Origin of the sequence: Crateriforma spongiae, assembly GCF_012290005.1 — a bacterium.
Lineage (GTDB): Bacteria > Planctomycetota > Planctomycetia > Pirellulales > Pirellulaceae > Crateriforma > Crateriforma spongiae.
Genome location: NZ_JAAXMS010000010.1, coordinates 57,672 through 115,342 on the forward strand (window position 1 = coordinate 57,672; position 57,671 = coordinate 115,342).

50 protein-coding genes and 1 tRNA gene (2 of these 51 cut by a window edge) are annotated in these 57,671 nt (G+C 58.5%); 18 read left to right on the plus strand and 33 right to left on the minus strand.

All coding sequences use genetic code 11. The annotated features are described in order from the left end of the window. Window positions 1–805 carry the 3' portion of a Gfo/Idh/MocA family protein gene (locus HFP54_RS22260; RefSeq protein WP_168566942.1) on the plus strand. 671 nt of this gene lie to the left of the window's left edge, so only the last 805 of its 1,476 coding nucleotides appear in the window; the start codon falls outside the window, past its left edge; it ends in the stop codon at window positions 803–805. A 34-nt stretch (window positions 806–839) separates the two neighbouring features. Here HFP54_RS22260 and HFP54_RS22265 read toward each other — a convergent pair whose 3' ends face one another. Next, window positions 840–1,679 (minus strand): sugar phosphate isomerase/epimerase family protein, encoded by an 840-nt coding sequence (locus HFP54_RS22265; RefSeq protein WP_168566843.1) that lies wholly within the window; start codon window positions 1,677–1,679, stop codon window positions 840–842. 208 nt (window positions 1,680–1,887) lie between these two features. Between HFP54_RS22265 and HFP54_RS25840 the strand changes: the two genes are divergently transcribed. Beyond that, window positions 1,888–5,034, plus strand: coding sequence for a hypothetical protein (locus HFP54_RS25840; RefSeq protein ID WP_235952199.1), 3,147 nt, complete (start codon window positions 1,888–1,890; stop codon window positions 5,032–5,034). 46 nt (window positions 5,035–5,080) lie between these two features. Here the strand turns inward: HFP54_RS25840 and aroA are convergent, their stop codons facing one another. Both aroA and HFP54_RS22280 read right to left on the minus strand, forming a co-directional pair. Then, entirely contained in the window at window positions 5,081–6,478 is a 1,398-nt protein-coding gene (gene aroA / locus HFP54_RS22275; RefSeq protein ID WP_168566943.1) for a 3-phosphoshikimate 1-carboxyvinyltransferase, read from the minus strand. Window positions 6,479–6,643: 165 nt separating this feature from the next. After that, window positions 6,644–6,964, minus strand: coding sequence for a hypothetical protein (locus tag HFP54_RS22280; protein WP_168566844.1), 321 nt, complete (start codon window positions 6,962–6,964; stop codon window positions 6,644–6,646). Window positions 6,965–7,253: 289 nt separating this feature from the next. Between HFP54_RS22280 and HFP54_RS22285 the strand changes: the two genes are divergently transcribed. Beyond that, the gene (locus tag HFP54_RS22285) at window positions 7,254–7,784 is read left to right on the plus strand and encodes a hypothetical protein (protein WP_168566845.1); all 531 of its coding nucleotides are present in this window, start codon (window positions 7,254–7,256) and stop codon (window positions 7,782–7,784) included. 53 nt (window positions 7,785–7,837) lie between these two features. Here the strand turns inward: HFP54_RS22285 and uvrA are convergent, their stop codons facing one another. After that, window positions 7,838–10,669 carry an excinuclease ABC subunit UvrA gene (gene uvrA, locus HFP54_RS22290; protein ID WP_390658126.1) on the minus strand — a complete coding sequence of 944 codons (2,832 nt, stop codon included), beginning with the start codon at window positions 10,667–10,669 and terminating at the stop codon, window positions 7,838–7,840. A gap of 255 nt (window positions 10,670–10,924) precedes the next feature. Here uvrA and HFP54_RS22295 point away from each other — a divergent pair, with 255 nt between their 5' ends. After that, window positions 10,925–11,464, plus strand: a complete 540-nt coding sequence (locus HFP54_RS22295; RefSeq protein WP_146412970.1) for a hypothetical protein — start codon at window positions 10,925–10,927, stop codon at window positions 11,462–11,464. 22 nt (window positions 11,465–11,486) lie between these two features. Then, window positions 11,487–13,979, plus strand: coding sequence for a prolyl oligopeptidase family serine peptidase (locus HFP54_RS22300; protein WP_168566846.1), 2,493 nt, complete (start codon window positions 11,487–11,489; stop codon window positions 13,977–13,979). Between the two features lie 20 nt (window positions 13,980–13,999). On the opposite strand, the gene HFP54_RS22305 is transcribed toward HFP54_RS22300, so the two are convergent. Further along, window positions 14,000–15,592: an ABC transporter permease gene (locus tag HFP54_RS22305; RefSeq protein WP_168566847.1), complete on the minus strand. Its 1,593-nt coding sequence runs from the start codon at window positions 15,590–15,592 to the stop codon at window positions 14,000–14,002. 266 nt (window positions 15,593–15,858) lie between these two features. Between HFP54_RS22305 and lexA the strand changes: the two genes are divergently transcribed. Next, window positions 15,859–16,464 (plus strand): transcriptional repressor LexA, encoded by a 606-nt coding sequence (lexA, locus tag HFP54_RS22310; RefSeq protein WP_231131160.1) that lies wholly within the window; start codon window positions 15,859–15,861, stop codon window positions 16,462–16,464. A gap of 82 nt (window positions 16,465–16,546) precedes the next feature. Here the strand turns inward: lexA and HFP54_RS22315 are convergent, their stop codons facing one another. The 3 genes from HFP54_RS22315 to HFP54_RS22325 form a co-directional block, all read right to left on the minus strand. Beyond that, window positions 16,547–17,248, minus strand: a complete 702-nt coding sequence (locus tag HFP54_RS22315; RefSeq protein WP_168566848.1) for an NAD-dependent deacylase — start codon at window positions 17,246–17,248, stop codon at window positions 16,547–16,549. A 98-nt stretch (window positions 17,249–17,346) separates the two neighbouring features. Beyond that, window positions 17,347–18,771 (minus strand): class II fumarate hydratase, encoded by a 1,425-nt coding sequence (locus HFP54_RS22320; RefSeq protein ID WP_168566849.1) that lies wholly within the window; start codon window positions 18,769–18,771, stop codon window positions 17,347–17,349. A 338-nt stretch (window positions 18,772–19,109) separates the two neighbouring features. Then, entirely contained in the window at window positions 19,110–19,502 is a 393-nt protein-coding gene (locus tag HFP54_RS22325) for a hypothetical protein (RefSeq protein WP_168566818.1), read from the minus strand. A gap of 374 nt (window positions 19,503–19,876) precedes the next feature. Between HFP54_RS22325 and rpsU the strand changes: the two genes are divergently transcribed. Both rpsU and HFP54_RS22335 read left to right on the plus strand, forming a co-directional pair. Beyond that, window positions 19,877–20,071 (plus strand): 30S ribosomal protein S21, encoded by a 195-nt coding sequence (gene rpsU / locus HFP54_RS22330; protein WP_145299965.1) that lies wholly within the window; start codon window positions 19,877–19,879, stop codon window positions 20,069–20,071. A 170-nt stretch (window positions 20,072–20,241) separates the two neighbouring features. Next, window positions 20,242–20,315: transfer RNA gene (locus tag HFP54_RS22335), tRNA-Val, on the plus strand. A gap of 1,761 nt (window positions 20,316–22,076) precedes the next feature. Here the strand turns inward: HFP54_RS22335 and HFP54_RS22345 are convergent. The 6 genes from HFP54_RS22345 to HFP54_RS22370 all read right to left on the minus strand — a co-directional run bounded on the left by HFP54_RS22345 (window position 22,077) and on the right by HFP54_RS22370 (window position 25,934). Further along, the gene (locus HFP54_RS22345; RefSeq protein WP_168566850.1) at window positions 22,077–23,363 is read right to left on the minus strand and encodes an AAA family ATPase; all 1,287 of its coding nucleotides are present in this window, start codon (window positions 23,361–23,363) and stop codon (window positions 22,077–22,079) included. After that, complete coding sequence (locus HFP54_RS22350; protein WP_168566851.1) at window positions 23,360–24,493, minus strand: hypothetical protein; 1,134 nt, start codon at window positions 24,491–24,493, stop codon at window positions 23,360–23,362. Before HFP54_RS22350 ends, HFP54_RS22345 begins: the two co-directional genes overlap by 4 nt. Further along, entirely contained in the window at window positions 24,490–24,909 is a 420-nt protein-coding gene (locus HFP54_RS22355; protein ID WP_168566852.1) for a hypothetical protein, read from the minus strand. Before HFP54_RS22355 ends, HFP54_RS22350 begins: the two co-directional genes overlap by 4 nt. After that, window positions 24,906–25,343 (minus strand): hypothetical protein, encoded by a 438-nt coding sequence (locus HFP54_RS22360; RefSeq protein WP_168566853.1) that lies wholly within the window; start codon window positions 25,341–25,343, stop codon window positions 24,906–24,908. Before HFP54_RS22360 ends, HFP54_RS22355 begins: the two co-directional genes overlap by 4 nt. 106 nt (window positions 25,344–25,449) lie before the next feature. Continuing rightward, the gene (locus tag HFP54_RS22365; protein WP_235952203.1) at window positions 25,450–25,716 is read right to left on the minus strand and encodes a helix-turn-helix domain-containing protein; all 267 of its coding nucleotides are present in this window, start codon (window positions 25,714–25,716) and stop codon (window positions 25,450–25,452) included. Then, window positions 25,713–25,934: a hypothetical protein gene (locus HFP54_RS22370; RefSeq protein ID WP_168566854.1), complete on the minus strand. Its 222-nt coding sequence runs from the start codon at window positions 25,932–25,934 to the stop codon at window positions 25,713–25,715. The genes HFP54_RS22365 and HFP54_RS22370 overlap by 4 nt, the downstream gene beginning before the upstream one ends. 211 nt (window positions 25,935–26,145) lie before the next feature. On the opposite strand from HFP54_RS22370, the gene HFP54_RS22375 reads away from it, so the two are divergent. Next, a complete protein-coding gene (locus tag HFP54_RS22375) occupies window positions 26,146–27,357 on the plus strand; it encodes a hypothetical protein (RefSeq protein WP_168566855.1) in 1,212 nt (403 codons plus the stop codon). Between the two features lie 78 nt (window positions 27,358–27,435). Here the strand turns inward: HFP54_RS22375 and HFP54_RS22380 are convergent, their stop codons facing one another. From HFP54_RS22380 to HFP54_RS22420, 9 genes are all read right to left on the minus strand, one after another. Then, complete coding sequence (locus tag HFP54_RS22380; protein WP_168566856.1) at window positions 27,436–27,666, minus strand: hypothetical protein; 231 nt, start codon at window positions 27,664–27,666, stop codon at window positions 27,436–27,438. 7 nt (window positions 27,667–27,673) lie between these two features. Next, window positions 27,674–27,970, minus strand: a complete 297-nt coding sequence (locus HFP54_RS22385) for a hypothetical protein (protein WP_168566857.1) — start codon at window positions 27,968–27,970, stop codon at window positions 27,674–27,676. A 70-nt stretch (window positions 27,971–28,040) separates the two neighbouring features. Then, a complete protein-coding gene (locus HFP54_RS22390; protein ID WP_168566858.1) occupies window positions 28,041–28,358 on the minus strand; it encodes a hypothetical protein in 318 nt (105 codons plus the stop codon). 110 nt (window positions 28,359–28,468) lie between these two features. Then, window positions 28,469–28,795 (minus strand): hypothetical protein, encoded by a 327-nt coding sequence (locus HFP54_RS22395; RefSeq protein WP_168566859.1) that lies wholly within the window; start codon window positions 28,793–28,795, stop codon window positions 28,469–28,471. A gap of 5 nt (window positions 28,796–28,800) precedes the next feature. Further along, window positions 28,801–30,090 (minus strand): endonuclease/exonuclease/phosphatase family protein, encoded by a 1,290-nt coding sequence (locus tag HFP54_RS22400; protein ID WP_168566860.1) that lies wholly within the window; start codon window positions 30,088–30,090, stop codon window positions 28,801–28,803. Window positions 30,091–30,172: 82 nt separating this feature from the next. Next, a complete protein-coding gene (locus tag HFP54_RS22405; RefSeq protein ID WP_168566861.1) occupies window positions 30,173–30,424 on the minus strand; it encodes a hypothetical protein in 252 nt (83 codons plus the stop codon). After that, window positions 30,421–30,669, minus strand: coding sequence for a DUF1580 domain-containing protein (locus tag HFP54_RS25845; RefSeq protein ID WP_168566862.1), 249 nt, complete (start codon window positions 30,667–30,669; stop codon window positions 30,421–30,423). Before HFP54_RS25845 ends, HFP54_RS22405 begins: the two co-directional genes overlap by 4 nt. Before the next feature lie 60 nt (window positions 30,670–30,729). Further along, the gene (locus HFP54_RS22415; protein WP_168566863.1) at window positions 30,730–32,715 is read right to left on the minus strand and encodes a hypothetical protein; all 1,986 of its coding nucleotides are present in this window, start codon (window positions 32,713–32,715) and stop codon (window positions 30,730–30,732) included. Between the two features lie 67 nt (window positions 32,716–32,782). Then, window positions 32,783–33,241 carry a hypothetical protein gene (locus HFP54_RS22420; protein ID WP_168566864.1) on the minus strand — a complete coding sequence of 153 codons (459 nt, stop codon included), beginning with the start codon at window positions 33,239–33,241 and terminating at the stop codon, window positions 32,783–32,785. 1,594 nt (window positions 33,242–34,835) lie between these two features. On the opposite strand from HFP54_RS22420, the gene HFP54_RS26470 reads away from it, so the two are divergent. Continuing rightward, window positions 34,836–35,054: a transposase gene (locus HFP54_RS26470; protein WP_390658128.1), complete on the plus strand. Its 219-nt coding sequence runs from the start codon at window positions 34,836–34,838 to the stop codon at window positions 35,052–35,054. Between the two features lie 610 nt (window positions 35,055–35,664). Then, on the plus strand, window positions 35,665–36,126 hold the full coding sequence (locus HFP54_RS22430) for a hypothetical protein (RefSeq protein ID WP_206036348.1): 462 nt from the start codon (window positions 35,665–35,667) through the stop codon (window positions 36,124–36,126). Between the two features lie 31 nt (window positions 36,127–36,157). Here the strand turns inward: HFP54_RS22430 and HFP54_RS22435 are convergent, their stop codons facing one another. Together HFP54_RS22435 and HFP54_RS22440 are read right to left on the minus strand one after the other, a co-directional pair. Then, on the minus strand, window positions 36,158–37,273 hold the full coding sequence (locus HFP54_RS22435) for a lipase family protein (protein WP_168566867.1): 1,116 nt from the start codon (window positions 37,271–37,273) through the stop codon (window positions 36,158–36,160). Between the two features lie 251 nt (window positions 37,274–37,524). Next, window positions 37,525–37,998 (minus strand): DUF1579 domain-containing protein, encoded by a 474-nt coding sequence (locus HFP54_RS22440; RefSeq protein ID WP_168566868.1) that lies wholly within the window; start codon window positions 37,996–37,998, stop codon window positions 37,525–37,527. 368 nt (window positions 37,999–38,366) lie between these two features. On the opposite strand from HFP54_RS22440, the gene HFP54_RS22445 reads away from it, so the two are divergent. After that, a complete protein-coding gene (locus tag HFP54_RS22445) occupies window positions 38,367–39,797 on the plus strand; it encodes a sulfatase family protein (protein WP_390658129.1) in 1,431 nt (476 codons plus the stop codon). A gap of 24 nt (window positions 39,798–39,821) precedes the next feature. Here HFP54_RS22445 and HFP54_RS22450 read toward each other — a convergent pair whose 3' ends face one another. Further along, the gene (locus HFP54_RS22450) at window positions 39,822–40,289 is read right to left on the minus strand and encodes a hypothetical protein (RefSeq protein ID WP_168566869.1); all 468 of its coding nucleotides are present in this window, start codon (window positions 40,287–40,289) and stop codon (window positions 39,822–39,824) included. A 400-nt stretch (window positions 40,290–40,689) separates the two neighbouring features. Here HFP54_RS22450 and HFP54_RS22455 point away from each other — a divergent pair, with 400 nt between their 5' ends. After that, on the plus strand, window positions 40,690–41,937 hold the full coding sequence (locus tag HFP54_RS22455; RefSeq protein ID WP_235952207.1) for a DUF4013 domain-containing protein: 1,248 nt from the start codon (window positions 40,690–40,692) through the stop codon (window positions 41,935–41,937). 3 nt (window positions 41,938–41,940) lie between these two features. Continuing rightward, a complete protein-coding gene (locus tag HFP54_RS22460) occupies window positions 41,941–43,410 on the plus strand; it encodes a S41 family peptidase (RefSeq protein ID WP_168566870.1) in 1,470 nt (489 codons plus the stop codon). Between the two features lie 15 nt (window positions 43,411–43,425). On the opposite strand, the gene HFP54_RS22465 is transcribed toward HFP54_RS22460, so the two are convergent. Both HFP54_RS22465 and HFP54_RS22470 read right to left on the minus strand, forming a co-directional pair. Continuing rightward, complete coding sequence (locus HFP54_RS22465; protein ID WP_168566871.1) at window positions 43,426–44,682, minus strand: DUF418 domain-containing protein; 1,257 nt, start codon at window positions 44,680–44,682, stop codon at window positions 43,426–43,428. Continuing rightward, window positions 44,669–46,351: a cation:proton antiporter domain-containing protein gene (locus HFP54_RS22470; protein WP_235952227.1), complete on the minus strand. Its 1,683-nt coding sequence runs from the start codon at window positions 46,349–46,351 to the stop codon at window positions 44,669–44,671. The genes HFP54_RS22465 and HFP54_RS22470 overlap by 14 nt, the downstream gene beginning before the upstream one ends. Window positions 46,352–46,806: 455 nt before the next feature. Between HFP54_RS22470 and HFP54_RS22475 the strand changes: the two genes are divergently transcribed. Continuing rightward, a complete protein-coding gene (locus tag HFP54_RS22475) occupies window positions 46,807–48,081 on the plus strand; it encodes an FG-GAP repeat domain-containing protein (protein WP_168566873.1) in 1,275 nt (424 codons plus the stop codon). Here HFP54_RS22475 and HFP54_RS22480 read toward each other — a convergent pair. Together HFP54_RS22480 and HFP54_RS22485 are read right to left on the minus strand one after the other, a co-directional pair. Next, the gene (locus HFP54_RS22480; protein WP_168566874.1) at window positions 48,078–49,019 is read right to left on the minus strand and encodes a glycosyltransferase; all 942 of its coding nucleotides are present in this window, start codon (window positions 49,017–49,019) and stop codon (window positions 48,078–48,080) included. The two genes, HFP54_RS22475 and HFP54_RS22480, sit on opposite strands and share 4 nt — an antisense overlap. 97 nt (window positions 49,020–49,116) lie before the next feature. Then, the gene (locus HFP54_RS22485) at window positions 49,117–50,592 is read right to left on the minus strand and encodes an O-antigen ligase family protein (RefSeq protein ID WP_168566875.1); all 1,476 of its coding nucleotides are present in this window, start codon (window positions 50,590–50,592) and stop codon (window positions 49,117–49,119) included. Between the two features lie 315 nt (window positions 50,593–50,907). Here HFP54_RS22485 and HFP54_RS22490 point away from each other — a divergent pair, with 315 nt between their 5' ends. Beyond that, the gene (locus tag HFP54_RS22490; RefSeq protein ID WP_146412951.1) at window positions 50,908–51,222 is read left to right on the plus strand and encodes a DUF2853 family protein; all 315 of its coding nucleotides are present in this window, start codon (window positions 50,908–50,910) and stop codon (window positions 51,220–51,222) included. Between the two features lie 43 nt (window positions 51,223–51,265). Here the strand turns inward: HFP54_RS22490 and HFP54_RS22495 are convergent, their stop codons facing one another. Then, entirely contained in the window at window positions 51,266–52,411 is a 1,146-nt protein-coding gene (locus HFP54_RS22495) for an alkaline phosphatase family protein (protein ID WP_168566876.1), read from the minus strand. 165 nt (window positions 52,412–52,576) lie between these two features. On the opposite strand from HFP54_RS22495, the gene HFP54_RS22500 reads away from it, so the two are divergent. Both HFP54_RS22500 and HFP54_RS22505 read left to right on the plus strand, forming a co-directional pair. After that, complete coding sequence (locus HFP54_RS22500) at window positions 52,577–53,761, plus strand: WecB/TagA/CpsF family glycosyltransferase (RefSeq protein WP_168566877.1); 1,185 nt, start codon at window positions 52,577–52,579, stop codon at window positions 53,759–53,761. Between the two features lie 90 nt (window positions 53,762–53,851). Then, complete coding sequence (locus HFP54_RS22505; RefSeq protein WP_168566878.1) at window positions 53,852–55,150, plus strand: GTPase; 1,299 nt, start codon at window positions 53,852–53,854, stop codon at window positions 55,148–55,150. A gap of 52 nt (window positions 55,151–55,202) precedes the next feature. Here the strand turns inward: HFP54_RS22505 and HFP54_RS22510 are convergent, their stop codons facing one another. Together HFP54_RS22510 and HFP54_RS22515 are read right to left on the minus strand one after the other, a co-directional pair. Further along, the gene (locus tag HFP54_RS22510) at window positions 55,203–55,847 is read right to left on the minus strand and encodes a peptide chain release factor family protein (RefSeq protein ID WP_168566879.1); all 645 of its coding nucleotides are present in this window, start codon (window positions 55,845–55,847) and stop codon (window positions 55,203–55,205) included. Window positions 55,848–55,880: 33 nt separating this feature from the next. Further along, window positions 55,881–57,671, minus strand: partial view of a hypothetical protein gene (locus tag HFP54_RS22515; RefSeq protein WP_168566880.1) — the 3' portion only. 267 nt of this gene lie beyond the right edge of the window; only the last 1,791 of its 2,058 coding nucleotides appear in the window; its start codon lies beyond the right edge, outside the window — the gene reads right to left on this strand; the stop codon is at window positions 55,881–55,883.

A 57,671-nucleotide genomic window follows, 5' to 3' on the forward strand; every position in this document is an offset into this window, starting at 1 on the left:
GGGCAACCAAGGTCCGCACCAAACCGACATCGCGCGTTGGGGCTTGGGCGTCAACGTCCAACCCAATTCGATCCTGACCTATGGCGGTCGGCTGGGCTATCAAGCCGAACGTAACGACCCCAACTATGTCGATGCCGGCGACACCGGAAACACCGAAGTTTCGATCTATGATTACGGCGACAAGTGCATCGTGTTCGAAACACGTGGTCTGTCAGTGGACAATTCCGACGACGACGAAATCAACAAGCTGTTCGGGTTTAAAAAGGGCAACAAGATCGGCGTGATCTTTTACGGCAGCGACGGATACTTGGCCCAAACCAGCTATGGCAGCTGCGAGGCGTTCGACAAGAACATGAATTCGATCAAGAAGTTCGGTCACCAGTCGAAGTATGGCGATGGGTTCAACCTGAACGACGATCACTTCATGAACTTTCTGGACGCCGTGCAAACCCGTGACGCTTCGGTGCTGCACGCCGACGCGAACACCGGCCACCTGTCGGCATCGGTCAGCCACCTGGGCAACATTTCGTACTACTTGGGTGAAGACAACAAGGTTTCACCGGACGAACTGAAGCAACAACTGGCCAGTGTGAAGAGTCTGGATGACAATATCGAAACGGCCAATCGCACCTTGAAGCATTTGACCGACAACGGCGTTGACCTGGACAAGTATCCGGTTTCTCTGGGACCGCTGTTGAAGTTCGATCCGGAAACTGAAAAGTTCCTGAACAACGACCAGGCCAACGAATTGCTGACGCGACAGTACCGCGACGGATTTGAGGTCCCCGCACCGGCGGACGTTTGATCCGACCGCCCGTGATTTGGATGGCTCCGGTCGTCTACAACGACCGGAGGTAACTGATCCCGTCGGCAATTTCGGCCATTGCCGATTCGTCCGGCATGTCGCCGCGGCCCACGACAAAGGGGCCGCGATAGGGCAAGTCTTCCAGTCGCCCCAACAAGTTTGGAAAGTCCGCAGTCCCCTGACCCAAGGGGACCATCAGTCCACGGCCGGCGGCAAAATCCAGCACGCCATCGACGGCGCAAACCAAGTGAATCCGGTTGCCCAGCGCCGCGATCGCTTCATCGACATCAAATCGGTTGATGATCAATTGGCCGGGGTTCAGCGCGGCGGCAATGAACGCTTGGTCGGACAACCGCAGCATGCTTTCCAGATCAGGCCCGCTTTCTGAACCCGTTTCAGCGGCCAAGACCGCGCCGACGCGTGCGCCATAGCGTCCCAGGTCATCCAGGACCAATTGCAACTGCTGCATCTCCGGCGACAACGGCTGCGGCGTCTCTTCATCGCCATCGGTTTGTGGCATCGGTTGAACACGCCCGATTTGGTTGACCACCACCGGTGCCCCCAAGCGATAGGCGAACGACAACGCCTGCTTTGTCGCGTCGACGCGCCGTTCTAAATCACTCGGGTTGTCATATCCGCGCCGCGTTTGAAACCGGATCGCTGCGACCCTCAAATTCAAATCATCCAGCATTTTCCGCAATTGCCGAACGCCCGTGTCCGATAATTCCGAAGGCCGGACCGTCTGTCGGGCACAAAGTTCCACGGCATCGACCCGCAATGCCGCCGCGGCGATCAATGCTTTCTTGAGCCCGCCGGGGCGTCGGGTATCGATCGGAATGGCGTCCAGACGGACGGCCAGTTTCAGTTCTGCCATCGTTTTGGTCGGAAAAAAGAAGATTCCGGATTGTTCAGTTTCATGCTGCGGTGACGTCGCCGTGTCGTTTCCGTCAAGAATCGCGGCGAGGCAACCAGTCGACCGCCCACCGTTGTTTCATCCACATTCGTTTCACGCCAGACGCTGAAAGCCAACTTTGACCGCTCGGACGTCCCATGACCGCCGATGCGATACGTCGCGACGGTTGATGTCGACGACGACGCCGAAGGTCTGGAATTTCTTGCTGAGCGTCTGGGCGGCGAAATTGGATCGGTGCCGACCGTCAATCCTAAGATCGCACCGGCGGTCCGACCATCAGGGATCACGTCAGTGCCAAGCCGCCTTCCTGGTCGCTTGGCTGGTGTTCATGACCACCGGCGGATTCGCCGGTGCCCAAGACCCCGCAGTGTCGTTTGAAAAGCGTGGCGAAAACGATGCGTATCAAAATCGTTTGACCGAGTTGCTGTTCGGCAAACAAAGTCGGATGCCCGTTCGAATCAGCGCTTCGGCGCCGCTGCGTGGCCCCGACGTTCACGAGGGCCCGGCGGGACTGAAGGGCTACGTTTGGGATTTCGGACGCACCAACGATAATGACCACGACCTTTGGCCCGACGGTTGGGGACGACGCGAAGGCCGGGGATACCCCAACTACATCGAAATCGGCATCGAATCGGCGGGCAATCCGACGACCACTCTGCTTCGCAACATCGACGCTTGGTTGCTGGGGCAAGACGCTTACATCGATGTCTGGCAATGGGTGCGCAAAAACGTGCCCTTGGTCGCTTTGATCCAACCGCCGTCGCCGCAACCGATCGTCATGATCAACCGGTTCGCCACCCATCCGGTGTTGCCGATCCTGCCGCCGACGCTGCCCGATTTGGCCGAAGACAACTATTTGCGGTTTCAGATGAACGGCGGCTTGGCGGAAGTCTGGTCCACCGTGGTGCCGACGAATCGGGCCTATCAGTACCAGTTCCGCTGTCAGGCCAAAACCACCGGACTGAAACACGATCGGGCGATCGCCGAATTGGTTTTCTTGGATGAAACCGACCAAGAAGTGGACGTCCATGCGATGTCACCGATCACCGGGACCACGCCCTGGACCCGGTACCAGATCGATCATATTCGTCCGCCCCAAACCGCATCCAAAATGTTGGTCCGCCTGCGCATCGAAGGCTCCGGCGACGGATTGCAGGACATTCGTGGCGAAATCGGGTTCGACGAAATTCGTATCGAACAGTTTCCACAATTGCGAGTGGAAACGGATCGCGAACGCGGCGTCTACTGGGTGGACCAGCCGATCGACGTCACCGCTCGCGTGATGGGTTTGGGACACCACAACTTTTCGATTCGTTTTCGGATGCTGGATCAGTACGACCGCGAAATCGCAACCAAGTTGGTGCCCATTCGCCCCGGTGCCGCCTTTGCCGCCGGAATCTCCGGTGCAGACACTGGCAACGGATCTTCCGAAGCGGATCGTTTGATGGTGCGGCTGACCAGCCGCGATGACGTCCGCGTGGACTGGTCACCACCGCTGCCGCCACCAGGGTTTTATCGCTTCACCGCCGCACTGGAAGACGGGCACCGGACCAGCTTGGCCAGTGAAACCACGGTCGCGGTCATCGATCGTTTGGTCGATCGACCGGTCCGGGGCCCCTATGGATGGACGCTCGACAACTTTTCCGCCCGAACCGAAGACCGCCCCGATTTTTCGCCCGAATCAATCACCCAGTGGCTCCAGGCGTTGGGTGTTTCGCGAGTCAAAATCCCGGCATGGCTTGGCCCTGATGACCACGAGGGTGCGGAACGTTTGACGCAACTGTTCCGCCGACTGCAGGATGCCGGCATCCAAACGGTGGGCATGCTGGACGTCCCACCGCGCAGCCGACTGTCGATGTATGACTTGCGCGGTGCCGATGACGAAGTCGCCGCACAGTTGTTCCGTGATGAAAAGGTTTGGCAATCGGAACTGGAACCGGTGATGACGCGGTTGACGCTGAAGTGCCGGGTCTGGCAATTGGGTGCCGACGGGGACCACAGCTTTCTGGGTCGGCCCGGACTGCGTGATTCGGTCCAGGAAATTTCACGCGGTTTGCAAGGGTTCGGCCAGCCACTGGATTTGGCGTTGTCCTGGCCTTGGTTGGAACCGTTGCCGCCGCCAGAAGAAACGTCTTGGCAAGCCAATTGTCGAACGTTGGATCTGCCGATGACCAGCGATGAATTGCACGAAGTCCTCACGCGAAACGAATCGACTCGCAAGCTGGGACCGCGAACATGGATGCTGATGGACCCGATTCGCAAGGACCAGTATTCACGTGACGCACGCATTCTGGATCTGGTATTGCGGATGGCGACGATCCGAAATCACCGTGTGGAAGCTTCCTTTGTCAGCCGACCAACCGATACCGATAGCGGACTGTTGCGTCCCAACGGGCGCCCGGGCGAACTGCTGTTGCCGTGGCGTACGACGTCACGTTTGCTGGGCGATCTGCGGTACATCGGATCGATCGAAATGCGCAGCGGTGCCCAAAACGCGGTCTTCGCCGGCAATGGCCGCGCCGTGATGATGGTCTGGTCGGACCAACCGACCCAGGAAGAGATGTATCTGGGCGATCAACCACGACAAATCGACGTCTGGGGTCGGTCCAATCGACTGCAAGAATCGCCGGGCCGCGAACATCCGGTGCATCGATTTGTCATTGGCAAGACGCCGACGTTCTTGGTCGACATCGATCCCACGCTGATCGCCTTCCGCATGTCGGTCGCGTTGCAGCCCGCACAACTGGACAGCCTACTGGGAATCAGCCAGCCGATCGTGGTCAGCTATTCCAACCCGACCGATGTCAGCTTGTTGGGTACGTTGCGCATGGTCGGCCCGACGTCATGGCAGGTACAGTCACCGCTGCGACCTTGGGAGATTTTGCCGCACAAAGGCGCCCGTGAAGTTTTCAATGTCATCTTGGAAAACGACACCACCGTCGGCGATTACGAGATCCCAATCCGGTTCCAATTTCAAACCACGCCGCCGCGTTCCATCACCGTGTACCGTGACATGCACATCGGTCCCGAAGGCCTGGAATTGCAGGCGACAACGCGGATGGTCGGGTCGGAAATGCTGGTCCAGTTGGAATTGACCAACTCCGGACCGCGAACGCGTACATATCAGTTCATCCTGTTTCCGCGAAACGGACGCCAGGACAAACGTCTGATCTTGAGCGTCCAACCGGGCAAGACCGTGAAGCGTTTCTTTGGACTTGAAGACGGCGAAGAACTGGTCGGCCAAACGATGTGGCTTCGCGCGATCGAACAAGATTCCGATCGCGTGCTGAACTACACGATCACTGGAACTCGCTAGGTCGGTTTCAAGCAACACGGTGCGCTGCCGCGTTGAAGACCAGCGTCTAGTCGTCCGAATCGTTCCGCCAAACGTGCGACTGGCCGATCAAAGCTTCCAGGTCGGCGAAGTAATTCGGATAGGTCTTGGCGGTACAGGCGGGGTTCTCAATCTGGACGCCGGAGATCCGCAGCCCAACCAAAGCCAGACTCATCGCCATCCGGTGATCGTGATACGTGGCCAAGCGGATCGGCGGTGCGTCCTGGTTACGGCGAACCTGCGATTCATCCAAGGGGTGAATCGTCATGCCGTCATCATGCTCATCGACGGTCGCGCCCAACTTTCGAAGTTCACACGCCAAATCGCCGATCCGATCGGTTTCTTTGAACCGGTTATGCGCCACCCCACGCACGCGGGTCGGCCCGTCCGCGAACAAGGCGACCACGGCAAGCGTTTGAACGGTGTCGCTGATCGCGTTCATGTCGACATCGATCCCCGTCAACCGTTGGCCAGGTGGGACACCCTGGACCGTCATTTGGCCGTCCGACTTTTCGACGACACAGCCCATCTGGGCCAAAACATCGACCAAGCCGACGTCGCCCTGCAATGCATCCAACGCCAACCCTTGCACCGTGACTTTGCCGCCCGTGATTGCCGCCGCGGCCCAAAAATAACTGGCGGCCGACGCATCGGGTTCGATGTCATATTCGACCGGTTGATAGGCAACCGGTTCGATGACGACTTTCAAAGTTGAAGCCCCCGATTCGGCTTGCGAATCCTTCAGATGCACCACGGCACCGAAATCCGCCATCACTTTGGCCGTCATGTCGACGTAGGGCCGCGATACCAATTCGCCAGACACTTCGATAACGGTGGGCTGGCCGGACGCGGCGATAGGTCCGGCCATCATCAATCCACTCAGGTACTGGCTACTGACGCTGCCACGGACTTTCAATTGGTGGCCATTCCATCCGCGGCCTTCCATGCAAACCGGCGGGCACCCGCCATCGGATTCGGTCACGATGCGGCCGTCGATGACCGATGCGATGGCGTCAGTCAGATCGCCGATCGGTCGCTGATGCATCCGCGGCACCCCCGACAGACGATAGTCGCCGCCGGCGGCCGACAGCGCGGCGGTTAAAAAGCGGATCGTGGTACCGCTGTTGGCGATGAACAGTTCGGCCGGCCCGTCGACTTTGGTGGATGCGTTGGGATCTCCACGACGTCCACCAACGGTGATCTCCGTCCCGTCGCCGGAAACGTCGATGTCCCAACCGACTTGGCGAAGTGCCGCGACCATGACCTCGGTGTCTTCGCTTCGCAATGCGCCATGCAACACCGCCGGTGATTTGCCAACCGCAAACGCCGCACAGATCAACGCCCGGTTGGTCAAGCTTTTGCTGCCTGGCGGCCGGATCGATCCGACCACCGGTGGCGATGGCCGAACCTCCACGGTGCAATTCATCGATGCGTGATCGATCGACGTTTTTGCCGCGGCGGGGTCGTCGGAGTGTTGCGAACCGTTGGGTTCAGATTCAGATCTTGTCATCAGTCGACGGCTGTGGGTCGTGCCGCCGAAGCGGACGCCGAAAAACGCGTCGGATCAGATAGAACAACCAAAGACCGAAAATCAAACGGCCACCGACGCGTCATGGTCCGGAATGATCAGGGCCCCCACGATCATCAACGCCAGCGTGCTCATGTGAAAAATCCATGCGTCGTCGCAAACGATGACCGTTCGGAGGGTGACGATCGTAATCACCAACAGGCAGGCGAAAAACCGCCGTTGTGCCTTTACCAACGACTCTCCGCTGGCCAATTTCGCACTTAACAGCGTGGATACCCCGATCACAGGCATCGCCATCGTGCTAAGCACCGAAGCCATCAACGTGGAATCCAGCAACAAATTGGTTGCCAACGACAGTGATCCGAAGACCGTTTCGAACAGCATGGGCGAAAATCCTTTTTCGCGACATGAACAGAAGATAAGCCGAACGCGTTGTCGCAAGTCCCCCCGGATCGGCGAAACATCGACTTGAGTGATTTTGCAAAATTTTCCGGAATTTCCTCAAGATCGCTTCATCCCTCAAATTCGACGCAATCGTCACAGTTTGACTCAGGCGACGGCACCACGGCGGTCGATCAAACCCGACAAGCCGCCGATGCACTGCGTTGACGGCCCGTTCCGAGCAGCACGCATCCGAATTCGGCACCTCCCCCAAACGCCTCCGTCGACCGCCATGTTCACCCGACCAGATCGACCGATCCTAACGATCATCCGTCGTCCCCGACCGGCACAGGGCCCATCACGCGGCATCACCACAGCGACCTGTTCACGTGCGGTCCGCCGTGCAAAGTGGCTGGCGATTGCCGTGGCCGCGACCACACTGACGGGATGCCGGCTGTGTTCGACCTGTGAAATGGAAGACTACTCGGCATACGGCGGCATCTGGGAACGCACACAACGCGACAGCGGGCGGGTGGGCAGCCTGTTCGATCCTGCGGGCGTTCGTGGTGCCAGCCTGGCCAGCAAATCGGACCCGCCGTCGGCCGCCGAACTGGAACGACGTCGCCAACAATCTTTTGCCGAACCCGAATCCGGCGGCGATGGATCATCCGGCGACGTTGACAACGGATCGCAAGGCGATGCCCCGCCAAGCGGCGGGAACAGCCCGGATGTCGAAGATACGCCCAAGCCCGACCTGGAAGAACTGAAACTGGAAGACATCGACGTCACGATGAAGCCGCTGGAATTCCCACGTCTGCACTGACCGATTCGATCCTGATCTGCGGGACGACGGAAAGCGACGGTGCCTAAAGCAGGCTAGTCCTCCGCCCAGCGACGCAAACAATCCGCCGTCGCGCCCTGACCGTCGGTGATGATTTGTTCTGGTGTTCCGGTGGCAACCACTTGGCCACCGTTTTCCGCCGCGCCCGGCCCCAAGTCGATCAAATAGTCGGCCGCTCGCATCATCAGCGGATGGTGTTCGACGACGATCATCGAATGCCCGTCGGCGATCAAGGCGTCAAAACAATCGACCAATCGGACGATGTCCGCGAAGTGCAATCCGGTGGTCGGTTCATCCATGATGAACAACGTCTTGCGTTTCGTCTGACTAGCCAGAAACGCGGCCAGCTTCAACCGCTGACCTTCACCACTGGAAAGCGTCGTCGCCCCTTGGCCAAGCGTGACATAGTCCAACCCGACGTCGATCATGCGTTTCAAACGCGATTGGACTTTGGCGTGACCGCGAAAAAAGTGGTACGCCTGGTTGACCGTCATTGCCAACACATCGGCGATGCTGCGATCACGATAATGAGCCTGCAGAATTTCGGGGCGGAATCGTGTCCCACGGCATTCGGGACACTGCATGCTGACGTCCGCCAGAAACTGCATGTCGACTTCCAAAACGCCCGCACCTTCACAGCGTGGGCATTGGCCTTTGCTGCTGTTGAAGCTGAAGTGACCGGGGGTCAGGTTCATCGTTTTGGCTTGGACAGTTTCCGCAAAGACCTTCCGTATCGGATCAAACGCTTTGACAAAGGTCACCGGACAACTGCGGGCGCTGCGGCTGATCGGCGACTGGTCGACCAACAGACAATCGTTCAGCCCGACCAAGCCCCCGATCGATCCCAGCGGCAAGACATCACCGGATCGATCGACCGCTCGGGTTCCCAAGTCCGCGCATACTGCCGGATACAACGTATCGTGCACCAGCGAACTCTTGCCGCTGCCTGAAACACCGGTGACCAAACACATCACGCCACGCGGAATGTCGACATCGATCGATTGCAAGTTGTGTCCATCGGCCCCGCGGATTTGGATCCAGCCGGTCGGCTTTCGCGGTGTGCGGTGCGTCAACGTCCTGCCTGATTCGCGACGCAGATAGCCCGCGGTGATCGATTGACGGCTGCGCAGCAGCTGTTTGGGAGTCCCGTCGAAGACGACTTCGCCACCACCAACGCCCGCATCCGGGCCGATTTCGATCACGCGATCGGCCAAACGTATCAGCGTTTCATCGTGTTCAACGACGACCACAGTGTTGCCGCGATTCTGCAGCCGGACGATGGATTCGACCAAGCGGTCGACGTCCGCCGGATGCAGCCCCGCGGTCGGTTCGTCCAGAACATACAGCATGTTGATCAGGTCGCTGCCCAACGCGCCGGTCAACGCCACCCGCTGGGTTTCGCCTCCCGATAAAGTCCGCAGCGTCCGGTCCAACTGCAAGTAGCCCAGTCCGACCGAATCCAAGAACTGCAAGCGGCGAGTGATCTGGTGCACCGGCTCCGATGCAATGTCTTGCTTGGATCCTTGCCATTGCATTGCGTTCAAGAAATCACCGACATGCGATGCGGACATGGCCATCACATCGGCGATTGATCGGTCACCGATTCGATAAGCCAACACTTCGTCGCGCAGCCGTTTCCCGTGACAATCCGGACAGGTCCGATAGCTGCGATAGCGTGAAGCAAAAATGCGGATGTGCATTTTGTACTTCTTGCGATCCAGCCAAGCGAAGAATCCGTCCAGCCCGCCGAAGTCTCGCTCGGGCACACCGCCGATGATCCACTTCAGATGCTTTTTCTTCAACTTTTTGAACGGAACATCCACCGGGATGTCATAGTCGTCGGCCAAAGCCAACAGTTCATCCAACTCATGACGATACGACGGCGTATTCCACGGCGCGATCGCGCCTTCGGCGATCGACTTGTCACGATCCGGGACCACCAAGTCCATATCCACGTCGACGACATCGCCGAAGCCTTCGCAGGTCGGGCAGGCCCCCAGCGGATGATTGAAATTGAACAACCGTGGCACGGGATCAGGAAAATCGATGTCACAGGATTCGCAGCGTCGCGACCGGCTGATCACTCGCCGCTGAAACGAACGCCCGTCCACCTCCATCACCGATGCGGACCAAGGTTCGGCGCCGAAATCATCCGGCGTTTGGGCCAGCACGACGGCTTTTCCATAGCCTTCGGTCATCGCGGTTTCCAGCGATTCGGTCAGCCGGCTGAGATCATCACGACCGGAAACCCGGTCGACCACGACGATCGCTTCCGTTCCGCCGCGTCCCACTTTCGCCGCCATCGGACGCCGGTCCTCATCGGACAGCCGAAACGTCTGGCCTCCGATGATCAGCCGCACATAACCTTCCTGCTGTAAACCCAACAGAATCTCCGATGCGTCCTTGCGGTTGGGCAAATGCACGGGGAACCCGATCACCGAACGAGTCGATTCGCCCAGCGACCGCATTTGCGCGGCTACCGTTTCCGGATCGTCGGCCACCACCGGTTTGCCACAAGACGGGCAAATCAGATCGGCGGCTTTGGCGAACAACAGCCGCAAGTGATCGGCGATGTCGGTGGCGGTGGCGACGGTGCTGCGGTTCGTCTTGGTGGTGCCCTTGCGTGTGACGGCCAAAGCCGGTGGGATGCCGGTGATTTGGTCACAGTCGGGCTTGTCCAGACGTTCCAGATATTGCCGCGCGTATGCGGAAAAACTTTCGATGTAACATCGCTGGCCTTCGGCATACAAAGTATCCAGGGCCAGCGACGTTTTCCCGCTGCCCGACAGCCCACACACGGCCACCAGCGCACCGTGCGGAATGTCCACATCGATATTTTTCAGGTTGTGAACGCGGCATCCCCGCACCCCGATGACAGATCCAGCCAAACGAATTTCCCGTGTCGTCGATCGTTCGCGTCAAAACAATTTTTGCGGCCAACGGTGGCGATGATTCGCCGACCGACAAAGGCCCGCAATTGTGGCGGCATTGTTTCGGGTCAACAATGGTCGACCTGACCCGCCGCAACCCCGCGGCCAGCGCCCCCGCTGAAACGAACCACCGATCGCCCAGCGATCCCATTGCCGTCGCCCCCCGGCCGGCGTGCACCACGAGCCCTTGGCATGAGCACCAGCGAATCCCACGTTTCATCATCCGATGCCGACACCCCCGCTGGTGTCCGCACCGACCAACTAGCGCCGACGCCACGGCTGTCCAGTCGCGGTCTGTCGATTGCATTGTTGATGACCTGCCTGTTGCCCCTTTGCGGGCTTAGCCTGTACGCCGTTTTGTTCGGCCGAGCGGCCCAGCACACGCTGGATGTCAACGTCCAGCTGGACCGTCGCGCGGTTCCCGCCGTGGGCGGCGGCGGTGCGTTTTTGACCGAAGTGGTTGTGATCGAAAACCAGTCGGATCACGATATCCCCAACCTGACGGTCGATTTGAACGGACAGTATTTCCTGTACCAAGACGCACCGCTGTCGCAGGACGACACGCTGGTCGTGCCGCAAAACATCTTTGCCACCAAAAGCAACCAGCGTTTCGTTCCGGGCCGCTATCCGATCACCGATGTCACCGTGACCGGCCGCCTGCCCAGCGGTGCCCGCGGCGTGACCGAAACGTTGTTCGATCCTGAAACCGGTGCCGCCATCGACCACGAATGACGTCTTCGCGAGACCCAACCCTATGCGCGACCGTGCCAAACCAAGCTCCGTACCGTCCGCATCGCGGTTGTCGTCAACACATTGGTGGCGTGTGATTTGGCTGTGCGTTCTTGTCGCGTGGATCGGCAACGCGGGGTCAAGTTTCGGCCAGGGCAGCCGCAGTGACTACCAGCGCTGGGAAACGCTGGATCGTACCGTCGCCGGCAAAGTCTTTCGCAACGACGTTTCGGCTCATTGGATCAACGACGATCTGTTTTGGTACCGCGTGCGAACCCGCGACCATGGCGAACGGTTTGTGGTGGTCAACGCCGCGACCGGGAAAAAGTCGTCCGACTATGACCGCGACCAGCTTCGTGATGCCATTGCCAGCGATGCCGACGACGTGGACATCGATTCGATTTTTGGGCTGAAACCACGTCGAACCATCGCGTCCAGCCATTACCGTGGTTCGCCCACCAGCATCGAATTTGACAACCGCACGAACCAGGACTTGAAGGTCCATTACCGCAGCGGCGACGGCACGGAGCGGTACTACGGTGATGTCAAAGCCGGCGCGTCACGACAGTGGTCCACCTACGACGGCCACGCGTGGGTCTTGCGGGACGCGGACGGCAAAGCGGTCGCCTGTTTTGTTGCCGATACGACACCGGGCATCGCCGTGATCGATGCGGACACCCCACGCCCCGCGGCCGCCCAACCCGGGCGCCGACGCGACGAATCACGTCGGCAGAAATCGCCCGACGAAGCGTGGGAAATTCGTATCGACGACCACAACGTTCACCTGACCCATCGAGACGACCAAGCCAAAAAGTGGTCCACCGCCGACGGGTCGCGGCAAAACGAATATGGTGGGCGAATTCACTGGTCGCCCGATTCGAATCACTTCGTCGTGATGAAAACGCGACCGGGAACACGACGTAAAATCCATCTGATCGATTCGTCACCGGACGACAGCCATCACGGCAAACTGATCACCCTTGATTACGCCAAACCGGGTGACGACCTAGACGTTCGCACGTTGGTCTTGTTTTCCGCCGATGGTTCACGGCGTTTCGAGATCGACAACACGCTGTTTCCAAATCCTTACCAGTTGTCCGATTTCCAGTGGGATCCCGATTCGTCGGGCTTCAGCTTCCTGTACAACCAACGCGGGCATCAGGTTTTGCGTCTGGTCCGGGTGAATGCGGACGACGGGTCGACGTCAACGCTGATCGATGAGACCAGTGAAACGTTCATCTGCTATTCCAGCAAGAAATATCTGCGTCGTCTGGCCAAAAGCGATGAAGCGATTTGGATGAGCGAACGCAGCGGCTGGAATCATCTGTATCTGGTCGATCAACAGTCCGGCAAGATGTCCAACATCACACACGGGTGCCTGGGCCTGGACGGCCAATTTGTGGTTCGCGGCGTGGACAAGGTCGATGCGGAGAAACGCCGAATTTGGTTAAAAGTCAGCGGTATCCATCCGGGTGAAGATCCCTATCACGTTCATTTGTTGGCGGTCGACTTCGACGGCAATAATGCAACCGTTCTCACCGGGGGCAACGGCAATCATCGCTGGGAATTCAGCCCGAACGGACGCTATCTGATTGACCAATACAGCCGTGTGGACCTGCCGAATCGATCGGTGCTGCGTGACGCGGAAACGGGCAAAAGCATCTGTGAACTGGAAACGGCCGACATTCGCGCGCTGTTGGAAACCGGATGGCGTGTCCCGGAACGGTTTGTCGCCAAAGGTCGCGACGGCCAAACCGACATCCATGGAATCATTGTCCGTCCAACCGGCTTTGATCCGCGACGGAAATACCCAGTGTTGGAATACATCTATGCCGGCCCCCACGGTTCATTTGTCCCCAAGTCGTTCGGCACGCATTCGCGGTTGTACAGAATGGCGGAACTGGGATTCATCGTCGTCCAAATCGATGGCATGGGCACCAATCACCGCAGCAAAGCCTTTCACGACGTGTGTTGGAAGAACCTGGGCGACAGTGGGTTTCCCGATCGCATCGCTTGGATGAAAGCGGCCGCGGAAACACGCCCCGAAATGGACCTCCGCCGCGTAGGCATCTGGGGTGGTTCGGCCGGCGGACAAAGCGCACTTCGCGCGCTCTTGGCCCACGGCGATTTCTATCACGCAGCCGTCGCCGACTGTGGTTGCCACGACAATCGCGTGGACAAGATCTGGTGGAACGAACAATGGATGGGTTGGCCGATCGGGCCCCACTACAAGGAACAATCCAACGTCACTTGTGCACATCAATTACAAGGCGATCTGATGCTGATCGTCGGTGAACTTGATCGCAACGTGGATCCGATCAGCACGATGCAGGTGGTCGATGCGTTGGTCCGTGCCGACAAGGACTTTGAACTGTTGGTCATGCCCGGCGTTGGTCACGGTGCGGCCGGGCATCCGTACGCGGCACGCCGGCAGGCTGATTTCTTTGTCCGCAAACTGCTGGGCCGCCAACCACGCTGGGACTCCGGCGACCGGAACAACGAACCGGTCACCGACTGATCCAACGATTCGGCGAAGTCTTAGCTTTCGGAAACCGACTTTCTAGATGTCCGCTGCTGTTCATCGATCACGCGTTTGGGCACCAGCGTTTTTCGCGGCAGCGTGATCGTTGACGAGATCAGCAGGCTGGACAACAGCCCTATCACGGCCGTCCCGGTCAACAGGAATGGCACCCACACCGGCACTTGGTTCACGTCCAACGACAACGTCCAAGCCCAATTGGATATTTGCCAAGTGCTGTATCGGAAATCACGTCCGTCGGCCAAATACAGACCGATCGAATAGGGAATGACCGCGGCAAATACCGCCACCACGATAAAAGCGGCGATGCCGAATTCGACCCGGACATGATGAAACCGACGCACAAAAGCGACCAGCCAGCGCGTGGCGACAAAAAAGATCACCGCATAAGCACCAAACATGGTCACAAAACTGGTTGCCTGGTCAAAGAAACCGGACGGCATCGTACTGTTGGGTTGATTGCGGTACAGCCGCAGGACTTCCGATGCAACCACCAACACACTGACCAGACCGACCGCACCGAAGATCAACCCAGCCGCGGGCCCCGGCGTCAAGAATGTGCCCAACGCGCGACCGGCAAACGTTTCCGGCAACTCACGCCGAATCCGTGGCGTCATCGCCGGTGATTCCGCGGCCATCATCGCACCGCTGACCAGCCACAGGATCGTCAAGAAAATCGCGGTCGGAAACGCAATCACCAGCCCTTCTTCGGCAAACACCTGGACACCAAAAACGTTCAGCCCGATCGCGATCACGGTCAACAACAACAACGACAATCGCAAACGCGTCGACCGGTTCTCACTTTCCGGCGTCAGCATCATTGCCGTCGTGGTCACCAACAGGTTGCCGATCGCAAACGACATCAGCAAAGCCGACACGACCGCGAACACAATCAACGTGGTCGGAAACGGAATGCCGAACCAGATCATTGTGATGCAGGCGGCACCGATGACGTATTCGCCCAGCAATAACATCGACAAGACCAACAACAGCGTGACCACGCGGGCATTACGCGATCGCGACTGCGGGGCAAACGTCAACGCCGCAGTGGTCAGCAACAGACCACACAAAAACAAAAACGCCATCACCAGCAATAGCGTTGGCAGATCAATCCCACGCAACGTGTACGCGAATGCAAAGCAGGGCAACAACGCGACAAAATACAGGGTCATCTGCATCGTGCCGCTGGCCAATTTGCCCAGCACGATTTGCCAGGGGCTTAGCGTCGATATCGACAACAGTTCCAACGTGCCGTCGTCCAGCTCCGCCTCCAAACTTCGATACGCCGCCAGCGGAACGACCAACAGCATCGGGACGGCCAGCACCACGTAGTAACCGACCAGCATGAAAGACGCGGTCGGCGTGGTGTAAATCTGGGGCATTCGCATCATGCTGCCGACGATCGTCCAGCCAAGTGCGGCAATCAGCAGCAGCGAAAACGTCACCAGAAACTGCCGACTTTTCAGGGCCTGGCGTGTCTCCTTGACCAGGATCGGATTGATCCAGTCGCCGATCCGCAGACACCAATCGTCGATTTTTCGCAGCCACGGTGGGGTCGATTCCGACGGCCCGGTCAACGCAGGGGAAGCCATGGTTTTCCTTTTCTTCACCAAACATTTGCCATCATTTTGGGGTGATCACCCCCATCGACCGTCGTAAGATCGATATCATACAAACAATCAGGTAGACGGTTGACCAGACTTCGCCAATCAGCCGTCACGGGCAATTGGTATGGACGCCTGTGCAAGTAATGCTAATATGTGCATTATCAAAATGATCTCAACGGTCATTTGCGCCCCATCCACGGTCGGCGATTCGTTGGCGACGCCATTCTCGCAAAGGTTTAGGAGGTATCCGAGTGACGACCACGGCACAGTTGACCGAGCGTCAGCAGAACGTCTACGACATGATTCGCGGACTGATCATCGAGCGGGGCTACGGCCCGACGGTCCGAGAAATCGGTGAACACTTCGGCATCAAAAGCCCCAACGGGGTGATGTGCCACCTGCGTGCTCTTGAACGCAAAGGTCTGATCACTCGCAGTCCCAACAAGTCCCGTGCTATCGAACTGACTTCGCCGGCGGACCGCAGCGGCCACGCGTTGCCGATGGTCGGCGTCGTCGCGGCCGGCCCGACGACCCTTGCATTTGAGCAGAACGAGCGGGTCGATGTGGGGCAATTGCTGTTCAGCAACGATCGATTCATGTTGCAGGTCAGCGGCGACAGCATGGTCAACGCTCACATCGCCGATGGCGACTACGTGGTCATCCAGCGTCAAGAAAACGCTCAGCCCGGCCAGATGGTCGTCGCACAGACACCCGACGGCGAAGCGACGTTGAAGTATTGGTATCCCGAGGGTGACCGGATCCGGTTGCAACCGGCCAATGACAACATGGACCCGATCTTCGTCCGCGAAGCCAAGATCCTGGGCATCGCCGTCGGCGTGGTCCGCACCCGAGTCTGACCAGGCGCATCTGTCTGATCAGCCGCATCTGTACGCACGGCCGACGCGGTTCGGCCGGATCAGGACAGACGACCGACTGCGACTACAAAGACGCCAGCACCCGCGGGACTTCCTCCGAAGCCCGTCCGCGGATCGTTTCATCAAACGCACCGCTGGCCGGCGTGTCATCCAAATTGATCTCGATTCGGCGGCAATCAACCGGCGTTTGGCTGACGATGCCCGCAGCGGGATAGACCAGTCCCGACGTGCCGATCGCCAGAAACACATCGGCTTTCCGGGCCGCTCTTTCGATCGCTTCCAATCCCAACGGCATCTCACCAAACCACACGACGTGTGGACGCAATCGCCCACGCAGTTTCGCATTTTCCGGGTCAGCCGGGTGCGGGGTTTCAAGCGAAAGGTCTTCCGTCCAGTCGAACAGTTCACCGGTGTCGATGCATCGGACCTTCATCAGTTCGCCGTGCATCGGCAACACCCGCTTGCTGCCGGCCCGTTGGTGCAGGTTGTCGATGTTCTGGGTCACCAACAAAAAATCACCCGAATCATGGCCACGTTCGAAGTCCGCAAGCGCAACATGCGCCGCGTTGGGCTGGATCAACGGGTCCTGTAGTTTGCGTCGCCGCAAGTTGTAGAACCGATGCACCAACACGGGATCGGCATCAAAGCCCTCCGGCGACGCCACTTGTTCGACCCGATGGCCTTCCCACAAACCGTCGGCACCACGAAACGTCGGAATACCCGATTCCGCGGAAATCCCGGCACCGGTCAAAACGAGAACGTTCATCGAATCGGCTCGTCGATCAATGGATGCAGTGGTGCGGATGCCCGGCGGCGTCTTCGACAAGCGGCACGCCGGGCGGGGTCAAACTCAGGCCCGTTCGGTCAGGCCTGCGGTTCGGTCATCTTCCAAGGATCAAGCGCCTCGGTCAGCTCCGTTTCCGGCAAGATGCCTTCGGCCTGACACAGTTCGCGAATCGTGCGACCTTCGGCGAACGCTTGCTTGGCCAACTTGGCGGCCTTGTCGTAACCGATCAACGGATTCAGCGACGTGCACATCGACAGACTCTGTTCAACGGCTTTTTCACACTGTTCCTCGTTTGCCTCCATTCCGTTCAAGCAGAATTCGACAAACGCGTCCGTTCCGCCGGTCAGCAACTGGATCGATTCCAGGACGGTGTGCGCCAGCACGGGCATCATGATGTTCAACTGGAAGTTGCCACCGGATGCACCGGAGACCGTCATGCAGGTGTCATTGCCCATGACGCGGGCACACAACTGCATCATCGATTCACACATCACCGGATTGACCTTGCCGGGCATGATGCTGCTGCCCGGTTGGCGTGACGGCAAGGCGACTTCATAGAAGCCACAACGCGGCCCGCTGCCCAACCAACGAATGTTGTTGGCAACGTTAAACAGAGTCTGAGCGATGCACTTTAAATTGCCGTGGGCTTGGACCAAGGCATCACGTTGGGCGTTCGCTTCGAAGTGGTTTTCCGCTTCCACAAACGGAACGCCGGTCTTTTCCGCCAAGACTTTGGCCACGCGTCCGCCGAATTCCGGATGGGTGTTGATCCCGCTGCCGACCGCGGTGCCGCCGACCGGTAATTCCAACACGGCGTCGCGGGCCTGTTCGGCGCGGCGGACCGACAGTTCCAACTGGCGTGCGAAACCACCGAATTCCTGCCCCAAACGAAGCGGCGTGGCGTCCATCAAGTGCGTCCGACCGATCTTGATGATCTTGTCCCATTGCTGGGCTTTGGCCTTCAAGTCATCGGCCATCTTTCGCAGCGCCGGGATCAGCACACTGTGAATCTGGTACCCGGTCGCGACGTGAATCGCCGTCGGGAACGTGTCATTGGTACTTTGCCCCATGTTGACGTGATCATTGGGGTGAATCGGCTTTTCCGCTTGCAGCCGATCACCGCCGGCAATCTCGATCGCTCGATTGCTGATCACCTCGTTGACGTTCATGTTGCTGCTGGTGCCGCTGCCGGTCTGGAACACGTCGACCGGGAACTGATCGGGCAGCCCACCGCCGGCCACTTCTTCGGCCGCCTTCAACATCGCGTCGACCTGGTCGTCGGTCAGCGGGTTCTTTCCGGTCCCGGTCAGCTTGCCAAGATCACGATTGGCGACGCCACAGGCGTATTTCACCCACCCCATCGCCTGGATCATCGCCGGCGGCAAACGCCAACCGCTGATGGGAAAGTTCTCGACGGCACGCTGGGTCTGGGCACCGTAAAAGGCGTCGGCGGGAACGCGGACTTCGCCCATCGAATCACGTTCGGTTCGAAAATCACTCATGGCTTTCTGTTCTTCTTCCGGTTGGTCGAAAGGGGGACGGTGACGATCCGGCGGCGCCGCGAGCGATGCTGCGGGGCGCGGTTTCGACTGGAAATAAAAAGGGAAATCGGACGTTTGCCCAAGGGGGGACCCGCCCGGATCAGCCCAGGCGCCGCGGGGATTGCCCGGTGTGCGACAAAAGACCATCCGAGCGACAGGATTTTTCCGACATCGACGCCCAAACACACGTCCGCGGACACCCGGCCGGTTCAGAAATCGACTGCCCCACGTCAACGGGTGTGCGTTGAATGGAGGTGAATCTGCCGGCCGCCGAACAACCGGGCGGAGGGATGGAAATCCTAGGCGGCCTTGGCCGGCGACTCAGCAACTGCCGGCTCGGCAACTGTCGGCTCAGCCCCTGACTCGGTCGATTCGCTGGATCCGGCCGTTTGATCGTCGATCACCACGGGCGGCGCGGCCGTCTTTGACTTTCTGGCCGCCTCCTCATCCTCGATCGGGGTCGCACCGAATCGTCGCATGACGTCGATCAGCCGTTTCTCCAAGGCTTCCAGTTCGGCCAATGCCTGGTCCTGGCGGGCTTCCAGCTCGGCCAGCAACTGGCCCGGACCGTTCGGGTCGGCGTCTTCGGATGCCGGGCGTCCGGTCTTCGGCGCCGCCGGCACAGCGACCGCGGCAGCGGTGGCGGGGGCGGAACCGGTGACATCAACGTTTGAACAGTCAGAAACCGACATACTGGTTGGACTCGGCGGCAGCGTCGAAGCGGGCAAGTGCTGGGGGCGACGCCGGCAAGTTGCCAGCGTTGCCGCCCCGTGACTGCCATCGGCGTCCGGTTGAACCGATACTGACTGTCGGTCCGGTCATTCCTGTCCGGGAGTCTTGGCGAACTATGCGGGTTGGCGAAATCCTATTCGTTGGGTCGTGCGTGTCGGCAAAATGTCCAAAAGGCCGGCTCGATACGGATTGTCACTGGGGGTTAGACCGCGTTACACTTTGGGGCTTCCCGGTCCCGTGCCGATCCCCGGTAACAGGTCCGTCCAAACGAATCTCCAATCACAGGAGGTGCGGCAACCCCAATGGCATATCACTCAGCTTTAACGGAGAAAAAATGGTCAAGTTAGTAGTTCGTGATCGCGAAACGATTCAAGAAGCCGTTCGTCGTTTCCGAAAATTGGTCGAACGAAGCGGCATCAAGAAAGAAATGCGCCGCCGCGAATACTACGAAAAGCCGAGTGAAACCAAACGCCGCGCCCGCCTTCGTGCCGAGCGTCGCAGTCGCCGTACCCGCATGCTGGCCCGCTGAGTTGGCCCACTGAATTGGCTCGCCAAGGTGCGATTTCCAGTTGCGCCCGCACACCGCGACACCCACCATTGACGAACGATTGAAAAGTATCGGCCCTTCGTTTAGCCGAGCTTTCCCGGCCGTGCCTCCAAATCGATCGTTCGCAACTTCGGTTGCATCCCACAACAATCGGGCGATTAGCTCAGTTGGCTAGAGCGTCTCGTTTACACCGAGAATGTCGGGGGTTCGAGTCCCTCATCGCCCACTGGTTGCCAAGCGAGTGGCAACCTGAATCGGCAAAAGACGATGTTTCGCCCTGTTTTTCGCGGGGCTGATTGCTTGGGACTTCTGGTGAATCTTCCTGATTCTGGTCCACAGGCTGGTCCACAACCGGCCAGCCGTTCTGTTCGCGAACAGGTCCTCCCGTCGCTGTAGCTGCCCGTCGTCGATTCTCTGCCATTGCCATCGCGTAGAACTCCCAAATCACGGCAGCCGAATTTCCCATCCAGTCAGCGACATCGACCACGCTGTTGCCGGCGTTCAGCAGATCGTTGACGCACGACTTGCGGCAGTTGTTGAACAGGTTGGGCCATGGCTCGATCTTGGCTCGTTTGAGAATCTTGTTGACGGCTGATCGGATCGCCGCTTCCCCGGCTTCGGCGAATCTAGGAAACACCGGTTCGGTCAGTGCCGTTTCGATTCCCGGTTTGGCGATCTCTTGCAAGTCTTCAAGGAACGGACGAAGCGACGGAAAGATCGGTGCTTTTCGCAAACCCCGATTTCGGTGGTGCCTAGTCTTCGGCGCAGTGATTCGCAGGTGGGGATCGTCTTCACTTAGGTTCACGTCCGCCCAGGTCAGCGTTCGGATTTCGCTGGGGACCCGCAGACCGATCAATCGGTTCAGTGCGACCACGCCCCGCATCGTCGCATCGGGGCAAAATGCGATCACACGGTAGAACTTTCGCCCGTCGACATAGTGAAACCGTTCAGGGTTGGCGTGGACGGTGGCGGCCATCCCTTTGAACGGGTTGGCGTCAACCATCCCGGCGTCCTTCGCGAAGTTGAAAAACTGGCGACAGATCCCGATTCGCCGGTTTACCGTGTTTCGATCCAGGTCCGTGCGTGGGGGCGGGTCGCCCGGTTCTCGCTTGCGTTGCCCCTCTCGCAGATTGCCCTTGGTCGCCAGCCACTCGCGGAACACCGCGGCGTCGGTCTTCTTGATCGAATCGACTGGTCGATCCTCTCCGAAGTGCATCGACAGGACACGCCACGCTTGGCGGTAGGTGGCCTTGGTCGATTGCTTGGCCGATGTTCGCGATTTCAAAAACGCTGCGTAAAGATCCGCCAGCGTCGTTTTCGTTTCGACCTTTCGCGGTTCGGTGCCGCCGATGCCAACCAACTTAGCGTGTTGGTGGTCGGGCAATCCGGCCAACCATTCCCGCGTGGAGACGTGGGGCAGCTCACCGGTCCCGCATTCGATCAGGTGTTCAATATGCGAGACGGCAAGATCCGTCCCCGCTTCGTCGGCCGTCCAAGTGATGCTGTGTCGCCGGCGATCCGCGGACCAGCGGAGTTTCCACGTACTGGCCCGATCCTTCACCCGTGTTTTGGAAACCCTGACCATCAGTCGCGATCACCTTTCGCGTCACCGAAGAAAAGACCACGGCAGGCCGGCGGTGATTCCGACCGTTCGCCCCGTCGGGCTAGCCGCGTCCGTGGGAAGTGTGCGCCGGCTCGTGGTGTGATCGCAAGCCGGCGGTGTGTGATTGTTGATTCATCCGGCGGACGATCCGCGGATGTTGGGACGGATGAATTGATCGTTGGCCGGTAGTTCGTCGGCGTTGTCAATTCATTGCTGCGAACCCGGACAAATCCATCCGGCCTGATCATGGCGCGGATTCGGTGATGATGATGATGGCGGACGGACAACCCCTATAGGGGTTTGTCCGCCATCATCATCCCGGATGCCGGACACCCGGACAGTCCGGGTAGTTTGTCCGGGTTGTCCGGGTTCGTTTTTTGGGGATCAATCTGGTTGAATTTTCAACTCGAAACCGGCGTGCTTTCTCCCCCTCGAATCCTCGACATCCACGCCGTCGATCAGTTCACCGGCCCGCAGCATGTAGGCGATCACCCGCGACACCCCGTCCCGGCTGACGCCCGCCCGATCGCTGATTTTGCTTTTCGTCAGTCGGGGTGGTCGAACACCACGAAACGCCGCGATCACCTTTTCGCGGTTGCGTTCGATTTTCTTTTGCTCGCGATCAACCGCCGCTTGCTCTTTTCGTTCTTCCGCCTCACGCGCGGCGGCCTCCCTCGATTCTTCGGCGTTTGTGACATTCACGCCCCACCGTCGGCCGTTGTCGTCGCTGGGGTGGCCTTCGTTCACGTCGATGCCCCAACAGCCGTTGTGGCCAGCAGAACCGCCGGCGCTCAGCCACAACCGGTGCTGGCCCGATCCTTCGACGTATCGTTCCCGACGCGACAATAGCAACCACTGGCGGGCGAACTCAGCGAACCCGGCCCACGCCAAGTCTGCCAGTTCCAGCGGTTGGTAGTCGGTGGCGTTCAGGTTGTTTTTCTTCGCGTGGTGCAACAGTACCGGGGTCGCCCCTGATTCACTGGCCAGATCAGCGAACACCCGCAGTTGATCGCCCATCGAAAACAGGTTTCCCGCGTTGTCGCCATCGATCATCAGGTAGGCGGGATCGGCGATTAGGACTTCGGCCCCGACGTCAGCGATAACGTTCCGCAATTCCTGGACGTGATCAGGGTTAGCCAGCGACGGCACCCGATCACAAAACGACAATCCGTTCACGTCGGCAAGCCGGCGTTCCTTCTGTTTGCAAATCCGCCGGCAGGTCTCTTGCACCGTCGCCAAACCGGACTCGGCGGTCAGGACCAAGACCCGACGACGCTGTGTCGCAAACCGACCAAGAAAGCTGGTCGCCGTCGCAAGCGAAATTGCCAGATCAAACATGACGCTGGTTTTTAGCGTTTTGAACTGGCCGGCGATGATCAGCGGTTGCCGCTCCACGAAAACGCCGTCGACCAGATAGGTCATCGTAAAATCGCCGGCGTCCAGTTCGGCCGCGGTGATCGGCTCGAAAAGCTCTCGCTCCCCGGTGTCCAACTCGATCCCACGCATCGACGCTTGCTCTCGCGCCGCTTTGATCCGTGCTTCGGCGGCGATCATGGCGCCCCGTGCGTCGTTGAACTCCCGTTGCAACAGTTCTTGGGGCGTCTCTGGCCGATCGCTTTGACCGAAAATTCGTTCGGCCTCTTGTCCGTTTCGTTCTGCCGTCTGGGTCATCCGGCGGCCTCCAAGTTGGTGAATTTGTTCAGTCCGTTTTTCCGGTGGCACCAGGCCGCCGCGGTCTTCCAGTCGCCGCCAAACCGCAGCGAGACAAACATCTGATCGACGCTGTAGAACTTGCCGACTTGGCCGCCGTCATCGCATGAAAAATGGGGATCGCTGCCACTGAAAACGTTGATCCCGGGCCGGTCGTTCTTCGTCGCGATCATCAGTGATCGGGATCCGCTGGAACTTCCGGGTCGCAACCATTCATCACCGCCCAGGTCGACGTATCCGGCATCCGCCAGCAGCGTTTGCGGGGTGATGCTTGCCGCGTCGATGTAGTCCGAGACAGGCCGACCGGTGTTCTTCGCGGGGCCCAGAATGTCGACCAATCGCCGGCGTGCTGATTCGGCCGCTTCGTCACGGATTTCCTTCACCGACGGCTGAATCGTCAGGTCGGCCAGCGAGTACAAACGATCCGCGTGGTAGCTGTGCGTCGTGACCAGACGCCCGTTCTGCCGCGGCTGGCCGACCACGCGCAAAACGCGATCCAAGTTGGCGGTGGTGTCGAGGTGGCCGCCGGTCAATTCCTTCAGTCGGTTCTGCCATCGCTTTGCCGCGCCGGCGATCCGCACCCGATCATCCGCGTCGGTGATCCGGTGCGGATGCTCTAAAAGCCAATAGGCATGGAACCCGCCGTCGGCTCCGTCGCTGTTGACGATCAGCGTCGGCGGGTGCGGCATCGCATCGAGACAACGCAACGCTTCGTCCCTCGGCAAATACCGATCATCCTTTGTCGCGTCCACGTCCAGGTGGAACGAAACGACCGTTCGGACTTCATCCAGATTTCCCACGATCGCGTGCTTCTGGTCGCGTATGGCGCGGGCCTTCATCGCGTGGCCGTCCATCGGATTGATTTTGACGTACAGCCCCGGTGAATGGAGCGACAGCAAAGCCATCTGGCGTGCCGCATCGACCAGCCGTCGCGACGATCCGATCGGCATGACCGACTTGGCCGCCCACCAGGACCGCTGGTCGTTCTTGTGGCGACTGGCGATCACGATGTGGCCGTCGGCCTCATCGCACCGCCCATATAACGCGTCGAGCCACGCAGCCGTCTCGGCAAGTTGTTGGCGACTGGTCATCGATCACCCTCCGGTGCATCGCTTAGCCCGATACCGGCAAAGTCCAGCGACCTTTGGTAATTCGGGTCGCTTTCGGGAAGCCGGATCAGCCGGCGGGTGTCGATACCGATTTCCGTGTTGACGCCGTTTCGCAGTCGACGCTGACGAAACCCGCATCGCTCGGCGGCAATGATCATCGCCCCATTGCTGACGTACCGACCCGCCCACCGTTCGCAACAGTGCTTCACGACGTAGCTATTGTGTCGTGGCGTCTTGATCGGCTTGCAACGTCTGGTCAGCCACTCCACGGCCAGCCGGATTTCTTCTTCGTCGGCGGGAATGCCACCGGACGCACCAAAGCCCATCAGACCGTGGGCCTCCGCTCGCATCGGCATCGAACCGACAAGATGAATCACGGGGTATTCTTCGCGGATCATTCGACCGTCTCCCCGCAAAGAATGTAAAACGCTTTGTGCCTCAGATGGCTGCAAAGGCTCCAGGCTTCAACCGTGTCATCATCTTCCCACGGTAGGGGCAATGGCGCATTGGACGTCCAATTGTGCTCTGTCGCCCACTGATCGACCGCTGCGATCCACTCATCCACGGTCATCTTCTTGGGCGGGTTTTCAAGCAGTTCTTCGCACACCGTGACTGCGATCGCGGTGCCGGTGTCTTCTACCCCGTGGTGGATGACACGTATCAGCCTTTGCCCGCCGTCAGGCCGGCAAAAACGACGCACCGCTGACAGAAAACTCCGCCGCGTCTCGGGATCATAGAAGGGCGAGTGGGAATAAAGCTTCGGCCATTGCGTCGGCGATATCCATCTGACAGGACGTTTCCCGTCTGGCTTAGAATCAGGTACGTTATTCATTGCTCAGTAATTGCTTGGGTATCGCGTCGCTTGTTTTGACATGGCAAAGCAACGCGGGAAAACTTAAATCGCGACAACGGCCGGCCATTGCGTTGGCCGTTGTTCGTTATTCGCCGGGCAACGCGGCAATCACCGCGTCCGGGTCGAACAGCCGCCGCCGGCCGACTTGCTTCGACGGAACTTTGCCGTCGCGAACCAATCGGGCCAGGGTCGCTGGCGAGACGCCGATCAGTGCGGCCATCGATTCAGCCGGGACCAGCCGCGGGGTATCCGCCGACTCGATCAGCGGTCGCAGTTGCTCGACCACCGCCGCCGTCAGTTCCGCGACCAGTTCGTCGCGGTCGACAGACTCCAGAAAGACGCGACCGTTCACGACGCGGTGCCCTCCGCGTCAGCGGCGCCCACGAAAGAGTGATTTTTGATGTAGCCGACCAACTGCCGAAGGTGCTTGGCCTCGTAGAAGAATGACCCCGTTCGGGTGCGTTTCGGCCGGTCGACGTAACCGCGTTTGATCGCGTGCTCCAAGTTGCCGCGTAACACTTTCACGCCAGTTTTTTGCGATGCCTTTTCAAGAACTTCCGCACGTTTCATTTCATGCCTCTTGGCTTGATGTCTGAACGCCTGATCGACGCTCGATCAGAACGCCCGAAAAACTAGCCACCCAAAAATGCCCGTTCCGCGCTGCCACGGATTTTTTCAGAAACCCCGTAATTTCCGGGGTGAAATCGAAGGGCATTTTTCGCCGAAATAAAATCGGGTACTTTTTTTTGGAAGATCACACCGGCAATTTTTGGGGCTACCGATGTCTAAGCGTTCACCCAACCGTCCACCCTCCAACAGACAAGTTTGGATTCTAGGGGCTGGATTTTCTCAGCCTCTCGGCGGGCCGCTGTTCGAGCATGTATTCAGCAATGCTTACTTGCAATTGGCTGAATCAGTTGCCCGACGTGAATGCACATCGGACCAGCTTCGCAGCCTTAAAGTCAGCACTTGGAGGGCGGCGACGACGGTCTATGCGGAAGGTAGGAAAAGCGGCTTCTGGCAGAATGCCGAACAATTTTTGCAGGTAGCTAACGACGCTCTTGGAGATTTTGAAAACTCCCCGTACCGCGACGTTCTTGGCAAATGGTGCGATGCTGCCTTCCGCCGAAACAACCTCGCAAGCCTGGGAAGCAAGTTTTCAGACATCGACCGATCGATTCTATCTGGTGAAAATCTGGATACGCCGCGGATAGTGAAAGTAGTAATCGATCACCGATACATGCTTCAATACATTCTTTATGGCGCTCGAGAATTATTGGCAGTACAGGTGTCGATTTTCTTATTCCGAACGGAATCGCTGATCAGCAAGTCTGAACGATGGCGGCCTTTCAAACACTGGATGAGACAGATTCGCAATGGAGATGCCATCGTCTCCTTCAATTACGATGAAGCCGTTGAATACCTCGCGCGCCAGGTCGTAAGCCCCAATTTCCTGCATTGCCTTCTTCCAGACGAGAATCCCGAAACTGGCAGGCCCTTGTTGCTAAAGCTGCATGGTAGCGCGGGTTGGGAGACCACCCGCGGCAGCGGAGAGGCACAAGTCACGGCTTCCAATTCTCATCTGTCTTTCCTGCAATCGACTGAAAAACAGCCATTCATCCTCGCACCAGGGCCGGAGAAGTTTGAAAAGACTTTCAAGAGCATCATTCGGGACAGTTCAGAGGGCGTTATTAGGAATGCTGATGAGGTGCATGTGATCGGCTACCGCTTCCCGGAAACCGATATGTTCGCGCAGGAGTTGATACTTTCAAGTCTGCGATCTAACACGAAGAATCCACGAGTGACATTGGTGTTAGGCCCCGACAATTCGAACCCCGCACGTAAACGAGCAAAGGCATTATTGGAATCCGCAGCGCCCGGCCGCGTCAGGGTCGCCGAAGCTTACAGCCAGGATTACTTGCTGTCCTACGAAGCGAGACACCGAAGGGCCGTGTCTCGGACCGACTTCAACGAAGTGTTCCCGCGCAAATAACCAAAGCAGCTTCGGCCGCAGGCGAGTTTGCGAATCTTCGCATGACGACGTGACCGAATTGTTCGATCCCGACTGCGATTACTGGTCGTCGCTACCGCCCGACTGAAACCAGTCGATGAACGCATCACGGTGGATCCCGAAATGCCCCTGACCGATCGGCCGGCAAAGTTGGCGATGCTCTCGGCACCACTTTTTCATCGTCAATTCGGTGTAACCCATGAACCGCTGAACGTCGGTCGACAAAAGGATCGGCTGGGACCAATCGATTGCCTTGGGGTCCGGGTGCTGTTTGTCGTTCTTGCTTGCCATCGCTCGCTCAACTCCCGCCGGATTTCCGTTTCTTCGGCGGTTCATACCGAACCACCAACCGGCCACCGGTCGCGTGGGCGATAGCCGCAACGGCCCCCAGCGACGGCTTGACGTGACCGTTGACGGTGTTGGAAACCGAACCCGCCGGCATGTTCCCGGCCCGCTTCCCGATCTCCGCATACGTCCCGTTCAGGTGTGGGCGGATTTCTTCGAGGATCGCGGAAAGATCAATCCCGAAGTCCGACAGATCGATCCGACCAGACGTGTCACGGCGCGGCGGTGTTTTGGTTTTCTTTTTGGCCATCGTTGGGGCTCCCGTAGGCGAATGTGGGCCGCCTCGATCGCTCGTGACGGCCCCTTGCGTGGTGATTCGATCAGTTCGCCGTGACGGCTTCCCGGCGGCTCTCGTTGGCCGCTTCGACGGCTTGAACGTCGGCGATACCGAACCAGACGGCGGGACGCCCAGGCGACCAAATTTTGACGCTCACAGGCCCGCCAAAGTCCGCTTGCGTGAACTCAGCATCCACCGCCGTGCGAACCGTCACCGAATCAAAGCAAACCGCGTTTCCGATCATTCCAACCGGGCGACCAAACCCCAAAACGTTGCGGCCATTGGCCGGGTGATCGGTCAACTCTTGACCGTTGCGAAAGACATAAACGCGGGGGGCAGTGCGGTAGGCGGGGCGTGTCATCGTGTGGGCTCCTGGACGGGGTTGTCGTTGTCGATACCCCAATCCTATCGTCACATAGTCACTATGTCAAACATAGAAACTAGGTTCGATCCGATTTTGTCCCGAATGGATCAAAACGGCCCTTCGTCACCGCCGGCGTCGATCGCCAAAGCGTAGGCCGCACGCAGTCGATCGGCGGTTTGTTGAACGTCGCCGGCCGGCTTCACCAGACAGCCCCACGCGGTCGCTGTTGCGGTTTCGAGTGTGGCCGTTGCCACCACGTCGCCCCAACGGCCGGCGACGGCTTCGGCGATCGTGTGCGGTGCATCGTCGGACAGGTCGACCAATGCAACCAGACCGCAAGAATCCACAGCGACCACGTGCCAGGGGACGGACGCCGCGGCTTGCGAAAGCGTTTCAAGAATGATCCGCAACGTTGCTTGCTGGTTGGTCGTCATCAGCGTCACTTCGCGTCGATGTCCACAACCAGCATCTTGTGATCGCTGACCGGTTCGGCATCCGGCCCGATGGATCGGTGATCGATCGCCCAACCGCTGCGTACGTCCACGACGTCGCTCACGGCCGCCCAGTCCAGCCGACCGGGCCAGAACGACTCGGACGCCTTCATGCCGGCCCAGGTGACCGCCGAACCATCGATTGGTGACCGCAGCGTCACGGGTGCCATGTTCGCGGCTTCGATGATGTCCAAGGGGTCGCGGGATCCGACCAAGTTGTAGTCGCCCAACACGATGATCGGTGCGGACGACACCACGTCGCCGAAGTCGCCGTTCCTTATCTGGTCGATTGCGACCGCGACCGCCTTGGCTTCGTCGATCCGCTTCAAGTCTTCATCGGTTCCACTGGCCCCGCAACATTTGAAGTGAACGCCGATTGCCACAACCGCATCGCCGTTGTCCATCTGAACGAAGCCGGCCACACCGCGGTTCAATGCAACCGGCAGCGCCGTCAACTTGTGACGGGTCGCGATCCCGCAACCGTCTGACCATCGCGACCGAATCAGACCGCCGCCCATCACCTCCGCGATGTTTCGGTAGAACTCGCCACTGTTCCATTCTTCGTTGAACAGAACCACGTCGGCATTGACCATCGTGATCAGCTTAGTGATTGCCTTTGAACGATCGGGATCTTTCGTCCCCTGGTGCAGCGTGTTGATACTCGCAACGCGAATCACACCGTCCGGTCGGCTGGTGTCTTGCGGCGGTTCGTCTTTCAACGCTTCGCCAATCGTCAGCGTGACCGGCTTGTCCAGTTCGTCGGATCCTTCGATGTCGATGGTGACCGAATCGCCGGCAGACACTCCGAAGGATGACAGACCGATCCGCAGTTCAAAGTCGGTCGACGCATAGGTCGGCAACGCGGCGAAGTTGATCAGCGACCACGGGATCGATGACGCCGCCCCTTCGGTTTCCAGCATCGCGGAACGGTCCCGCAGGTCGATCACCAGACGACGGTTGCGCGGCAGATCAATCAATAATCGCAACGTCCCGTCGGAACTATCGCCGGCTGCCAGGTTCAACGGTTCCGCATTGTCGAACCGCAGGTAGACCGTAGCCCCTTCAACGCGGGCCGACACACTGGTGAAGTCGAAACGTTTTGTTGCGTCACCACTGGCGTCGGTTGCGATCACGTCGTCGGTGGTCCAGTCGGACAGGTCGCCGTCCAGTCGGATTCGATCGTCGGTGATTGCCGTCGTTGCGACGATGTAGGACAGAACCAAAACAGCAAAACGCATGGCAGATTCCTCGGGTGTGGGGCCGGTTCGTCGGCATGGTCCCACGCGAAGAATCGACGGACAATCCCGCGCCGGAACATCTTCACAATTTGTCCGCGCGGCGTCGCAACTCTGCCGTCAGCGTATCCTCGATCGACCGCAACGTCGCCAGTGCGGTCGCGATCCGCTTGGTTGCCTTCGCCAGCTTCGGGGCAATGTCCGTTTCGACCACCACGCTGGCCCGCCTGATTTCGTCGTTCGTCAACGTCTCCGGGTGACGGGTCGAAACGAAACACCGCAGGCGTTCGACCGATCGTTCGGCGGCTTCCAGTTCGCTGGTGGCAGGCCCGATCACGAAGTCGCCGCCGTGGTGGCCGGTTCGGTCCAGGTGGCCCCGCGTCGACGTGTCGTCGCTGCGATGTACTGGCGAACTTTGGCGATCGTCGTTTGTCGCTGGCCGCCGACGATGCAGCTTTCCAAGACCACGCCGTCGCGGTTCGGTTGCTGCATCCACCGCCAAAGCGTCGTTCGGTTCGGCGTTTGGCCGGTGACGTATCGGACGGCGGATTCGGGGCTGATCAGTTTGTTTTCGTCGATCACTTCGATGGTTCCTTCGGTTCGTGTCGGTTGGTGTTTTGGGCGTGCCGGCGGCCGACAGGCTTATCGGCTGGCTCCCTGACGCATCGTTGCCGCGGGATCGGGCCGGCGCGGCTTGGTGTTCTTGGCGGTCTGTTTGGTCGCTTCCAACAGTTCGCTCAACTTTTCAACGATACGGTCGGCCGCGTCGTTCGCTTGGGCGGCAGAGTCAACCCGCGCAACATTGCCAAACAGTGGAATGGATGTCGCAAGCGTTCGTTCAAACTGTCCTGACTGACCGGCAGCCGACAACAGTTCCCGCGTCAACAGTTTTTGTTGCTGGGGTGTCACGTCCCCGGATCCAACCAACTGACCGGTTGCCGTTCGGATGAAGTTTGCCGTTGCGTCACGACTCAACACCGCGTTCGGATCTTCGCCGCGTTGCTCACGCAACTGATTGACCGCCAGCAGCGTCGCGCTTACTTCGTTCGTTTGTCCACCGTATTGATCGAATGCGAAACCAAGATCGCGGCGAAAGTTCGCCAGCGGATCGGATGCAATGGTGGGGATGATCGACTGCGATAATTCCGACGCCCCGACACCTGCAAAGGCATCGCTGGCCAGCTCCGCAGCGGCGACCCCGAACCAAGACGCCCCGGCGCTTTCAGCGAATCGGAGTTGATCGTTCACGCCGGCTTGGCGGTTGCCTTCGCTCGCTCCCCGTAGTTCCTCCCGGACGACTTGAAGCTCGTTTTTTGATTGGGCTTCGCGAAGGACCGCGGCCAGTCGTTCGTCGCTACCGGTGATCGCCCGACCAAGCCCCGTCGGACTCTCTGCCGTGCCGGTTTTTTGAATCGCTTGTTGGACTTGTTTCTGAATCTGTTCAATGCGATCCACTTGCCGGGTCAGGACTCCGTAGACGACGTTCAGTTCGTCGGAGTTTCCGAGAAATTCACGGCGTTGATCTTCGGTGAATGATTGCAGTAGCCGGACGGCTTCAAGAATGCCGCGACCTTGCAAGCTTTCCCGGTCGTCGCCGCCTTGGTCCAGACTGACCTTGGTCGCGAATGCTTTGATACGGTCGGCGGCGGTGTCGCCCGATTTAAAACTTGATGCCAGGACCGCAAGCGTTGCGATCGTTTCGTCGGTACTGGCACCGGCCAACGCCGCCCCTTCGCTCGCGCCGGGTAGGCCGCGGGCGACTTCCTCAAACGCAAGCTTCGATTGACCGGCCCCGGCCAGCGTTGCGTTGATCGCTTGCTCTGGTGTCAGTTCACCGCCAAACAGCGTCGGGACTTGGCCCGCAACAACGGCTTGGGCTTCGACCGACAACTGTTGTTGATTCGCCCCGATGAAGTCGATCGACCCTTCAAAACCCTCCGAGCGCGCCGCAAAGACCAGATTGCGGGCTTCGTTTCGGTCGACTCCGTATTGGGTTGCCAGCCTATCCGCTGCCTCTCGCAAGCCTTGGAAGTCTTCGCGGCTTGTGGCGACTTGTAGCAACCGACGTTCACCGTCGGCGGAACCTTTCAGCCCGTCGAAAATCTCTTTGTTGGTTTCCAGGACCTTTCGCTGGACTTCCAAAACCTTTTGGATCGCACCTTCCACGCCTTGGCCGCCCAGCCACGCGCCGGCAATCGCCCGGATTTGATCGCGGGCCGTGTCGCTGAAACGACGGATCGACGCTTCGCCCCTCTCCGCCGACTGTTCAACACCTTGCCCCAGCGTTCTCGCTGCCTTCGCAGCCGCCGGGTCAATCTTCTCGATTTCGTCCAGGATTTCGCCGATCGACCGATAGCCCGCTTTGCCGGCTTCTTGGAAGTGCTTTTTCAGTGACCGCCCCATTTCCGGTGACGTTCGCTGCACTTCACGCAACAAACCTTTCAACTGGTCGTCGCTCGACTTGGCGAAGCGGTCGAACCCCTTTTTCATTTCGTCGCCAATGTCGCCGCCGGCCTCTGCGACCTTGGCCAGTTGGGTCGCGTGTTCGCGTTCCTTGGCGATGATCTTATCGAGGGACCTCAGTAGGGCCGCTTCGTCGCCGGTCAGTTCCACCACCGTTGTTGCCATCACATTGCCTTTTCGTTTGGGTCGAAAAGGTGCAACGTATTGCAACAGCTTGCATCGTTCCGGGCTGCTACTGTTCGCCGGCGTCGTCGTCCGGTCGCTGCGCCGCTTCGTTCGATCGTTGGCGGTTTTCGATGAACCATCGCGGCAGTCGGGCGCGTTCGGTTCGCTCCGGTGCATCCCGTTGCGTCGGTCGTTCCCACAGGTCAGCCAGCAGGCCGGCGAACACCTTGGCGTCGTCCCCTTGGTCTGGTGACGGGGCCAACATCAGACGGCCGGCTTGGATGTCGTGACAGGCCGCGCGGATCTCATCAGGCGACGGCAGATAGTCGGGACCGCCGACGGGTAGATCGTCGCCCAGGTACCGGGTGAACGATGCCGGAATGCCGACCACTTCGGCGGCGGCCTCAGGCGACCATCCACGCACCCGGATGAAAAACGCGGCCTCTCGGACTTGTTCGGCGAAGAACGGCCCATCGTCGGCCAGGATCGCCGACGGTGTTTTGGTGGGTGTGACGTCAGCGACCATCGTTTCGATTCCCTGAACGGTACGAGCAAAGCATTAACCAGCGGCTAATATGCGACACTTTTGTCGTGTTTTGAAAGTCGCTTGCGCAAAAAATCGCGTCGATAATCGAACGACGTTCCGCCGGCGTCCCCATGGCGAAGGACCCAAAGGCATCGACCGGCGGCGTCACGTCCCGCGTGAAGCCCTCTCCGACACGCTCACAGCCGTTTGCGGCCCAACCCGAACAGGACAGCGGGTTCGTCGCCGATCGCTTCAGCGAGCCCCACAGCGGCCCAGACGGCGGGCAGCCTCGATCAGTTCGCCGCGTTGCTGGTCGTCGAGCGTGTTCCAAAGCTCGATCAGTTCATCAAGCCCCGGGTCCGATTGGTCCACAGGCTGGTCCACAGCCGAACCCGGACCGGCGAATTGTGCGTTTTTCCCCGTATTTCCGGGGTCATTCGCGACGGGGTTCTGTTCCCTCATCGCCCATTGAAAGGAAGCCCGCAACAAGCGGGCTTTTTTCGTGCGCCGTCGGTTCTCTCGCTGAACAATCGCCGCAGTCTTCTCCCGTTTCCCGGTGCCAGGCACCACGATGGAAACCACCCTGCCGAAACGCGGGCGACTGACCAACGCCCCACACCAACGCATACCGGCTCGCGAGGCAGACAGTCGCCGACTTTTCCAAAGTCGGTCCCCTCCCCAACAGAGATTCGCAATGCAGATCCCCGCGTCGGAGACACGGGCGACTGACCAAAGCCCCACACCAACGCATGCCGGCTCGCGAGGCAGACAGTCGCCGACTTTTCCAAAGTCGGTCCCCTCCCTAAACTGAAATTTGCGAAGCAGATTCCCGCGTCGGAGACACGGGCGACTGACCACCGCCCCACACCAACGCATGCCGGCTCGCGAGACAGACAGTCGCCGACTTTTCCAAAGTCGGTCCCCTCCCCAACAGAGATTCGCAATGCAGATTCCCGCGTCGGAGACACGGGCGACTGACCACCGCCCCACACCTACGCATGCCGGCTCGCGAGGCAGACAGTCGCCGACTTTTCCAAAGTCGGTCCCCTCCCCAACAGAGATTCGCAATGCAGATTCCCGCGTCAGAGACGCGAGCGACAGATAACGAGAGTGAAGATTACACAAGTGACGGATGACCGATCCCGAGAGCTTCGATGAGATCGGCCACGTCCTTGACCGCGACGCGGACATTGAAATCTCAACGCATGCTCGGCCGCACTGGGCACAAACAGGCACGATCACCTTCATCACTCTTCGACTGATCGATTCCATTCCCAAAGAAGTCATCACGCGATGGGATCAGTTGCGGTGCGAGTTCATTGCCCGAATCTTGCCCGAACCCACCGATAATTGGCATGCCGACCGCGATCGCCTGCCCGACGCCGATCGCAAAGCTTTCGACAAACAGTTCAAACGTCTTCGCGAAGACACACTCGACTCCTGTCTTGGCCGATGTCCCTTGCGGGATCCCATCGCCGCTCAAATCGTGCTCGACGCCCTGAAATTCTTCGATGGAGATCGCTATCTGCTGGGCGACACCATCATCATGCCCAATCATGTGCACTTGCTGGTGGTGTTCCGTGATGCCAATACCATGCGCAAGCAATGCACGTCTTGGATGCGATACACCGCCCGGCGAATCAACGACCACCTCGGTCGGCAAGGTCATCTTTGGCAGAGCGAACCCTTTGATCATCTCGTCCGCAATGAGAAGCAGCTCGAGTACCTTCGTGACTACATCAAAGACAACCCGGTCAAAGCGAATCTCGCACAAGGCGAGTTCCTCTACCGCCGATCCGATCGAGCATTCTAAACCGTCGCCGACGTTTCCAACGTCGGTACCCTGGATCCCCGCGTCGGAGACGCGGTCGACGCTCCACACCGACCCAACCGTGGCAGCCCCCTTTGTCGCCTTGTCAATCCTCCATGTTCGTGACCAGCTTCGACAAATCGTGATCAACGGGCGCCTGAAGCTGGCTCGAAATCTGATACTAGTTGCAGCGGCTCGCCAATATTCAACGGAAGTGGTACGCAGAGAGTAGGTGGCACGATCCGATTTCCCCTCTTCACGCTTGCCCCTTCCACATCGGTCCGATTCCATGCCCTGCGCTACAGCTGCATCCTTGTGCCGGCGGCCCATTCCACGGCGAATCCCGCGTGGCCACGTTGAATGGCGAACCGGCGACGGTCACGGACTCGCGATGAACGCCTCTCGGGTGCGTGCATTTGTCCGAGGGGAAGTCGCCGAAGCCGAAAGCGAGCGTCCCAAAGACGCGCCCCCCCTTGGGCAAGCTCACGTCATGTTTTTCGAAGGACGCGTCACATGACGATTCTGACACAGAAGTTTCGAGATGCGACCGGAAATCGAAACTACGGCGTAGGATTTCGCGAAATAAGGAACTAGCGTCATCTTCTCCGATGACATGCTCGTGACGCTCGCATCAAAGTGTCGCGACCCCAAGATCGAGGAGCTATTGAAATTTGCGGAACCCCCACTTCTGCGATACCGCTTGTACGACGCGTGGAAACTCTTTCACGCCCCCAAACAACTTCGGACCCGCTTGGAAAAGTCAAAGCAGCGTTTGCAACGGCAAGTGGCGAGGATTTATCGAGCCCGCAATCTGTTAGTCCATGAAGGCCGCGAAGTCCCACACATCGTTCCGCTGCTTGACAACCTTCAGAACTTTCTGTCGATGTTGGTTCAGCGATTGATCCATGAGACGAAGCGAAACAAGACAAACGACTGGGGCGTGCGTCACTGCATCGAATACTGGAATGGCCGCATGAACCATACTCTTGACGGACTGAAAGAAGATCCGGCCAGTCTGACAACTCGCGATTTCCTCGAAAAAGGAAACCGCATTCACCTGTGGTCGGATAATTAAACGACAGTTTTTTGTCGACCTCGATTAACCATTACCGACCGGGAATCGCTAGCACCTTCTCGGAAGACCCAAAGCTATGAGCGGCCTGCACGTAGTTGCCCATCTTATGATCGAGGAATAAATCAGCCGGCCCAGCAGCATAAAAATTTTCGTCGCCTATGCCGCGAGTACCGTCAAACCGACCTTGCCGTTCCTCTTGCATAAGAAACGAATCGTATTCTTGTTGGCTCAGGGGCGGAAGTTCCGCAGCGGACTGATAAATGATTTCGTTTGCATCAATCTTCGCGGGTCGCCCACACTGTTCGCAGTAGGCTGTCGCGATCGCCGGCTCGGTTGTGGCAGATTCCGAGATAGTCAATTTGCTCTCACCGAACGCGTACAGATCGCCCGCGTGCCCATACGTCCAAATGAATGGGAGAGTCGGCGGTAGACTTGGCACCACGTCACTGCCGTTCACAAACCGGGCGTACCGACGCGACAAGGTTTCATCAATCAATCGAGACCCGCCCGAATCCGCGACGCGAGGTTGACCGAACGTGCAAAGCGTGGGACGTAAAGACGAGGACAAAGTCAGGTCGGTCGCACAAATCGTTGCTAATGCCCCTCCGAGGCTGTGGCCAGTAACCCAAACGTGCTTCGGCGAATACTCTCGAATCGCGGATGCGATCGTCGATCGCATTGCCCTGTAGTTGTCGAGGAACCCGCTGTGAAAGTAGTGACCACGGTATTCGACCTGACCGGTCTGACAGTTCACCCTCCAATCACTGAAACTCGTCAAATTGGTGCCGCGAAAGCAGATGACCATGACGTCGTCCTTGACTGCGATGTAGCCATACATCGTCTCGTAAGGCATTTCAATGAGTTCAGCGAATCCCATGCTGCTCAAGAAGTACCGCGTGATGATCGGTTGATCTTCGTAAACCTGATACGCGAATGCTGAAAGCGGCTTTGCGATGTCCCAACGAACACTCGTTCGCGTGTCCCAGTCTTCACGAAAAAGCTCTAGAACGTTGTTGAACGAGCCAACCCGAGTGCTATCGAGGTTATACCGCTGAACACCTACCAGTGGAGCATTGCCCTGAGCTACCGCCTTAACAGCTGTGCAAACGGTTGCAGCGGAGAGAACAACGAATAAAAGCGGTCTCATGGAAATCGGCCTTCGCCGTAGAGAAGGAGAGGGAGTTCGACACATTCGATGTGAAATCAGGATTTAAGTAACTTTTAAACGAAGCGAGTGACTTGGCGACCATCTTGCCGTGTTTTTCGACGCTTTGATTTACTTCGGCGGGGGTTCGGATATCGACCTTCACGACTGCGTTTGGGCTGACAAAGTTTGGATCAAAGGCGGCGGCTCCGATCACATCATCGTTAATCACCTCAAGCAGATCTGTGGCTGTCTCATCCGTCCCGCTGTTGGGTACCGTTCATGAAACAGATCCAGTTGCCGTCATCGTCTTGCATCTCACTGGTCATCTGCCAGCAATCCGCGTCAATGATTTTGATCGTGTCGCGATACGGACATGTGCCGGAGCCATCAAACTTGGGTCCCTCCGTTTGCAGAACCACCGCATTGCCCGCCTCGCTGCGGTCGCCTTGATACAGCCAAAGGTTGTCCATCATTGATGCGACGAAAGAACCGACGTAGGCCGACTTTGCGGTGTCATAGCCCAATGCCATGATCGATGACCATTGGTCGTCACCCGAACCGCCGCTGTACTCACACACCAGCCACAAATTTCCCAGCATCCGACAATCGACGCGGCCGTCGACTTGCATCTTGGATCCATCGGGATTGATGCATTCGTGATGGAACGTCCATTGCCCGACCAGTTGTTTCAGCCACTGATGCGGTTCGGATGTTTTCTGAGACATGGCGACGGGAATCCCTCTGACAATGGTTTGACGAATCGACCAACATTGGGGCCGTTCGGGACAATAACGATGCTGACTTGTTTTAACCAGTTCTTGCCACGGACGGTGAAATCAAAGCGCAATCGACCACGATTGCCGTTCACCCTGCGGAGACGATTGACGGACACCCCACCGCGTCATGGGTGCACACCGAGGTCTGGGACGCGAGTAAACTGATCGGTCGAGTGTTCTTAGTGGGCCATCCAATCGCACCGGCGCGACACCGGCCCCGTATCCCGCCTTCGCACCGCCGCCTTCCTTCAACGCCGCCGTCCAATCAAATGTCTTCGAATCAGTCCCACATCCCTGTCATACGACCGCGAATTCTAATCTTGGCCGGCTGGATCGCCGCCGTTTCGTCACTGGGCGTCATTGCCCAAGCCGCAAACCAAGACAAACAAGACGGCAACGAATCAGCCGCCAAGCCCAACTTTGTGATCATCTTTGCCGACGACCAAGGCTACGGTGACCTCAGCTGTTTCGGATCGCAGACCATTGCCACGCCGAACATTGATCGCTTGGCCACCGACGGTCGAAAGTTCACCAATTTCATGGTCGCTTCACCGGTGTGTACCCCCTCGCGTGCCGCTTTGCTGACGGGGTGTTATCCCAAGCGGGTGGGCATGCACCAGCACGTTTTGTTTCCCGCATCGACCAAGGGCTTGAACCCAGATGAACACACGATCGCAGATCATCTGAAGGGACAGGGTTACGCAACGGCATGCTTTGGCAAATGGCACCTGGGCCATCATCCGGAGGTGTTGCCGATTTCCAACGGCTTTGACACCTATTTTGGGATCCCGTACTCCAACGACATGAACCATCCCGACAACAAAGGCAAACCCAAGGGAGGTCCCGATGGGATGGACGTTTTGTGGAAGGATCCGGAATCAACATTGACCAAGTGGAACACGCCTTTGTTTGAGGACGACCAGATTGTCGAACTGCCGGTCGACCAGCGGACGGTCACCCGACGGTACACCCAAAAGGCGATCGACTTTATCACGGATCATCGTGACGGTCCGTTCTTCGTTTATCTGCCACATTCGATGCCGCACATTCCGCTGTATGTCCCCGATGACGTTCGAGACCCCAATCCGCTGAACGCTTACATCAATGTCATTGAACACATCGATACCGAAGTCGGCCGATTGCTGGACACACTGGACAAGTTAAACCTGACCGAAAACACCTATGTCATCTACACGACGGACAACGGGCCTTGGCTGACGTTCAAGCATCACGGTGGATCGGCGGGACCATTGCGTGATGGCAAAGGAACGACGTTCGAAGGCGGACAGCGTGTCCCCTGCTTGATGCGCGGCCCCGGCATTCCCGCCGGCACGGTCTGTGACGCGTTGACGGGAACGATCGACGTCCTGCCGACCATCGCGTCGATCACCGGCACACCTTTGCCGGATGACAAGAAGATCGACGGCATGGACATGTCGGAATTGTGGATGGGCACGATCGATCAATCGCCCCGTGATGAGTTTGTCTACTACACGTCGCGCGGTGACGTGGAAGGCATTCGGTTGGGCAAGTGGAAACTGCTGGTCAAAAAGCCGCGCCAGAACAAGAACGCCAAAAACCCCAAGCCGGCTCAGGTGATGCTGTTTGATTTAAGCAAGGACATCGGCGAACAAAACAACCTGGCCGATGCGAAGCCCGACGTAGTGCAGCGTCTGCGGAATCGCATGATGGAGGCGGACGAAGAAATCACCCGGAACGCTCGGGAACCGTGGCACAAGGAAAAATAGCCTTTGCCGAGCCCGATCGAATCATCAATACGACGCGCCACCAAACACGGGACGCGTCGGCACCGGATGAAACTTTGGCCACGGCACCTTAGGCTGTTCCACTGGGACATCGCCGTCGCCGTGCATGCCGATCGGTGCGCCGAAGCAATCGTCTTCGAAACTGCCGGGGCCGCCGACCGGATGACCGATGCCGCCACAATGACCGGCCGGGCCACATCCCGCTGCGGCGATCGATCCCTCGCTTGCGATGACCGCTGGATCGCCGGGGACCGGTGTATCGATCGGGACGCCCAAGCGTTTGGGTTGGTTCCATCCTCCAAAGACGCCGCCGTCATCATGCGGATCCAAGTGGCGCTCGCTGGGGATGTTCAATGCGACGCAACCGCTGCAGCTCAGCAGTCCGACACCGACCAACGCCATCAGCATACGACGAATCAAACCAGCCCAGTGGGCGGCTTTCGCATCGGCGTGATGGTCCGGCTTGGTCGTCATGGAAAGAAACGGTTCGCTGTGAAGGAGTGCCTGTGAATCAGCCGGCCGGCAGCGAATGCCGGCCGGCTGATCTGGCACAGTGTCCCCCCCAGGACCTGTTAAGCTGTATCGGTCGATCCGGTCGTGCGAATGAGCGAAGTCGGTTGGATCAGATCGTTTTTTTCAAAAATGCCCTTGCGGGCGACACGGTCGCTGCCAAGCATCGGTGTCCGCGGCCGAACAGGCAGTCGATCCGCCCACGAGCGCCGCGTGTTGACGACATGCCCCAAGGGTTTCACACCCGCCGGGGTTTCACAGACGTCCGGTTGGAACAAAGCATTCGCCGGCCTGATCAGTCGTCGTTCAACCCCGCGTTTTTGGCGTCGACCACACCATTTTCCGAACGCCCATCGATGCGACAATGAATTCGCCCACTGCCGTGTTTGCCCCATCCGCCGCGATTCCCGCGACGCGTTCGCCGGCGTCCATGCCGATGTCCGACCAAACAGCAACGGGGCAAGCAACGGCACGACGCACCATCAAGTTGGGCAACCGCCTGGGACGGCTTTGGCGTTGGCTGGGCCGAACAGTCGCCACCAGTTTCAACTTGGCATCGCTGATCGCGTTGCTGGCCGTTGCGGCCGCGGTTCCCGTGATTCAGCTGGTGACGTTGGGCTACACCGTTGGCGTGGCGGGACGCATCGCAAGCGGTCAATCTGTCTTGTCGTCCATGCCGGGATTACGCCAAGCGGGGCGTGTCGGCTTGGCCGCAATCGTCGTGTTCGTGTTTGCGTTGCCGACCAAGATGTTGGTCCATTGGGCTTCGGTCGCGGGCCTGTTGGGCAGCCCACCGACGACCGTTTTTCTGTTGCACCTGGCATCGTGGCTGGCCGCCGGTGTGACCCTGGTGTATCTGTGCTGGGCGTGGATTCGTGGCGGACGCCTGGTCGATTACCTGTGGCCGGCGCCAATACGTTTCGTCAAATCGGCTTGGCGTCCGTCGACCTGGTCAACCGCGGCGGACCGTTTGTGGCGGCTGACGGGAAGCTTTGACGCGATGGGGCATTTGTGGCTGGGAATCCAGACGTTCGTGGGGACATTGATCTGGTTGATCCCGGCGATGTTGATCATTGCCGCGAACCGCAACGGGAAAACGGGGCTGGCTGGTTTGATCGGTGTACTGTCGCTGTTGGCGCTCGGACTGGCGATGTTTTATTTGCCGATGCTGCAGGTCCAATTCGCCCGCGAGCGTCGTTTTGGCGCCTTGTTCGATGTCAAAGCGGTTCGTCTGGCGTTTCGCCGCAGCCCGTGGGCTTACACGGCGGCGATGCTGGTCAGCTTGGTCCTGGCACCGATCCCGTTGTATTTGCTGAAAATCGAAGCAACACCGCGTGAAGTCGTGTGGCTGCCGTGCGTGGTGTTCGTCACGTTCATGTTGCCGGCTCGGATTTGCGCGGGATTGGCGATGCGGCGTGCCGGTCGCTTTACCGAAGTCCGCCGTGGTTTCTGGCCCACGACCAGTCGTGTGCTGGCTCGCCTGTCGATGGTCCCGATCGTTGGCTTGTACCTGTTGTTCGTTTATCTTTCACAGTACACCAGCTGGGACGGTCTTCAGACGTGGATCCAGCAACACGCGATTCTGGTCCCCTATCCATTCTTGGGCGTATAGACGATGCCTCCACGGCACCTGAACTTCATACTTTTTTCGGCGATGGTGTCGCTGGCCTGTTACACGACCTATCAATTCATCCGCCCGGCGATCGTCGTCGGCGATGCGATCCAGTTGATCGATCGTTATTACGTCGAACCCATCGACACCGACAAATTGGTCGATGGCGCGATGGACGGTGTGACCGGCCAATTGGACGAAAACAGCAGCTTCATTGCTCAGTCGGACTATCAAGCCTTCCAAGACACGATCAACCAGGAATTCGCCGGCATCGGAATCCTGATCGAACAGCCGGACGAAGACCAGCCCGTCCGCGTCATCACGCCCATGGTCGGATCCCCGGCATTGGCAGCGGGGTTTCGCCCCGGCGACTTGATTGTCCGCGTCGAACAAACGGACACTTCGGCGATGACGATCAGCGATGTCAGTTCGCTGTTGCGAGGTCCGATCGGGACTCAGGTCGACGTGGGCGTCCGGCGCGGCGATGAAACGTTCGACCTGTCGGTGAAGCGAGAATCAATCCCTCTGGAATCGGTCGTCGGCGACCATCGCGACGCGGACGACCGGTGGGTCTATCGGCTGAAGGAAGATCCTCGGATCGCCTACATTCGCCTGACGACCTTTGGCGAAAAGACACCGGAGGAATTGGAAGCGGTTCTGAGGGATTTGGACAACGATTTCGAAGCGATGATTTTGGACGTCCGCGGCAACGGCGGCGGTTTGCTGACCACGGCGGTCAGCGTCTGTGACATGTTCCTTAGCGACGGCTTGATCGTCAGCACGAAAATTCGTGGTGGCGTTCCGGAAGACCGCTGGGAGGCATCGCCCGGCGTTTTGGTGAACCCCGAGATTCCGTTGGTCGTGATGGTCAACGGCGGCAGTGCCAGCGCCAGCGAAATCGTGGCCGCCTGCTTTCAGGACCGTGGCCGCGCCGCCGTCGCCGGTGTCCGCAGCTATGGCAAAGGCACCGTCCAGAACATCTTGCCGCTGCAATTCGGCCGCAGTGCGCTGCGTCTGACGGTCGCCACGTTCTATCGGCCAAGCGACCGAAGCATTCATCGCGGGCTCAATGCCACCGAAGAAGACGACTGGGGCGTGAAGCCGAATCCCGGCTTGGTGGTTCCGATCACCGAATCGCAGTCCGAAAAGATTGCCGACCGTTGGTTGCAGGCTTCCTATCCGTTGCTGGCCCAAGAAGCGCAATCGGAGGCCGACGACGATACGAGCGCGACGACGGATGAAGAATCGCCCCTGGACGATGACTCGTCAGCCAATTCCGCCGAGGATTCCTCGGATTCCTCCGGCGATACGCCGATGGATGATCCGTTGGTCGATGACGGTGACGTCGCCGATCCACCGCTCGGGCCGCCCATTACCGATGATCCTCCCCTGGACCAAGCGATCCATTATCTGCGTGACCTGATTCGCCAAGACGCACTTCCCGACGCGCCGCCGCAAGCCGTCGCGGCATGACAGCGACGGGCCGATTCAGTTCAGCGGACTTACCGCCGATGATTGCCGGGGACGTCCGGCATAGGTCATCCATCGCCAAACGAATTCCATGGGCCCGAAACGGAAACGCGAAACCCACCATCGCGACGCGATCAATTGAAACGTCCAGATGGCCATGACCACGACCGCTTGTTGCACCCGAGATACGGAACCGAACCAGCCCTCCATTGCCAGCCACCCCATCATGTGTCCATAGAACAGGGTGGTGCAGATCAGCGTTTGCATCAGGTAATTCGTCAGAGCTGTCTTGCCAACCGGTACCAACCAGTCCGCCAACGTCGGGCCAACTCGGGTCCGGCGGATCCATTCCAGCCCGCCGATGTAGCCGGCTGCGACGAACAGGCTGCCGACAAAATTGGGAATCTGGCCAAAGAAGAAGCTGTACCCGAGGTCCCACTGGTGCTGTTCATGTTGCCAGATGCCCCACGCGACCACGGGCAACCCGATCGCCAATCCGATGACAGTCATCGTTTGATAAAAGAAGATGCTGCGGCGACCGGACAAAACGCCCATTTTCATCAGGGCGACACCGATCAGCATCATCGACGCAATCCGCCAAGAAAGAATGACGGGGAACACAAACAACTGCATCGAAAGAGCTCCCGGAACACGGTACTGCGATTGATCCAACCAACCGCCACGGTATGCCGCCAATTCTCGCGACAGCATCTGGGCATCCGGACGCCATTCGGCAGCCACCTGCGCCGCTGCCGCTTCATCCCAGTACGACATCGACCAGCCGAACAACAAGTCGATCGCAATCCGAACCAGAAGCAAGCCAAGGGCAAGCGCCAACAAATATCGACATCGAAGCCCGATCAACGGATAGATCAGGCACCCGCAAATCGCATAGGGCACCAAGATATCGCCGATCCAGAACACATAGGCGTGCACCATGCCAATGACAAACAGGCCCGCCATGCGTCGATAGTGCAGGGCGGTTGCCGGTCGGCCGTCCCGTTTTGCCCGCTGGGCCATCAACGCGATTCCGGCACCAAACAGCGTTGAAAACAAACTCATGAACTTGGTGTCGGCCAACAACGCCCCCAAATACCAGACGACGTAATTCCAAGACGTCAAATCACCGTACGCCGTCGGGTTCAAATAGGCGGCCGACGGCATGGCGAACGACTGAACGTTCATCACCAAGATGCCCAGCAATGCGAATCCGCGGATCAAATCAAGCGTTTCAATACGCTCGGTCGATCTCGTCGCTCCGCTAATGGTCGCCATTCTGGTCGCTCTTGGATTGTTGGCGATTCTTTTGGTTGCGATCGCGAATCAGCAGATTCGTCAGGTCGCCACGACGCAGCGTCCCGATCAAAACATGAGGTGAATCATCGCTGACCACCGGCACACAGTCATCGGTCGTCTGTCGAAACAGTTCGACGGCGTCGCGCACCGGTTGGCTGGGACGCAACAGCACTTCGGGCGGTGTGGCCAAATCGCTGGCCAGCAACAAATGATCTTCGTGCGGATCGAAGCAAGCTTGGTTCAATAAATCAAATCGGATCAAACCCACCACCGCTCTCCGGTCATCCAACACGGGAAACGTATTGTCGTGCGAATTTTCGACGAAGTGCAAAACTTCATTGAAATCAGCACTTTCCGCGATTCCGTCGACACTGCGACGCATCACCTGTTCCACGTTCATTCGGTCCGTCTGGGGTTCACGCCCCGTCAGCCCCGCCGATCCCGACAATCGTGTCCAAACATTGCGAAGCGCTGACATCGGGGTGCCGAACGTATGGTGAATCGAATTGGCGATGGGCATTTCGCCACTTTGCAATACCGATCGTCGCGTCAACAACGGTCCGATGATTTCGAAGAAGATCACCGTTCCCAGAATGATTGCTTGAACGTCGCCGCCCATTTCCGGGTCGCGTGTTTTGGCCGTGGTCGCAAGCGAAATGGCCGCGCCCGCCTGAGCCAGCAATGCCGGCCCCAGCCACACTTGGACCTCACGTGACACCGATGCATAGGGAGCGGTGAAATACACGCCCAGGACTTTACCGACACATCGCAAGACCACATAAGCAACACCGACCGTTCCGACCTGCCAAAGCAATTGCAAGTTCATTTCCGATCCATGGACGGAAAAGAAGACGACCGTCAACAAACCGCCAATCGAATCAAACTGGCCGATGATTTTCTCCGCCGCGCCGGATGAATTGACCACCACCACGCCCAGCACGAGGAAGGTCAACATGTAGGGCAAGTCCAACGATTCGCTGATGCCCAGCAACAATCCGCTCACGCCGATCAACAAAACCAACCAGCGACCAGGGCTGAGCAATTCACATGAGTAACTGACCACCAATCCACCCAGGAAACCCAAAAACGCTGATCCGAACAGATCGATCCCCAGCGTTGCCAGCACCTGGACCGGCTGAACATCGGATTCGCCGCCGGCCAGCTGGATCCCCAGCCAAACCAATTCGAACAACACCACCGCGGCGATATTGTTCAACGTGACCAAAGTACCAGTCATCGTCGTCACCGGACCGGCCGCTCCCGTTTCGCGAAGCACCAACATCGTCGTCGCCGGGGCAGTCGCCACTGCCAACGTTCCCAAAAGCAAAGCTTTCGAACCACTGACGTCCAACAGGATCAATCCAGCGGTGACTAAGGCCACCGTCAAAAAAATCTCCCCCAGTGACAGCGGAATCGCCTTGGCCGCCAACCGCCGCATTTGCTCCATCGGGAATTGAGCCCCCAGATGAAACAGCACCAGCGCCATCGCCAGCTTCGTCAGCGGTTCCAAGAACTCGTGGTGATCGTGCGGAACCAAGTCGAAAACACTGGGCCCCAGCAACAATCCGGCAATCAAATATGCCGTTACCTTGGGCAGCCGCAACCATTCGCCCACCAAACCGGCCAGCAGACTGGCAGCCAGTAACATTCCAATCGTTGTGGCAATGTGCACGGTGCCGATTCCCGTTGTCCATAAATCGCGTCCACACCTCGGCGGTGGGATTTCGGCCATAGATTAGCCGAATCGGTCTAAATTTGGGGAGACGGATCACGCGGCGTCACCGACGGAGTCGCCAAATCGTGACGTACTGCAAACCTGTCTCACCATGCCCCCGGTCGATGGCCGCCAAACGCCCCCGCAGATCCATGTCCACCGTAGGCCCACGCATCGGACGCTTCGAAACGACCGCGTAATACCGTCCATCCCGGTCGTGATCCAGCAACGACTGATCCGCCGCGAGCCCGCTACACCTTTGCGCCCCCACGATCAACGGAGCATCCCGAACGACGTCTTTGGACACCGGATAGAATGCGCCTCGATCACTCGATCTGTCCCGAGGCAACGCCGTGACTTCACCCTTCGACCTTTCAGCAATCGTATCCATGCCTTCTGTATCCTTGATTGGATTTTCGCGCCGCATCCTGCCAGCCCTTTGCTTGGTGGCATCAATGATGACCGCATGGAATGGCGATTCATCGGCTGATCCGCCGTCGCCTGAAATCAGGTCATCGGATCCCACCGCATCATGGCAACGGCACACCATCGACAATTCATTGGTCGGCGCCGACGGAGTCCGCTTGGGCGACTTCAACCATGACGGCCGAACCGACATCGTGACGGGATGGGAAGAATCCGGGGTGGTTCGTCTGTACTTGCATCCGGGTTCCGGCCCCGCGACACAGCCATGGCCGGCATTGACGATCGGCCACGGCGATTCGGTCGAGGACGCATTTCCGATCGACGTCGATGGCGATCGGCAGTTGGAAGTGATCAGTTGTCACGAGGGCAAAACACGGAAAGTCATGCTTCATCGACCAAACGGAAACACGTCGGAAACCATCGATGTTCGGAATCCCAATCAAGACGCGACAAAACGGTGGCGAAGCCAAACGCTGTCTTCACTGGCGTCAGAACAATGGATGTTCGGTCATGGCATTCAGTTGCATGACGGTCGACAAGCGGTTGTCTTTGGATCCAAGGGACGCAACGCGTCAATCACGCTATTGCGTCCCACCGTCGGGACGCCTGAAACGATCGAACAATGGACGCCGCAGCGATTAAGAGACGCGGGATGGATCATGTCATTGCGATGTGTCGATATGGATCAGGACGGCGATGACGACATCGTCTACAGCGACCGCAAAGGACCACTACGCGGGGTCGGCTGGCTGGAACAACCCGACGATCTTTCAGGTGACTCACCTTGGAATGACCATATCTTGCACCAGAGCGATCACGAAGTGATGTTCCTGCAAGCCGATCCCAATCAATTGTTCGTTGCGACCCGAGACGGTGTTTGGTTGCGTATCGACCGAAACGACGATGGGACCTGGCACAGTCGGCCGTTTCCCAACCCGGCCGGCGTGCCACATGGAAAAGCAATCGCAAGGCTGAATGACGGACGCTTGGTCATGACGGCCAACACGCTGGACGATGCCGATCCGACGCCAGCCATCGGAATCTGGATCTCGGATCCCCAGCACACGTCTTGGTCCCGGCTGGGGACCGCACAAGGCGCGAAGTTTGATCGCATCGAATGCGTGGACATCGACGGTGACGGCGATCAAGACATACTTACGTGCGAAGAACGATTCGCCTTGGGAGTGGTGTGGTACGAAAATCCACAGCACGACGCGTCCCAGCAATCCAACCGCTAAACCAGGTGAAAGTGGCCGTATTGCTGGGCGATCGGTTCATGAAAGCAGGTTCCCGCATCCAAGCACCGCATCCAGATCGCCAATTTTGCACTCAATGACAGATCGGCGACACGCGTCGGCGCTTCCACGAAGATCGTTTGTGTGGCCGGATGCACATCCTTGGCGGCCCGCATCACCGCGACGGCAATCGCTGCCCCGGTCGAAAGTACGACATCTGGACGTTCACGATCGATCCAGCGTCTGGCACACGCGTAGTTTTTGCACAGTTTGACAAGACTGCGGTTGGTGGGCCCGACACCTCGATAAACCGTCGCCGCCGAATCGTCTCCGACATCGGTATCGTTCAACGTGACCCAACAGCGTGATTCGAATTCATCCCAGAACGGACGAATCGCTTTCATCGTGTCCATGTGTCCGCCGCCCGAAGTCACCAACATGACTTTCCCGCGGCGTCCCAGGGTCAATTCACGCAAACGGTCGCATGGGCGAGATTTGTCGATATAAAACGGCTGAAATCTCGGTTGCCGAGTGAAACCTTCCAGTTCGTCACACAACCAATCCACATCGGGTGAGACAGCCGTCGGCACTTGATTTTTTCCGGCCAGATCCGCCAGTTCCAATTGATGGTCGTCGACGTGTTCCGAAAGCTTGGCACGCCGTGGGACCAACAGATAAGGCTTTTCCAGTTGATTGGCCATTGCCAAACTGCCGTCGCCGGCATGGGTCATGATCACATCACTGTTGCGAACGACATCACGATATCGAGTTTCCGGCAACAGCGTGAATGCTTCGACGTTGGATCCAACAGGCACATACTGGCTGGATCCATACTGCACGACAAACTGGTTTTCGGCCTGACCCGCCGCCAACCGTTCGACGGCTTTCATCAATCGATCAAACTGGAACTGTTCGGTCCCGACGGTTACCAAGACTTTCATGGTGCGAATCCAGTGGCAAAAAGACAACGTCCATGAAGGCGAGGGCAGGAATCCATCAAGGGGCGATTCGACGTGGGCGTGGCGAAATCGAGGGCTTTCATGCCAGCCCCACAGTCGGGCCGGCGACCTTGCCTTCAACCACACTGCGGGCGGCACGGCGATCGACACCAGCGGATGCCCCTGCGGTTCCCACCGCTTGCACCTGATGACTTGTGACGGTCAATCCAACCAGAAACATCAAGTACGATGTCATCGTCGTGATGATCGAAAGGTCATGGAACATTCCATTGACGAAATAGGCTGCCAGCCAACCGACCATCAGCATGCCCACCGCATGCGTGGCAGTATCGTCCTTGCCAGTCGACTTCAGCCCCCACGCCAAACAGAAGATGCCGACGAGGACAAACAGGTGCAGAGACAGACCGACCAACCCCAGGTCGGTCAGGTAGGACAGAAACAGGTTGTGTTGCACATACGGCCGGACCTTTTCCAGCGGCATGTCGTAATTGCGAATGGTGTGATAGGGCTTGGCTTTTTGGCGGTACTGACCAAACCCGTGTCCGGTGATCGGACGGTCCTTGAACATTTCATAGGCGACCAACGCCAACAGCGGTCGCAATTCCACACTTTCCTTGGTTTGGGCCGCCGACAATGATTCGTCGCGTTTGAATGCCAACAGATGGTCTTTCAAGCCGGCAAACATGGCACCGATCAAAATGGCACCAGCGACGATCGTTACGATCCGCAACCGCATCGGCACGCGGGAAAAGCACAACAGCCCGCCGGCCAAAAATGCGCCCATCCAAACGCTGCGGGTCATCGTGCAAATGGCACCGGCCAGCGTGATCGCCGCCAATGTTCCATATCCGATCTTTCCGACACGTCCACTGGAAAAGAAACGAACGATGCATGCACATAGCCCCAGCGTGATCACCATGCCGTTGCCGATCGGGTTCAACAACGGTCCGCGACCACGGCCAAAGAACTCCCAATGCTCCGGATCATTGATGAATCGCGGAAACACCAGTGCACGCCAACCGCGCTGTTCGAAAACGCTGGTCAACGCCAGATAGACGCACAGCGTGATCAAAATCGTGATGGCCCACTGGACGCTGCGCTGGAAGTTGTCGCCACGACTTTCTGAATCGTTTCGCCTTACGTGACTGTCGCCGGCGGTCGGGCGAATGCGAACGCTGAAATAGATAACGACGGGCACCGCAACGGTGAACAACCACCTGGCGATCGCAGGTGGGTCACCTTTGGTCAAACCATAGACGGCACAGTTGGCCAGCGACCAAACGGCGAACAAGACCACGACGACGTCCAGCCGTGACAGCGATTCGATTCGATCGCCGAATCGCAACACACGGATCGCCATCAGCATGACCAGGCCGGCCAACAGGATTCGATCCAAACTCAGCTGAACGGGGCCATTGATGCTGAAAAAGTTGGGTCCGAAAACGGTCCCGATGGCCAAAATGATGGCGGCAAAGCGTACCGGTTCGGTACGCGGCGCGACCACCAACAGCCACGGCAAAGACGCGAGAACGAATAGAATGACCAGCCAGCTCATGCCGAAAGCTAGGTCGCACTCTCGCCCCGCGCGACACAGACTCGGCAATCGAGATCTTGTTGACGGCGCAGGATCGCGGCAATCTTTTCGTTGACGCGGGTTATGACGATTTCGCAGACTTGGCCAACCGGTTTGCCGTATCGGCTAGCCGTGTCGCCATTGAATTCTTCGGCTTCCGTCTGGCCCGTTGATGCCACGCCATTGCATCGTCATCGATGCGGGTGTTGGTCGGTCAACGGTGAACACGCTATAGTCCTGTCCACCGTTCACTATTCACTGGCAATTCTTACCGCCTAACGCACTGGGATTGAATCCATGAGCGACTATTTGAAAAACGTCAAAGAGTATGTCGAATCGCCCAACGAAGATGCAGTGGCCGCGTTGGTCAATCATCTCAGTATCGCATTGGACAACCGCGATTCGGCCATCGTCGCAGCGACCGACGATGGCGAACTGGAATCCATCAAGGACGGCTATTGCCGTAAGACGCTCGATTTGGACGACGCCGAAGCCGACAAGGCGATCCAGGCGGTTTGTGAGCGTATGAAAGGCGATCGAGCCAAATGTCGCGTCACTTTCTATTACCTGTTGGCCGAAGAAAGTGGCAAGATGAGCCGATTGGCCGGCTGATCCGAGTCATAAAAACGACGGATACAAACGCTGAAATCTGCGTTTAACCATCCGTCGATAAACGATCCAAGGCGTCGGGCGCCAAGCGGCCGACGTCGTTGTGATCGTGACGGTCATCGGGTTTCAAATACAAGTGTTCGCTTTGATCACGATCGCGAACATAGAACCATCCGCCGGTATTGACGCAGCGATCTGCGGTTTCTGTTTGCGTGACCAGCATTGGATCAAACGTGTCATCCGAATCGGCGGCCCACTGTTCGGCCGTAAATGGCAGACGATCCACCAAGTCTTCCGCAATAACCGTCGCGGCAACGTCCTGGGACCCGGTCAACTTGGGCCACCGCATCCCGACATCGTGATGAATCCCCTGTGGCGTTCGGACGATCAACGGCACCTGAATTTGGGCACTTCGCAATGGCCCGCAACCGTGCCCGATCCAACCGTTTTGCCCGAGATTGAATCCACTGGTCCCCATCAAAATCAAGGTCGCATCGATCTGATCGGCCAAATCGACACATCGATCTAGCAACTGATCGATCAATCGCACTTGGCACCCATAGGTACGCATCCAAGCCATGATCAGATCCACCGGGTCATTGGCAACAACTGGATGCACCGGAGGTTCCACGCCTTCGAAGATTGGCGGACAAGCACCTTCGCCATCCGTTTCCGACTGTGGCACCCCGCCGGACGCGGTTCCTGGTGGTTCGGTGTCCAGGAATTCTTGATCGTCATCGCCCCAGTCGTCCCAGCTTTCGTCGACGGGAAACAGATCCCGTGGCGCGTCCCAGTGCCGCGCCAAAAATCCACTGTGCAACCAGATACGCTCTGCCGGGCTGTCCGCATTCACGGCTTCGTCCAAGCTCTGGACCAACCGTGAAAAATGAGTGTCTTCCACGCGATTGGCCACCGATTTGTCGGCGGAATCGATTGGCATCGTTTGAACCGAATCGAAAGCCCGGCCCACCGACGGCATCGTGCCATCATCAATCAGCAATCCTCCGTGGCGACTGGAAACCAAGGTCGCCAGAACAACGTCCGGCCGATCGTCGTGACAGACCAACCTGTCCCACACAAATCCGTCCGACGCCATCGCATCGATCGTCGGCGTTTGATTGAATGCGGAACCATAGCAACCGATCGCATCGACGGAGAGTCCTTCCAAAGTGATGACGATCTGGCGTGTCACGTTAATCCTGCGAACGAAGGTTTCATAAGAAGGCCGCTGGTTGATCCGATGCCAACGAAGCCATAGGAAGCGACATCATGTTAGCGGTGTTCCGCCATGATTTCTTTGGCATCGCGATGACAAAAGGGTCACGCGGCTGCGGGCACGGGAGGATACGCTGCCGTCATGATCGCTATCAACGGGGCAATCGTCACACCAAGCCCGCGTCCCCTGACAACACAAGTGTTCATCATGGAAGCCGCACGGCGGAAGCGTCCTAAGTTTTGGTTGACCACCTTGACGTTTCATCCCGACCTGAAGCTTCGCCCGATGTCTGCACCGACGATTCTGCCCGGTTCACAGTCCGTGCCCGATGTCACCATCCTACCGCCCGCCACCGATGGGACGGAATCGGCACCCGGCCGCCCCGCTATTTCACAGAACACCGGTGCGTACGGTCCCGCAGTTCAGCAACCCGATTTGGAAACGATCCGGATGTCGGGCACGTCGATCGCCAAATTGACGATCGGTGAAACGCTGCATCGAATTGCGGTGATGGTCCATCAACGAGCGGGACAGACGGTGATTCCAGTCAAACTGGCCGATTTGCGACGCCGGCACGAGGACCCCCAGACGGCCAATGCACTGGATCGCGCCGCGTTCTGCGTCATCAGCAGCCGCATCGGCAACTGGCGCAGTCGCCTGGCCGGAACACCGATGCCCGAAAGAGTCTGCGACACCAAGCTTGCGGACGCGATCGCCCGTCACTCGACCGACTGCGGTTGGCGAATCTCGGTGCTGGGACGCGACGACGAATCCACTGAAAACATGATTCAGAAACTTCGCGAAACCGGCGCAAATGTAAACCGTATTCACCTGGAAGCGTCCGCGCCTTCGAACCGCTTGAGATCACGACTGCCTGGGGTGAACACTCGGCCACACTGTGAATCCAAAGGACGATCCGTTGAACAGCAACTTCAGCAGCACAGCCCCGACGTTCTGTTGGTGGCACTGCCGCGACCGGACGCGTTGCACTGGATCGCCGCACACCACAATGCTTTGAACGTTCCGGTATGCCTGCCCGTCGATCCACTTGCTTACATTCTATCCGGTGGGCCTTGGCTGGTTTCAGATCGTTGGCAGACCAACGTGATTGTCGGAGCGCAACGATCCGTTCGCATTGCCTGTGAATGGTTACGTCGGATTCCCAGCTTTGCCGCCGACAGCCTGTTCGTCGCGGAACGTCTGTGTCGCGAATGGTGTCGTATGGTGTCGCGATGGGGCATGTGGGAAAGCGAAGAACCGATGTCGCCCGGCGAAGATCGACGACGCAATCCACCAACATCATCAGGTCAATCTACCGCTCGGTGATGGGGCACCGTCGGTTGCCAAAACGGTTTCCAATCGCAACAGTGGTTTCGGATCGATCAAGCATTCGATCGACGCATCCCATGGCCACAGTTGTGGTGGCTGATCGCCGAAGCCTTTTTTGACGTGATACCGGAATTGCCCGCCCCCAAACCATCACCGGCCGTGTCCACCGTCGCCCGACGCCTGACCGGTCAGGGACGTTCGGCGGTCGCGGTGGTCCAGGTCCATGGTCCCGACGCCGTGTCGGCCATCGAGACCAATTTCAAGGCCGCTTCCAATACGGCTTGGCGAACCGGTCAAATTCGATTCGGCCAATGGCATGGTGGCCGCAGTGACAGCGGCGAAGACGTCGTGATCACCCCGATTTCGGATGACCAGTTCGAAGTCCATTGTCACGGTGGGATCGCGGCGGTGGGTCGAATCATGGACGACCTGTCCGAATCAGGAGTCCAATGCAGCGAGTCCCAGTCATCCGGCGAAACCGGTGCGAACTTGCTGATCCGTGAAGCCACCGATTGCCTGATTCACTGCACAACAAGACGGACTGCGGGATACGCCGCCACCCAAGTTCGCGCGGGACTGGCCCGATGGACGATCGATGCATTGGATCAACTGGAATCGGATTCTCAGGCGGCGGTCGTGTCTCTGGCACAGCAAGCGGACCAAATTCTGCGTCATGCCAGATGGTCGACTCGCCTGCGAGATCCATTTCGAGTGGTTCTCTGCGGACCGGCCAACGTCGGCAAAAGCAGCTTGGTCAATGCGATTGTCGGCTACCAACGAAGCATCACCTACGACCAGCCCGGCACGACTCGCGACGTCCTTTGGACATCGACCACGCTGGACGGTTTGCCGATTCGGCTGGCCGACACTGCCGGGCTTCGTCACTTGGTTGAAAACAAATCGAACGTCATCAGCACGGATGATCGGATCGAAATGTCGGGCATCCAGCATGCACAAAAGGTGCTGGCCGAAGCCGATTTGCTGATCGAAGTCACGGACCTTCCGAATTGGAAGTCGGCCAAGTCTGGTTCTGACTTTGGAGACGCTTGGAATGTCGACTCGTTTCTTCCGCCCCGGTCAACGACGTCGAACGAACCTTCGATCATTCGGCTCGTCAACAAGATCGATCTGAACAACGATGACCTAAACGATTTGATGACGTCAGACCACAAAGACTCGGTGCTGTGGGTTTCCGCGACCACCGGCCAGGGTTTGGATGAACTTTGTCTGCAGATCGTCGGCAAATTGGTCCCCGAGTTTCCTTCGATTGATCAGCCGCTGGCGATCAATTCGCGACAATCCCAATGGCTGGCCCGCCTGCGTCCCGATCAACGGCCGCAACAGTTTCGAGAAACGTTGAACGCGTTGCTGACCGGTCAAGGCTGATCGGGCTAGGCTGACAAACGGAACCGACGTTGGCACCATCACCTGCGTTCAATCAACGCAGCGGTTTTCGACCGTGGTGCTGGCGAATCTGGTTGACCAATTGCAACGCGGCAGGTTGGCCACGCAACAAACGGACGATTGCACTGGTCGACACGTTCCAATCATCGGCCACAAGGCTGGGCTGCCCGCCCGCATCCCAAAGATCATCCAACAAAACCGCAATTACCGCCGCCAGGTTCGCATTGGATGAAGCGATTCGCAGCGGTGACCCCGCGTACTGATCGCGCCAGCGTCGCGCAACCGAGTCCTGAGCCCGCGGACCGTCGACCGAGCGTGGGTCAGTACGGACCGCAATCGCCAATTTCATCCGCAATCTTTGAAACGCTTCGCGTTGATTGTCGACTTGGCTTCGTCGTTCCGTGGCTTCACCGATATGCCCGGTCGGACGATGCGTCCAGAAGATGCCAGTGCTGGTCTTGTTTCGATGTTGACCGCCCGGACCGCTGCGACGCTGTGCCCTTCGGTCGCACTGCCGCAGCAATTCATCTTCATCGATCGCGGCGGGATGCGGATGTGGAACGACGGTGGCCGGATATCGTTCGTCGGCGTTCGGTCGTTTCGCGCTGTGATCATCACCGTCGCGGTTGCCATGCCGGACATCTGTGGTGTTGGAATCGTCTGTATCGTCACGCGACATGCGTTTGGTCTCGGTGCACAAAGAGGGGAAGGTCTATGACGATTGGATCCATCGTAACCAAGCCTCTTTGAGATGCCCGAGCAGGCTACGCGATTTCAGATGAAAAACCGCGTGACATTCACCACCCATGTCGGCCAACACATGCAGCGGTTCTGCGTCGGCCGACTCAGCACTTAAAAGCGGACAGCTGACTTGATAGCTTGCCTGCTGCCAAGGCGACGGCTCAGCGGCTTCATCACTGACCGACACCGATTCGACAACGGAATGCCAGACATGGCCTGGACGCGTCGCGACGGTCAAACTGACATCAACACCGCGAAAGATCTCGTCTCGATCTTCGGCGTCAATTTGTAGAATTGCAACCATCGATCCGTCGCGCGCCACACGGCACCAGCCTGACTCCGGTGCAACTCGCTGTCCCACACCTTGGGACAACCCGATCGCTGACACACGAGTCCGATCGGCCGACCAAGACTGGGTACGGTCCCAACGTGCCAGCGGTGGCAAAACCAGTCCTGCATGGGGTGCGACTAATCGAGTACGCGATAATGATTCTTCCGCGGATTGACTTTTCGCGACGGCGGATTTGACCAATGATTGAGCACGAATCCAATGTTCATGCTGGCGTTGGTGATTGCCTGTCAAATTCCTGGCATCGGACAATTGCTGTTGGGCAATCGCGACTTCGGATGACGCACGAATCCATTCCAAACGCTGCTCACTCGAATCGACTTCGGCCAGCACCGTGTTTCCATCGACCACATCACCAAAGCCAACCGAAACGCTTTCCAGCACGCTGGAATCAGGAAGATAGACCGCCGTCGCGGATCCGGAATCCAGATATCCGGTGGCGTATCGATACCGAGGCAGCGGCATCAACAAGGCAATCAAAAGCAACCCCAGAATCGAAATCGCGAAGATCAATCGTCGCGGCGTTTCGACTTGCCCCCAATCCGATTGACCAGACGCAACGGTCCACCACCGTGTTGCCATCCGTGTCATCCAAACGATCAGTGCCAGCGTGATGACGAGCGTCCCTAATCCACCGGCGCCCGCCGCATCGAACAACCATGCGACGAAGCCTGCGATGCTGACCAAAACCGTGAATCGATACGCCGTGGAAGCGACATGGTAAACCAGCATCCCAAACCTGCGGCGCGAGGTCGCCGGCAAAGTCGCCGAGTGTCGTCCGGCCAACCGCACCAGGATCCATTGGCGGCTGCACTGCGCCGCTTCATAGCGAAGGTTCACACTGTGCACCCAATCGGCCAACACGTGGTATCCGTCGAATCGCATCAGCGGATTGCCGTTGAACATCAGCGTGCTGATGCCACACAAGACAATCAGATTCACACAAACCAATCGAACGGAGGGATCGTCAGCCACCGACCAGACGATGACCGACAACGTTGCGATGATCCATTCAACGTAAATTCCCGCCAACATCACAGCAGCGCGCTGCCATCGAGACGCCTGACGCCAAACATCCGTCACATCACAATAGGGACATGGCATTCCGCAAAAGAAAAAGACCCCAATTTTTCCCGGCGTCGCCCCCACGCGATGACACACAATTGCGTGCCCTAGTTCGTGGCCGATCTTGGTAACGCACAGCAACAAGAATGGCACCGCAACCGGCAACTGTCCCAAGCGTTCTGGCAGAACGGCCAGCTCCGATGCAAACACCTGGAACTGCAATAGCATCAAGACGCAAGCGACAACGGACAACACGACCCAACACTTGACCGCGGATGTTGCAAACAGCCAACCGGTCCAGCCCGAAAGCTTGGCGGCGATCGAGGAAGCGCCGAACAAAGGAACTTC

Bases quoted from the DNA above. Each gene is read 5' to 3' on its own strand.
- HFP54_RS22385 (WP_168566857.1), bottom strand. From the start codon at position 27,970: ATGGCCAAAAAGAAAACCAAAACACCGCCGCGCCGTGACACGTCTGGT.
- HFP54_RS22420 (WP_168566864.1), bottom strand. From the start codon at position 33,241: ATGGTCGCTGACGTCACACCCACCAAAACACCGTCGGCGATCCTGGCC.
- HFP54_RS22375 (WP_168566855.1), top strand. From the start codon at position 26,146: ATGTCTAAGCGTTCACCCAACCGTCCACCCTCCAACAGACAAGTTTGG.
- HFP54_RS22470 (WP_235952227.1), bottom strand. From the start codon at position 46,351: ATGTTACTGGCTGCCAGTCTGCTGGCCGGTTTGGTGGGCGAATGGTTG.
- HFP54_RS22285 (WP_168566845.1), top strand. From the start codon at position 7,254: ATGTTCACCCGACCAGATCGACCGATCCTAACGATCATCCGTCGTCCC.
- HFP54_RS22280 (WP_168566844.1), bottom strand. From the start codon at position 6,964: ATGCTGTTCGAAACGGTCTTCGGATCACTGTCGTTGGCAACCAATTTG.
- HFP54_RS22480 (WP_168566874.1), bottom strand. From the start codon at position 49,019: ATGAAAGTCTTGGTAACCGTCGGGACCGAACAGTTCCAGTTTGATCGA.
- HFP54_RS22315 (WP_168566848.1), bottom strand. From the start codon at position 17,248: ATGAACGTTCTCGTTTTGACCGGTGCCGGGATTTCCGCGGAATCGGGT.
- HFP54_RS22265 (WP_168566843.1), bottom strand. From the start codon at position 1,679: ATGGCAGAACTGAAACTGGCCGTCCGTCTGGACGCCATTCCGATCGAT.
- HFP54_RS22485 (WP_168566875.1), bottom strand. From the start codon at position 50,592: ATGAGCTGGCTGGTCATTCTATTCGTTCTCGCGTCTTTGCCGTGGCTG.
- HFP54_RS22415 (WP_168566863.1), bottom strand. From the start codon at position 32,715: ATGGCAACAACGGTGGTGGAACTGACCGGCGACGAAGCGGCCCTACTG.
- HFP54_RS22455 (WP_235952207.1), top strand. From the start codon at position 40,690: ATGAATTCGCCCACTGCCGTGTTTGCCCCATCCGCCGCGATTCCCGCG.
- HFP54_RS22355 (WP_168566852.1), bottom strand. From the start codon at position 24,909: ATGATCCGCGAAGAATACCCCGTGATTCATCTTGTCGGTTCGATGCCG.
- HFP54_RS22510 (WP_168566879.1), bottom strand. From the start codon at position 55,847: ATGTCGCGTGACGATACAGACGATTCCAACACCACAGATGTCCGGCAT.
- HFP54_RS22325 (WP_168566818.1), bottom strand. From the start codon at position 19,502: ATGTCGGTTTCTGACTGTTCAAACGTTGATGTCACCGGTTCCGCCCCC.
- HFP54_RS22440 (WP_168566868.1), bottom strand. From the start codon at position 37,998: ATGTCTCAGAAAACATCCGAACCGCATCAGTGGCTGAAACAACTGGTC.
- HFP54_RS26470 (WP_390658128.1), top strand. From the start codon at position 34,836: ATGCGCAAGCAATGCACGTCTTGGATGCGATACACCGCCCGGCGAATC.
- HFP54_RS22390 (WP_168566858.1), bottom strand. From the start codon at position 28,358: ATGACACGCCCCGCCTACCGCACTGCCCCCCGCGTTTATGTCTTTCGC.
- HFP54_RS22400 (WP_168566860.1), bottom strand. From the start codon at position 30,090: ATGCGTTTTGCTGTTTTGGTTCTGTCCTACATCGTCGCAACGACGGCA.
- HFP54_RS22500 (WP_168566877.1), top strand. From the start codon at position 52,577: ATGATCGCTATCAACGGGGCAATCGTCACACCAAGCCCGCGTCCCCTG.
- HFP54_RS22370 (WP_168566854.1), bottom strand. From the start codon at position 25,934: ATGAAACGTGCGGAAGTTCTTGAAAAGGCATCGCAAAAAACTGGCGTG.
- HFP54_RS22380 (WP_168566856.1), bottom strand. From the start codon at position 27,666: ATGGCAAGCAAGAACGACAAACAGCACCCGGACCCCAAGGCAATCGAT.
- HFP54_RS22450 (WP_168566869.1), bottom strand. From the start codon at position 40,289: ATGACGACCAAGCCGGACCATCACGCCGATGCGAAAGCCGCCCACTGG.
- HFP54_RS22320 (WP_168566849.1), bottom strand. From the start codon at position 18,771: ATGAGTGATTTTCGAACCGAACGTGATTCGATGGGCGAAGTCCGCGTT.
- HFP54_RS22490 (WP_146412951.1), top strand. From the start codon at position 50,908: ATGAGCGACTATTTGAAAAACGTCAAAGAGTATGTCGAATCGCCCAAC.
- HFP54_RS22305 (WP_168566847.1), bottom strand. From the start codon at position 15,592: ATGGCTTCCCCTGCGTTGACCGGGCCGTCGGAATCGACCCCACCGTGG.
- HFP54_RS22460 (WP_168566870.1), top strand. From the start codon at position 41,941: ATGCCTCCACGGCACCTGAACTTCATACTTTTTTCGGCGATGGTGTCG.
- aroA (WP_168566943.1), bottom strand. From the start codon at position 6,478: ATGAATTGCACCGTGGAGGTTCGGCCATCGCCACCGGTGGTCGGATCG.
- HFP54_RS22395 (WP_168566859.1), bottom strand. From the start codon at position 28,795: ATGACGACCAACCAGCAAGCAACGTTGCGGATCATTCTTGAAACGCTT.
- rpsU (WP_145299965.1), top strand. From the start codon at position 19,877: ATGGTCAAGTTAGTAGTTCGTGATCGCGAAACGATTCAAGAAGCCGTT.
- HFP54_RS22465 (WP_168566871.1), bottom strand. From the start codon at position 44,682: ATGGCGACCATTAGCGGAGCGACGAGATCGACCGAGCGTATTGAAACG.
- HFP54_RS22350 (WP_168566851.1), bottom strand. From the start codon at position 24,493: ATGACCAGTCGCCAACAACTTGCCGAGACGGCTGCGTGGCTCGACGCG.
- HFP54_RS25840 (WP_235952199.1), top strand. From the start codon at position 1,888: ATGTCGACGACGACGCCGAAGGTCTGGAATTTCTTGCTGAGCGTCTGG.
- HFP54_RS22435 (WP_168566867.1), bottom strand. From the start codon at position 37,273: ATGAGACCGCTTTTATTCGTTGTTCTCTCCGCTGCAACCGTTTGCACA.
- HFP54_RS22295 (WP_146412970.1), top strand. From the start codon at position 10,925: ATGAGCACCAGCGAATCCCACGTTTCATCATCCGATGCCGACACCCCC.
- HFP54_RS22345 (WP_168566850.1), bottom strand. From the start codon at position 23,363: ATGACCCAGACGGCAGAACGAAACGGACAAGAGGCCGAACGAATTTTC.
- HFP54_RS22475 (WP_168566873.1), top strand. From the start codon at position 46,807: ATGCCTTCTGTATCCTTGATTGGATTTTCGCGCCGCATCCTGCCAGCC.
- HFP54_RS22430 (WP_206036348.1), top strand. From the start codon at position 35,665: ATGCTCGTGACGCTCGCATCAAAGTGTCGCGACCCCAAGATCGAGGAG.
- HFP54_RS22360 (WP_168566853.1), bottom strand. From the start codon at position 25,343: ATGAATAACGTACCTGATTCTAAGCCAGACGGGAAACGTCCTGTCAGA.
- HFP54_RS22300 (WP_168566846.1), top strand. From the start codon at position 11,487: ATGCGCGACCGTGCCAAACCAAGCTCCGTACCGTCCGCATCGCGGTTG.